At 51.1% G+C, this 57,671-nt stretch carries 60 protein-coding genes and 1 pseudogene (1 of these 61 running past the window's edge); 59 read left to right on the top strand and 2 right to left on the bottom strand.

Annotated elements, in window-relative coordinates; genetic code table 11:
- The 57 genes from frr to BUB44_RS02450 form a co-directional block, all read left to right on the top strand.
- Window positions 1–190 carry the 3' portion of a ribosome recycling factor gene (gene frr, locus BUB44_RS02725; RefSeq protein ID WP_207545611.1) on the top strand. 371 nt of this gene lie to the left of the window's left edge, so only the last 190 of its 561 coding nucleotides appear in the window; its start codon lies beyond the left edge, outside the window; its stop codon occupies window positions 188–190.
- 4 nt (window positions 191–194) lie between these two features.
- Entirely contained in the window at window positions 195–410 is a 216-nt protein-coding gene (locus BUB44_RS02720) for a hypothetical protein (protein ID WP_027355462.1), read from the top strand.
- A 3-nt stretch (window positions 411–413) separates the two neighbouring features.
- Window positions 414–581, top strand: a complete 168-nt coding sequence (locus tag BUB44_RS02715; RefSeq protein ID WP_027355461.1) for a DUF362 domain-containing protein — start codon at window positions 414–416, stop codon at window positions 579–581.
- Window positions 582–686: 105 nt separating this feature from the next.
- Entirely contained in the window at window positions 687–1,505 is an 819-nt protein-coding gene (locus BUB44_RS02710) for an isoprenyl transferase (RefSeq protein WP_083543056.1), read from the top strand.
- The gene (locus tag BUB44_RS02705) at window positions 1,484–2,272 is read left to right on the top strand and encodes a phosphatidate cytidylyltransferase (RefSeq protein WP_073163010.1); all 789 of its coding nucleotides are present in this window, start codon (window positions 1,484–1,486) and stop codon (window positions 2,270–2,272) included. Before BUB44_RS02710 ends, BUB44_RS02705 begins: the two co-directional genes overlap by 22 nt.
- A gap of 10 nt (window positions 2,273–2,282) precedes the next feature.
- Entirely contained in the window at window positions 2,283–3,356 is a 1,074-nt protein-coding gene (gene ytvI / locus BUB44_RS02700) for a sporulation integral membrane protein YtvI (RefSeq protein ID WP_073163009.1), read from the top strand.
- 14 nt (window positions 3,357–3,370) lie between these two features.
- Window positions 3,371–4,522: a 1-deoxy-D-xylulose-5-phosphate reductoisomerase gene (locus tag BUB44_RS02695; protein WP_073163007.1), complete on the top strand. Its 1,152-nt coding sequence runs from the start codon at window positions 3,371–3,373 to the stop codon at window positions 4,520–4,522.
- 5 nt (window positions 4,523–4,527) lie between these two features.
- Window positions 4,528–5,547 (top strand): RIP metalloprotease RseP, encoded by a 1,020-nt coding sequence (gene rseP / locus BUB44_RS02690; protein WP_073163148.1) that lies wholly within the window; start codon window positions 4,528–4,530, stop codon window positions 5,545–5,547.
- A 13-nt stretch (window positions 5,548–5,560) separates the two neighbouring features.
- Window positions 5,561–6,634, top strand: coding sequence for a flavodoxin-dependent (E)-4-hydroxy-3-methylbut-2-enyl-diphosphate synthase (gene ispG / locus BUB44_RS02685; RefSeq protein ID WP_073163005.1), 1,074 nt, complete (start codon window positions 5,561–5,563; stop codon window positions 6,632–6,634).
- Between the two features lie 83 nt (window positions 6,635–6,717).
- Window positions 6,718–8,445 (top strand): proline--tRNA ligase, encoded by a 1,728-nt coding sequence (locus BUB44_RS02680; RefSeq protein ID WP_073163004.1) that lies wholly within the window; start codon window positions 6,718–6,720, stop codon window positions 8,443–8,445.
- Between the two features lie 21 nt (window positions 8,446–8,466).
- Window positions 8,467–9,633, top strand: coding sequence for an MGDG synthase family glycosyltransferase (locus BUB44_RS02675; protein WP_073163002.1), 1,167 nt, complete (start codon window positions 8,467–8,469; stop codon window positions 9,631–9,633).
- Between the two features lie 17 nt (window positions 9,634–9,650).
- Entirely contained in the window at window positions 9,651–10,325 is a 675-nt protein-coding gene (locus tag BUB44_RS02670; RefSeq protein ID WP_027355452.1) for an MgtC/SapB family protein, read from the top strand.
- 171 nt (window positions 10,326–10,496) lie between these two features.
- On the top strand, window positions 10,497–10,964 hold the full coding sequence (gene rimP, locus BUB44_RS02665) for a ribosome maturation factor RimP (RefSeq protein ID WP_027355451.1): 468 nt from the start codon (window positions 10,497–10,499) through the stop codon (window positions 10,962–10,964).
- A gap of 14 nt (window positions 10,965–10,978) precedes the next feature.
- Window positions 10,979–12,064: a transcription termination factor NusA gene (gene nusA, locus BUB44_RS02660; protein WP_073163000.1), complete on the top strand. Its 1,086-nt coding sequence runs from the start codon at window positions 10,979–10,981 to the stop codon at window positions 12,062–12,064.
- A gap of 27 nt (window positions 12,065–12,091) precedes the next feature.
- On the top strand, window positions 12,092–12,358 hold the full coding sequence (rnpM, locus tag BUB44_RS02655; RefSeq protein WP_027355449.1) for an RNase P modulator RnpM: 267 nt from the start codon (window positions 12,092–12,094) through the stop codon (window positions 12,356–12,358).
- Window positions 12,355–12,675 carry a L7Ae/L30e/S12e/Gadd45 family ribosomal protein gene (locus tag BUB44_RS02650; RefSeq protein ID WP_027355448.1) on the top strand — a complete coding sequence of 107 codons (321 nt, stop codon included), beginning with the start codon at window positions 12,355–12,357 and terminating at the stop codon, window positions 12,673–12,675. The genes rnpM and BUB44_RS02650 overlap by 4 nt, the downstream gene beginning before the upstream one ends.
- A 95-nt stretch (window positions 12,676–12,770) precedes the next feature.
- A complete protein-coding gene (gene infB, locus BUB44_RS02645; RefSeq protein ID WP_027355447.1) occupies window positions 12,771–15,305 on the top strand; it encodes a translation initiation factor IF-2 in 2,535 nt (844 codons plus the stop codon).
- Window positions 15,306–15,337: 32 nt separating this feature from the next.
- The gene (gene rbfA, locus BUB44_RS02640) at window positions 15,338–15,706 is read left to right on the top strand and encodes a 30S ribosome-binding factor RbfA (RefSeq protein ID WP_027355446.1); all 369 of its coding nucleotides are present in this window, start codon (window positions 15,338–15,340) and stop codon (window positions 15,704–15,706) included.
- Window positions 15,690–16,661, top strand: coding sequence for a DHH family phosphoesterase (locus BUB44_RS02635; protein WP_073162999.1), 972 nt, complete (start codon window positions 15,690–15,692; stop codon window positions 16,659–16,661). Before rbfA ends, BUB44_RS02635 begins: the two co-directional genes overlap by 17 nt.
- A gap of 2 nt (window positions 16,662–16,663) precedes the next feature.
- On the top strand, window positions 16,664–17,587 hold the full coding sequence (gene truB / locus BUB44_RS02630; protein WP_073162997.1) for a tRNA pseudouridine(55) synthase TruB: 924 nt from the start codon (window positions 16,664–16,666) through the stop codon (window positions 17,585–17,587).
- A 44-nt stretch (window positions 17,588–17,631) separates the two neighbouring features.
- On the top strand, window positions 17,632–18,588 hold the full coding sequence (locus tag BUB44_RS02625) for a bifunctional riboflavin kinase/FAD synthetase (protein ID WP_073162995.1): 957 nt from the start codon (window positions 17,632–17,634) through the stop codon (window positions 18,586–18,588).
- 75 nt (window positions 18,589–18,663) lie between these two features.
- Window positions 18,664–18,891, top strand: coding sequence for a hypothetical protein (locus BUB44_RS02620; RefSeq protein WP_027355442.1), 228 nt, complete (start codon window positions 18,664–18,666; stop codon window positions 18,889–18,891).
- Window positions 18,892–18,913: 22 nt separating this feature from the next.
- Window positions 18,914–19,135, top strand: a complete 222-nt coding sequence (locus BUB44_RS02615) for a hypothetical protein (RefSeq protein ID WP_027355441.1) — start codon at window positions 18,914–18,916, stop codon at window positions 19,133–19,135.
- A gap of 88 nt (window positions 19,136–19,223) precedes the next feature.
- Entirely contained in the window at window positions 19,224–19,493 is a 270-nt protein-coding gene (gene rpsO / locus BUB44_RS02610) for a 30S ribosomal protein S15 (protein ID WP_027355440.1), read from the top strand.
- Between the two features lie 153 nt (window positions 19,494–19,646).
- Window positions 19,647–21,842, top strand: a complete 2,196-nt coding sequence (locus tag BUB44_RS02605) for a polyribonucleotide nucleotidyltransferase (RefSeq protein ID WP_073162994.1) — start codon at window positions 19,647–19,649, stop codon at window positions 21,840–21,842.
- A 160-nt stretch (window positions 21,843–22,002) separates the two neighbouring features.
- Window positions 22,003–22,731 (top strand): polysaccharide deacetylase family protein, encoded by a 729-nt coding sequence (locus BUB44_RS02600; RefSeq protein ID WP_073162992.1) that lies wholly within the window; start codon window positions 22,003–22,005, stop codon window positions 22,729–22,731.
- A 101-nt stretch (window positions 22,732–22,832) separates the two neighbouring features.
- The gene (locus BUB44_RS02595; protein WP_073162990.1) at window positions 22,833–24,044 is read left to right on the top strand and encodes a D-alanyl-D-alanine carboxypeptidase family protein; all 1,212 of its coding nucleotides are present in this window, start codon (window positions 22,833–22,835) and stop codon (window positions 24,042–24,044) included.
- A 131-nt stretch (window positions 24,045–24,175) separates the two neighbouring features.
- On the top strand, window positions 24,176–25,444 hold the full coding sequence (locus BUB44_RS02590; protein ID WP_073162988.1) for a M16 family metallopeptidase: 1,269 nt from the start codon (window positions 24,176–24,178) through the stop codon (window positions 25,442–25,444).
- Window positions 25,445–25,517: 73 nt separating this feature from the next.
- On the top strand, window positions 25,518–25,850 hold the full coding sequence (locus BUB44_RS02585) for a hypothetical protein (RefSeq protein WP_027355435.1): 333 nt from the start codon (window positions 25,518–25,520) through the stop codon (window positions 25,848–25,850).
- Window positions 25,851–25,866: 16 nt separating this feature from the next.
- Window positions 25,867–26,136, top strand: coding sequence for a YlmC/YmxH family sporulation protein (locus tag BUB44_RS02580; protein WP_073163146.1), 270 nt, complete (start codon window positions 25,867–25,869; stop codon window positions 26,134–26,136).
- A gap of 171 nt (window positions 26,137–26,307) precedes the next feature.
- Window positions 26,308–27,108, top strand: coding sequence for a 4-hydroxy-tetrahydrodipicolinate reductase (gene dapB, locus BUB44_RS02575; RefSeq protein WP_073162986.1), 801 nt, complete (start codon window positions 26,308–26,310; stop codon window positions 27,106–27,108).
- A 74-nt stretch (window positions 27,109–27,182) separates the two neighbouring features.
- The gene (gene dpsA / locus BUB44_RS02570) at window positions 27,183–28,067 is read left to right on the top strand and encodes a dipicolinate synthase subunit DpsA (protein WP_073162984.1); all 885 of its coding nucleotides are present in this window, start codon (window positions 27,183–27,185) and stop codon (window positions 28,065–28,067) included.
- A gap of 29 nt (window positions 28,068–28,096) precedes the next feature.
- Window positions 28,097–28,684, top strand: coding sequence for a dipicolinate synthase subunit B (locus BUB44_RS02565; RefSeq protein WP_073162982.1), 588 nt, complete (start codon window positions 28,097–28,099; stop codon window positions 28,682–28,684).
- Between the two features lie 173 nt (window positions 28,685–28,857).
- The gene (locus BUB44_RS02560; RefSeq protein ID WP_073162980.1) at window positions 28,858–29,877 is read left to right on the top strand and encodes an aspartate-semialdehyde dehydrogenase; all 1,020 of its coding nucleotides are present in this window, start codon (window positions 28,858–28,860) and stop codon (window positions 29,875–29,877) included.
- A 3-nt stretch (window positions 29,878–29,880) separates the two neighbouring features.
- Complete coding sequence (gene dapG / locus BUB44_RS02555; RefSeq protein WP_027355429.1) at window positions 29,881–31,110, top strand: aspartate kinase; 1,230 nt, start codon at window positions 29,881–29,883, stop codon at window positions 31,108–31,110.
- 53 nt (window positions 31,111–31,163) lie between these two features.
- A complete protein-coding gene (dapA, locus tag BUB44_RS02550) occupies window positions 31,164–32,048 on the top strand; it encodes a 4-hydroxy-tetrahydrodipicolinate synthase (protein WP_073162979.1) in 885 nt (294 codons plus the stop codon).
- Window positions 32,049–32,382: 334 nt separating this feature from the next.
- Window positions 32,383–34,047 (top strand): ribonuclease J, encoded by a 1,665-nt coding sequence (locus tag BUB44_RS02545; RefSeq protein ID WP_073162977.1) that lies wholly within the window; start codon window positions 32,383–32,385, stop codon window positions 34,045–34,047.
- A 190-nt stretch (window positions 34,048–34,237) separates the two neighbouring features.
- A complete protein-coding gene (locus BUB44_RS02540) occupies window positions 34,238–35,065 on the top strand; it encodes a ClpP family protease (protein WP_051617701.1) in 828 nt (275 codons plus the stop codon).
- Window positions 35,062–35,307 (top strand): YlzJ-like family protein, encoded by a 246-nt coding sequence (locus tag BUB44_RS02535; RefSeq protein ID WP_073162975.1) that lies wholly within the window; start codon window positions 35,062–35,064, stop codon window positions 35,305–35,307. The genes BUB44_RS02540 and BUB44_RS02535 overlap by 4 nt, the downstream gene beginning before the upstream one ends.
- Before the next feature lie 152 nt (window positions 35,308–35,459).
- Window positions 35,460–36,248: an undecaprenyl-diphosphatase UppP gene (gene uppP, locus BUB44_RS02530; RefSeq protein ID WP_073162973.1), complete on the top strand. Its 789-nt coding sequence runs from the start codon at window positions 35,460–35,462 to the stop codon at window positions 36,246–36,248.
- Between the two features lie 19 nt (window positions 36,249–36,267).
- A complete protein-coding gene (locus BUB44_RS02525) occupies window positions 36,268–36,990 on the top strand; it encodes a FadR/GntR family transcriptional regulator (RefSeq protein WP_073162971.1) in 723 nt (240 codons plus the stop codon).
- Window positions 36,991–37,242: 252 nt separating this feature from the next.
- Window positions 37,243–38,034 carry an electron transfer flavoprotein subunit beta/FixA family protein gene (locus tag BUB44_RS02520; RefSeq protein WP_073162969.1) on the top strand — a complete coding sequence of 264 codons (792 nt, stop codon included), beginning with the start codon at window positions 37,243–37,245 and terminating at the stop codon, window positions 38,032–38,034.
- A gap of 13 nt (window positions 38,035–38,047) precedes the next feature.
- Window positions 38,048–39,055: an electron transfer flavoprotein subunit alpha/FixB family protein gene (locus BUB44_RS02515; protein ID WP_341349356.1), complete on the top strand. Its 1,008-nt coding sequence runs from the start codon at window positions 38,048–38,050 to the stop codon at window positions 39,053–39,055.
- 23 nt (window positions 39,056–39,078) lie between these two features.
- A complete protein-coding gene (locus BUB44_RS02510) occupies window positions 39,079–40,494 on the top strand; it encodes an FAD-binding oxidoreductase (RefSeq protein ID WP_073162967.1) in 1,416 nt (471 codons plus the stop codon).
- Between the two features lie 319 nt (window positions 40,495–40,813).
- Entirely contained in the window at window positions 40,814–41,110 is a 297-nt protein-coding gene (locus BUB44_RS16085) for an L-lactate permease (RefSeq protein ID WP_423219778.1), read from the top strand.
- Window positions 41,041–42,018, top strand: coding sequence for an L-lactate permease (locus BUB44_RS02505; protein WP_423219777.1), 978 nt, complete (start codon window positions 41,041–41,043; stop codon window positions 42,016–42,018). The genes BUB44_RS16085 and BUB44_RS02505 overlap by 70 nt, the downstream gene beginning before the upstream one ends.
- 54 nt (window positions 42,019–42,072) lie before the next feature.
- Window positions 42,073–42,690, top strand: a complete 618-nt coding sequence (locus BUB44_RS02500; protein ID WP_073162965.1) for a LutC/YkgG family protein — start codon at window positions 42,073–42,075, stop codon at window positions 42,688–42,690.
- A complete protein-coding gene (gene ldhH, locus BUB44_RS02495; RefSeq protein WP_073162963.1) occupies window positions 42,683–44,842 on the top strand; it encodes an L-lactate dehydrogenase (quinone) large subunit LdhH in 2,160 nt (719 codons plus the stop codon). Before BUB44_RS02500 ends, ldhH begins: the two co-directional genes overlap by 8 nt.
- A 191-nt stretch (window positions 44,843–45,033) precedes the next feature.
- Window positions 45,034–47,226 (top strand): FtsK/SpoIIIE family DNA translocase, encoded by a 2,193-nt coding sequence (locus BUB44_RS02490; RefSeq protein ID WP_073162962.1) that lies wholly within the window; start codon window positions 45,034–45,036, stop codon window positions 47,224–47,226.
- A 163-nt stretch (window positions 47,227–47,389) separates the two neighbouring features.
- Window positions 47,390–48,520, top strand: a complete 1,131-nt coding sequence (mnmH, locus tag BUB44_RS02485; RefSeq protein WP_073162960.1) for a tRNA 2-selenouridine(34) synthase MnmH — start codon at window positions 47,390–47,392, stop codon at window positions 48,518–48,520.
- Window positions 48,456–49,229: a helix-turn-helix domain-containing protein gene (locus BUB44_RS02480; protein WP_073162959.1), complete on the top strand. Its 774-nt coding sequence runs from the start codon at window positions 48,456–48,458 to the stop codon at window positions 49,227–49,229. Before mnmH ends, BUB44_RS02480 begins: the two co-directional genes overlap by 65 nt.
- A 12-nt stretch (window positions 49,230–49,241) precedes the next feature.
- The gene (locus BUB44_RS02475) at window positions 49,242–49,565 is read left to right on the top strand and encodes a hypothetical protein (protein WP_027355413.1); all 324 of its coding nucleotides are present in this window, start codon (window positions 49,242–49,244) and stop codon (window positions 49,563–49,565) included.
- Between the two features lie 96 nt (window positions 49,566–49,661).
- The gene (gene rimO, locus BUB44_RS02470; RefSeq protein ID WP_073163142.1) at window positions 49,662–50,987 is read left to right on the top strand and encodes a 30S ribosomal protein S12 methylthiotransferase RimO; all 1,326 of its coding nucleotides are present in this window, start codon (window positions 49,662–49,664) and stop codon (window positions 50,985–50,987) included.
- Entirely contained in the window at window positions 50,984–51,529 is a 546-nt protein-coding gene (gene pgsA, locus BUB44_RS02465) for a CDP-diacylglycerol--glycerol-3-phosphate 3-phosphatidyltransferase (RefSeq protein WP_027355411.1), read from the top strand. Before rimO ends, pgsA begins: the two co-directional genes overlap by 4 nt.
- A gap of 56 nt (window positions 51,530–51,585) precedes the next feature.
- Window positions 51,586–52,131 (top strand): hypothetical protein, encoded by a 546-nt coding sequence (locus BUB44_RS02460; RefSeq protein WP_073162957.1) that lies wholly within the window; start codon window positions 51,586–51,588, stop codon window positions 52,129–52,131.
- A gap of 132 nt (window positions 52,132–52,263) precedes the next feature.
- Window positions 52,264–53,742: an AAA family ATPase gene (locus tag BUB44_RS02455; RefSeq protein WP_073162955.1), complete on the top strand. Its 1,479-nt coding sequence runs from the start codon at window positions 52,264–52,266 to the stop codon at window positions 53,740–53,742.
- A 125-nt stretch (window positions 53,743–53,867) separates the two neighbouring features.
- Window positions 53,868–55,121: a competence/damage-inducible protein A gene (locus BUB44_RS02450; RefSeq protein ID WP_073162953.1), complete on the top strand. Its 1,254-nt coding sequence runs from the start codon at window positions 53,868–53,870 to the stop codon at window positions 55,119–55,121.
- Here BUB44_RS02450 and BUB44_RS02445 read toward each other — a convergent pair.
- Together BUB44_RS02445 and BUB44_RS02440 are read right to left on the bottom strand one after the other, a co-directional pair.
- A complete protein-coding gene (locus tag BUB44_RS02445) occupies window positions 55,105–55,425 on the bottom strand; it encodes an AzlD domain-containing protein (RefSeq protein WP_027355407.1) in 321 nt (106 codons plus the stop codon). The genes BUB44_RS02450 and BUB44_RS02445 overlap by 17 nt on opposite strands.
- The gene (locus BUB44_RS02440) at window positions 55,404–56,093 is read right to left on the bottom strand and encodes an AzlC family ABC transporter permease (protein ID WP_027355406.1); all 690 of its coding nucleotides are present in this window, start codon (window positions 56,091–56,093) and stop codon (window positions 55,404–55,406) included. Before BUB44_RS02440 ends, BUB44_RS02445 begins: the two co-directional genes overlap by 22 nt.
- A 117-nt stretch (window positions 56,094–56,210) precedes the next feature.
- Here BUB44_RS02440 and recA point away from each other — a divergent pair, with 117 nt between their 5' ends.
- Together recA and BUB44_RS02430 are read left to right on the top strand one after the other, a co-directional pair.
- Window positions 56,211–57,251 (top strand): recombinase RecA, encoded by a 1,041-nt coding sequence (recA, locus tag BUB44_RS02435; RefSeq protein ID WP_073162951.1) that lies wholly within the window; start codon window positions 56,211–56,213, stop codon window positions 57,249–57,251.
- Window positions 57,252–57,477: 226 nt separating this feature from the next.
- Window positions 57,478–57,671, top strand: a pseudogene (locus tag BUB44_RS02430) (ISLre2 family transposase); the annotation flags it as partial.

Raw genomic sequence — 57,671 nt, 5'->3', positions numbered from 1 at the left:
GGGTCGGGTTGCCATTCGAAACATCCGGCGGGAAATTAATGATAAGGTAAAGCAGCTGCAAAAAAACGGTGAGATTTCCGAAGATGAACTGCGCCGTGCACAGGATGAGATTCAAAAGCTTACGGACAAGTACATTAAGGAAATTGATCAGCTTTTGAATTCCAAAGAACAGGAGATTATGCAGATATAAAGTCATGCCCAGGGAAGAGCAAATTCCGGATGTGCTGGCTCTTAAACTGGAAGAAGCTTTAGCCATATGTAACCAGATGGGATGGCAGGTTGAGGTGCAAACGACAGCTCCTCCCCGGGGGATTTCCGGGGGAACGGAAAGGGTTGTACGCTTTACAGTAACTGCGCCCGGTAAAGGTGTGTTGACTGTGGCGCGGGAAAAAACGGGGAAGGAGGTGTGATCATTGGCCTATCGTATAACCGAGGACTGCCAGGCTTGCGGAACCTGCCTTGAATCCTGCCCGAACGAAGCCATCATTGAAGGTGATATTTACAGGATCGACCCCGACAAATGCGAGAGCTGTGGTACCTGTATTGAGGCCTGTCCTACCGGAGCCATTATTGAAGAGTAATTAAGTTAACCCCCTCTTCCGGAGGGGGTTGTTTTAATAAGAATATTACATATAATTTATGGTAATGCCTTTCTTTATCTGTTTGAAGAGGGGGAGGGCCATTTGCTGCTGAAGAACCTGGTGCGTATTTGGCAACGCGGTGGAAATAAAAATTTAGAAGAAGAAAGACTTCTGGCGCAGCTGGATTTAAGTCGCCTGCCCCGTCATGTGGCTATTATTATGGATGGAAATGGACGCTGGGCGCAGAGAAGGGGATTGCCCAGAACTTACGGGCACCGTGCTGGAGTGGAGTCTTTGCGGGATACGGTACGCACCTGTGCCGAACTGGGCATTGGCTATCTTACCGTTTATGCTTTTTCAACGGAAAACTGGAAACGACCCAGGGATGAAGTGGATGTATTAATGGATTTGCTTGTAGAATACCTGCATAAAGAAATAGATGAACTCTGTGCCAACGACATTCGTCTTCACCCCATTGGACGCATTGAAGAGCTACCCTTAAGTGCGCAGGAAGCTCTAAAGATGGCCACCCACCGCACCAGGAATAACCGGAGAATGACCCTCAATCTGGCCTTGAACTATGGTGGACGGGTTGAACTGGTAGATGCCGTGCGATCCATTGTTAAAGAAGCGCTGGCTGGAAGAATAACTCCGGACCAGGTTGACGAATCAACCATTTCCGGTCACCTCTATACAGCCGGGCAGCCGGATCCCGACCTGTTAATCCGTCCTTCCGGTGATTACAGGATCAGTAATTTTTTACTCTGGCAGCTTTCTTACACCGAGTTTTGGATGACCAGTGTAATGTGGCCAGATTTCAGGCGGGTCCACCTTTTACAGGCCCTGGTGGATTTTCAACGGCGGGAAAGGCGTTTCGGCGGCCTGGTTAGAGGTGAACAAAAGTGCTCGGGCACAGAATCTTGAGTGCGCTGGTAGGTATCCCCCTCTTTATTGCTGCTGTATGGTATGGAAACCTGTTTCTCCTCGTTTTTACGGGGTTATTAATGGTACTGGCTGCCGTGGAAATAGTTGCCCTGTTTCAACGTATAAATTTGTATCCTCCCCACGGGCTGGCTATTTTAGGAAGCCTTTTCCTGCTGGGTAGTTCATATCTTTACAGGGATGCCGGCCTGGCGGGAGCAGTGGCGCTGGTATTATTTATTATCCTTATCTTTATGGTGTTTTTATATCCCGCTTTCTCCCCGGTGGAAGGTGCGGTTACCCTGCTGGCAATACTTTATACCGGGTTATTCGTTTATATTTATTTGCTCCGCTTGTTGCCTGACGGTTGGGTATGGTTGACCTTTACCCTGGTGGGCACCTGGTCCAGCGATACCGTAGCTTATTTTGCCGGGAAAAGCTGGGGCCGCCGTCAGCTGGCCCCGGCATTGAGCCCTGGTAAAACCGTGGAGGGGGCTTTGGGGAGCATTGTTGGCAGTATACTGGCAGCAGTAGCTTTTATCATCATTTATCCTTTTCTTCCCCGTGGTCTCTTGCTTCTTCTGGGTTTGTTGCTGGGGGTGGCGGCTATACTGGGGGATCTGGTTGAATCGGCCTTTAAGCGGCAGGCAGGAGTTAAGGATGCGGGGGATATAATTCCCGGTCACGGTGGCATCCTCGATCGTTTTGACAGTATGCTCTTCACTGCTCCACTGGTATACTACTATGTAGGGATGTTTATAATAAGCTGAGGTGACACGGGTGCCCAGGTCACTGCGGGTAGCCATTTTAATTACAACTGTTTTACTTGTTTATCTGGCCTGGAAATACGTTGTTCCAGAAATAATAGCTATTTTAAATTTCCTGTTAACGGCCTTTATTCCTTTTATTCTGGCGGTGGTTATAGCTGTACTCATCGAACCAGTGGTACGCTTTTTGCAACAAACCTGTCGTCTGAACCGCTCCTTATCTGTCGGCCTGTCCATGTTGATGGTTATTGGCGGGGCCGGGGCCCTGCTGGTCCTGCTGGTGTTGCGCCTGGCCACAGAGTTAGCCGAGCTTTCGGTACGCCTTCCCCAATATTTGGGGCCTTTGCAGGCGGAAATTGACCGGCTGGTGGAGAAAGGAAGGGTATTTTATTTCCACCTGCCGCCGCTGGTTACCGAGCGCGTGCAGGAAAACTTAGGTACCTTTACGGGCTGGCTTTCTCATGTGGCCGGTCTGCTGGCCACTTCACTACTCCACCTGGTCACTTCCCTGCCCAATGCGCTGGTGGCCATAATAGTGGCGCTTATAGCTACTTACTTTATAAGCCGGGATTACCGGTTGCTCATACAGTTCTGGCTTAAGATTTCCCCTGAACCCTGGGGCCAGCGGGTGGTGGAGGTAAGCCAGAGGGTTGTGGGAGCTTCCTTCGGTTATTTGCGTGCGCAGTCTTTTCTGGTAACCCTGACCACCGTGCAGAGCATTGTAGGACTTTATATAATTGGGGCGAAGTATTCTCTGACTGTTGGTTTACTGATTGGACTTTTTGATATTATCCCCGTACTGGGACCTGCTACCATTTACATACCCTGGGCTATCTGGTCCTTTCTTACCGGTCAATTTGCTTTTGGGGTCAAGCTTGTAGTGCTTTATCTTATGGTGTGGGGGGTAAGGGAAGTCCTGCAGGCCCGTGTTGTGGCGGCCAGTTTGGGTCTGCATCCACTGGCCGTTCTGGTGGCCATGTACGTGGGGCTTAAAACCATCGGGGTGGTGGGTCTGGTACTGGGCCCTCTGAGCCTTATTGCTTTGCAGGCTGCTGTAGGCACTATCAGGCCTTTAAATCACAAGTAGGAGACGGTTCACGTATGAAAAATATTGTTATTCTTGGAAGCACTGGTTCCATTGGTCGCCAGGCTCTGGACGTGGCCAGGCGTTACCCGGATAAAATTCGTGTGATTGGCCTGGCTGCCGGCAGCAACTGGTCTCTCATGGTTGAGCAGATCGGAGAATTTAAGCCCCGGGTGGTTGCCCTGGCCCGGGAAGAAGCTGCCCGGGAACTGGCCAGGCATCTTCCTCCAGGGGAGCGGCCTGAAATTTTTTGTGGTTCCGGGGGTTTGCTGGCTCTGGTAAATTCTATAGATGATGGGATGGTTTTAAATGCCCTGACGGGTACTGCGGGATTAAGACCCACCATGGCGGCTCTCGAAAAGGGCCTGGACGTAGCTCTGGCCAACAAGGAAACGCTGGTGGCTGCGGGTGAGCTGGTTATGAAGCTAGCCCGCAACAGAGGAGCCCGTATCCTGCCGGTGGATAGTGAACATTCGGCCATCTGGCAATGTCTTGCGGGTCAATCCTTAAAAAAAGTGGAGAAAATTATTCTTACGGCTTCAGGGGGCCCCTTTCGCATAGGACCTCCGGATCTTTCCAGGGTTACGGTAAGCGAGGCACTGGCGCACCCCAACTGGAAGATGGGTAAGAAAATAACCATCGATTCGGCCACCCTGATGAACAAAGGCCTGGAAGTGATGGAAGCTCACTGGCTTTTTGATATGGACTATGATCGGATTGAAGTGGTGATTCACCCCCAGAGCATAATCCATTCGATGGTAGAATTTGTAGATGGTTCGGTTATCGCCCAGATGGGCCTTCCAGACATGCGCCTGCCCATTCAATACGCCCTTTCTTACCCCGATCGCTGGCCCGGTGAGTTGCCACGGGTTAACTGGTTTGCTGTAGGTGAACTTACTTTTGAGCCCCCCGATACCGGGCGTTTTCCCTGCTTAACCCTGGCTTATTCCGCGGGCCGTGCTGGTGGAACCATGCCGGCAGTACTGAACGCAGCCAATGAAGTAGCCGTGGAGGCATTTTTATCCGGGGAAATTCCCTTTACCGGTATATACCGGGTTGTAGCCGGGGTTATGGATGAACATACGGTTATTTCCAGGCCCACCCTGGAGGAAATTCTGGCTGCCGATCAGTGGGCTCGCCGGGTGGCGCGGGAAAAAATAAGAAGGTGATGGTAGTGCAGACGTTTTGGGCGTCCATTCTTGTCTTCGGGTTGCTGATTATTTTTCACGAACTGGGCCATTTTATTGCTGCCAAGCGGGTGGGTATTAAGGTACACGAGTTTAGCGTAGGATTCGGCCCCAAACTTTTAAGTTTTCCCAGGGGAGAAACTGCCTATAACCTGCGTTTGTTTCCCCTGGGAGGTTTTGTCCGTATGGCCGGCATGGATCCGTCGGAAGAGGTGGAGGAAGAAGAAAGAAGTTACCAGAACAAAACCGTTGGCCAGCGGGCAGTCGTGATTGCTGCCGGCCCATTAATGAATTTTCTCCTGGCAGCTCTTTTGCTAATGATAATTTTTATGGTTCATGGCTTCCCTACGCCTACTACCACCATTGGCAAACTGGTTTCCGGCCAGCCTGCCGATAATGCCGGCTTAAAGCCAGGGGATAAAATCGTTGCCATCAACGATAAACCGGTGGAGCGCTGGGAAGATGTTACTGCCCTGGTCAACGCCCATCCCGGCCAGCCTATTACCGTGATTGTGTTGCGCAATGGGGAGGAAAAGAGATTTGAACTGGTAACAGCCGTTAATAACGAAGGAAAGGGAATGATCGGTATTTACCCTCGGCAGGAGATGCGCCAGCTGGGGCCCCTTGCAGCCCTGTACCGGGGTATGGAGTATACGGTGCGCCTCAGCGGGTTGATCCTTGAATTTATAGGCAGGATGATAATCGGGCAGGCTCCGGCAGAAATTGGTGGACCGGTACGCATCGTTCAGGAAATCCATACCGCTGTCCGGATGGGGTTCTTTTATCTCCTGCAGCTGGCAGCATTCTTAAGTATTAACCTGGGTCTGTTCAACCTCCTGCCCATCCCTGCCCTGGATGGCAGCAGGCTTATTTTCCTGGCCCTGGAAGGGTTGAGAGGGCGACCTGTAGATCCTGCCAAGGAAAATTTTGTCCACCTGGTAGGGTTTGGTCTGTTGTTGCTCCTGATTATGGTGATCACCTATAAAGATATCCTGGGATTGCTTTAATGGGGGGAGGTTAGTGCAGCGGAGATACAGCCGCCCTGTAATTCTTGGCAATGTGCAGGTAGGTGGAGGGGCACCTGTTACGGTACAGTCCATGACCAATACCGACACCCGTGATGTCCGGGCCACCCTGGACCAGATTCACAGGCTGGTGCGGGAAGGTTGTGAAATCGTAAGGGTGGCCGTCCCCGATTTGCAGGCGGCCCGGGCATTAAAAGAAATAAAGGCGGGTTGTCCGATTCCCCTGGTGGCCGATATTCATTTTGATTATCGACTGGCCCTGGCAGCCCTGGAAAGTGGTGCCGATGGCCTGCGGATTAACCCGGGTAATATCGGGGGACGGGAACGGGTGGCGGCTATAGTAAATGCTGCCCGGGGAAAAAAGGTTCCCATTCGTATAGGGGTTAATGCCGGTTCCCTGGAAAAAGACCTGCTTGCCCGGTATGGTGGGCCAACTCCCCGGGCCATGGTGGAGAGTGCGCTGCGCCATATTCGTTTGCTGGAAGAAATGGGGTACCGGGAAATTAAGGTTTCGTTAAAGGCGTCCCATGTGCCGGTGATGATTGAAGCCTACCGCTTGCTGGCCCGGCAGGTGGAATACCCCCTTCATGTTGGTGTAACCGAGGCAGGAACTGTGCGCTCGGGTACAATTAAATCTGCTGTTGGTATCGGTGCCCTGCTGGCAGAGGGAATTGGCGATACCATCAGGGTATCTCTAACCGGTGATCCGGTGGAGGAGGTGCGCGTGGGCTATGCTATTCTTAAGGCCCTGGGCTTGCGCCAGCGGGGAATTGATCTTATTTCCTGCCCTACCTGCGGGAGGACATGCATCGATCTCGAGCGTATTGCCCTGGAAGTGGAGGAACGCCTGTCCTGGGTGGACAAACCTCTCAAGGTTGCCGTTATGGGCTGTGCGGTAAATGGTCCCGGTGAGGCCAGCCACGCTGACGTGGGCATTGCCGGGGGTAGGGGATTCGGGTTGCTCTTCAGAGGAGGTCGTATTATCGGCCGTTTTCCTGAAAAAGACCTGGTAGATGCCCTGGTACGGGAAGTGGAAAAAATTTTGCAGGAAAAGAATTCTTCAGATTGAGGTACTGCCAGCTGTTTCTTTTCCCATTCCATATTCTGCTTGCTTGAGCACACTTTAGATTTGGCAAGGGGGAGCATTATAAAGTGCGTATCAGTCAACTGTTTTTACCGACCTTAAGGGAAGTACCGGCTGAGGCAGAGGTTATCAGTCACCAGCTATTGCTGCGAGCAGGCTTTATCCGTAAAGCAGCGGCCGGAGTATATACCTTTTTACCCCTGGCCTGGAGGGTGATCAGGAAGATAGAACAGATCATCCGGGAGGAAATGGATCGCCAGGGCGGGCAGGAAATAATGATGCCCATTATTCAACCGGCGGAGCTCTGGCAGGAGTCGGGCCGCTGGGATGTTTACGGTCCGGAACTTTTCCGTTTGAAAGACCGGCACGGGCGGGATTTCTGCCTCGGGCCGACCCATGAAGAAATTATAACGGCCCTGGTGCGGCAGGAAATCAGGTCTTACCGCCAGTTGCCCCAGTTGCTCTATCAGATTCAAAATAAGTATCGCGATGAACGACGCCCCCGTTTTGGCCTGCTACGAGGGCGGGAGTTCATCATGAAGGATCTTTATTCTTTTGACCGGGACGAAGCAGGCCTGGAAGTGAGCTATCAAAAAATGTATGAGGCGTATACCCGGGTATTTACCCGTTGTGGTTTGAAATTCCGCCCGGTGGAAGCCGATTCTGGTGCCATTGGCGGCAATGATACCCACGAATTTATGGTGCTGGCCGATTCCGGCGAGGCCCTGGTGGTTTTCTGTCCTGATGAGTCATGCGGGTATGCAGCCAACGTGGAACGGGCTACCTCGCCGGTACAGCGTGATACTGTTGAGGAAGAAACCTCTCAACCCCTTAAATTGGTTGATACTCCCGGCATGCACACGGTGGAGCAGGTTACCGCCTACCTGGGATTAAATGCGCGCCGCATTATAAAAACTATCCTCTACCAGACTGAAAAAGGGGTGGTGGCAGCGCTGGTGCGCGGTGACCGGGATGTTAATGAAGTTAAACTGCAAAAGGTTCTGGACGTGCTGCGCCTGGAACTGGCCGATGCTCCTACCGTGGAAAAGATCACCGGGGCGCGGGTGGGTTATGCCGGCCCGGTGGGGCTCCAAAATGTCCGGCTGGTGGCCGATGATGAAGTGATGTTGCTGGTCAATGCCGTTGCCGGTGCCAACCGGGACGATGCTCACCTGGTCAATGTAAATCCAGGACGTGACTTTGTCCCTCACATGGTGGCGGATATTCGTGTGGTGCGGGCCGGGGATCCCTGCCCCAAATGCGGCGCCCTTCTTCGGGAAACCCGCGGTATTGAAGTGGGCCAGATTTTTAAGCTGGGGGATAAATACAGCCGCGCTTTGGGAGCCACCTATCTGGATGAACGGGGCCAGAGCAGGCCCATGATCATGGGGTGTTACGGTATTGGTGTGACGAGAACCATGGCTGCAGCCGTGGAGCAAAACCATGATGAGGATGGGATTATCTGGCCGGTTTCCATTGCTCCATTTCACGTTGTGGTCATACCGGTTAATCACAAAGATGAACAGCAGATGAACCTGGCCGAGGAGATTTATCAGGAGTTGCAGGCAGGCGGGGTGGAAGTGGTGCTGGACGATCGTGCTGAGCGGGCAGGAGTAAAGTTTAAAGACGCGGATCTGGTGGGGTATCCCATGCGCATTACTGTAGGGAACCAGGCGGTACAGACGGGAGAACTGGAATTGCGCTACCGGGCCACCAGGGAAATGCAGCTGGTGTCCCGGGAACAGATTGCCGGGCATATCCGGGAGTATATTGACCGTGCTGTGAGGGTATTGTGATGTTATTGTGAGGGGATAATTATGCCTGCTCTTAAACGGGTGGTCATTTTATCGGTTATGGCGGGTACGGGCCATATGCGGGCGGCCTGTGCCCTGCGGGAGGCCATTAGGGAAAGCAATCCGGCGGCAGAAGTAATTGTTCTGGATACTTTCCGGTATACCGCCCCTTTTTTAGAAAAAGTAGTTCTGGGTACTTATATGGAGATGCTTAAGATTACACCGGTGGTTTACGGCTACCTGTACCGCCGGGCGGAAAAAAGTCAGCCCTTTTCGGTATTTGCCAAACAGGAATTCAACCGTATCTTAAACAGATTGACCGCCCCCAAGCTGGTTAAATTTTTAAATCAGGCTCGCCCCCAGCTGGTTGTCTGTACCCATCCTTTCCCGGTTGGTATTCTGGACCGGTTGAAAAGCCAGGGCCTTTTACGTGTACCGGTGGTGGCCACCATTACTGATTTTACTATCCATTCCTTCTGGATTTTCCCCGGGGTGGATGCTTATCTGGTAGCCTGTGAAGACTTAAAAGGCCCGGTGGCCGAGTTTGGCTTTCCCCTGGAGAAAGTGTTTGCCACAGGAATTCCCATAGATCCTGCATTTGCCCGGCCGGTGGATCGCCTGAGTATTCAAAAGAAACTTGAGCTGAACCCTTTTCTCCCTACCATACTGGTTATGGGAGGCGGCCTGGGGTTGGGTCCACTGGCCGAGGTGGTGCAATACCTGGGTAACGGTTCCATGCCCTGCCAGCTGCTGGTGGTTGCCGGGCATAATGAGCAACTGCGCAAACGACTGATGCAGGTGGCCGGGTCCTGCTGTCACCCCATCAGAATTTTTGGGTTCGTCGATAATATTCACGAGCTTATGTCTGTAGCTCATATCATGGTGGGTAAGGCAGGCGGGCTGAGCTGTGCGGAAGCTCTGGCCAAAGGTTTGCCCATATGTATTGTGGATCCCCTGCCCGGTCAAGAGGAACGTAATACGGAATTTTTATGTCAGGCTGGTGTTGCGGTAAAAGTAGACAGGGTTCAGGATGTAGCCCCGCAGATCCAGTCCTGTCTGTCAGATACCCGACGCCTTCAGGCCATGTCTTCAGCGGCTGCCCGTTTGGGTAAACCTTGTGCGGCGCGGGAGGCTGTGGAACTGATGAGTAGGATTTTAGAGCAGGAAATCCCGGCTGCAGCGCGGGAATAGGGGCGAGGGGGATATTAGTGCTAACGGAGAAGGAGATTATCCTGCGGTTGGTGCTGGCAGTGGTTCTGGGTGGGATGATCGGCCTGGAACGGGAAAGGCTTTATGTCTCCATCCGTACCTATTCAGCGGGTTTTCGCACTCATATTCTGGTCTGTGTGGGTGCGGCCCTGGCCATGGTTGTTTCGGAGGGCCTCCATTACCAGTTCAGGGGTGATGCAGCCCGGGTGGCGGCCCAGGTGGTTAGTGGAATTGGTTTTCTTGGTGCGGGAGCCATTTTAAGGGAAGGTCCCCTGGTACGCGGCCTTACCACTGCTGCCAGTTTGTGGGTGGTGGCCTGCGTGGGTCTGGCAGCGGGGGGAGGGTTTTACCTGGCGGCCACTCTGGGTACCGTTCTGGTTCTGTTTGCCCTGGTTATCCTGGGGGCAATAGAAGATTACGTACGTAAAAGACAGCAGGAAGATGTATTAAATCTGGTGGTGGCCAGTGCTCCGGAAGACATTCAGAGGGTAGGAACCCTGCTCGGGGAATTTGGTTTGATAGTTAAAAATATTGAAGTGGAAAAGATGGGTGATGGAGAGCGCCACCTGTTAAAAATTACCGTTCAGTTTCGCCCGCATGTGAACCGTGTATTGATTTTAAACAAGCTGGCCTCCTTGCCCGGTGTTTACCGGGTCGAACACCGGCATAATTAAGGACCTTGCCAGTAACCGCTTTATGTGGTATACTATCATTTGGTTTATGTCAGCTGCCTTTTGTCAGGAACAGGAGTGGGTAATACCCACTCTTTCGTCTTATAATACAGGTACAGCAAGTAAAACGCCAGTATATGATTCCTTTAAAGATTTGAGAGGGAGGATGCGGCCGTGACTAAAAATAAGGTCGTGGCGACGGTGGAGGAGCTGGCTACCCCCCTGGTAAACAGCCTGGGGTTGGAGCTGGTGGATGTGGAATATGTAAAGGAGGGAAGACGCTGGTACCTGCGCATTTTTATTGATAAGCCCGGAGGAGTAACTCTTGATGACTGCCAGGCGGTATCAGAGGCCCTGGATCCCATCTTAGACGAAGTTGATCCCATACCCCATTCCTATCATCTGGAAGTGTCTTCCCCCGGCATTGAACGGCCTTTGAAGAAGCCTGCCGATTTTGAACGCTTCTCAGGGTGCAGGGTTCAGCTTACTACCTTTACTCCACAGGATGGGCAGCGAAAATTTACCGGTCGCCTGGAGGGCTTACAAAACCAGATGGTAGTGCTTACCCTGGATGATGGGCAGGAGCGGCGCATCCCCTTTTCAGAAGTGGCAACTGCAAGGTTGAAGGCAAGCTGGCTCTAGGAGGCAGGCGAAAAATGAATACCGAGATTTTAGCAGCTGTTAAGGAACTGGAAAAAGAAAAAGGTATTTCGGCTGAAATCCTTTTTGAGGCCCTTGAGGCGGCTCTGCTTTCTGCATACCGGCGCAATTTCGGCTCCCTGCAAAATGCCCGGGTGGTTATTGATCGCCAGACCGGTGACTTCAAAGTATACTCCCAGCGTACGGTGGTAGAGGAAGTGACGGATCCGCGGCTGGAAATTTCCCTTGAGGAGGCCCGGAAGATCGACCCCCGCTACCAGGTGGGGGATGTCATTGAAAGTGAGGTCACTCCGAGAAACTTCGGAAGAATCGCTGCCCAGACGGCCAAACAGGTAGTGGTACAGCGTATCCGGGAGGCGGAACGTAATATAGTTTATGAGGAATTTGCCAGCCGGGAAGGTGATATCGTTACAGGTATTATCCAGCGCGTGGAGCAGAGGAACGTTTACATTAGTCTGGGCCGGACAGAAGCGATTTTGGCTCCTCCAGAGCAGATGCCCGGGGAAATGTATCGCCCCGGCAACAGGATTAAGACCTATGTCATGGAAGTGCGCAAGACCACCAAGGGTCCGCAGATACTGGTTTCCCGTACCCACCCGGGCCTTTTAAAAAGGCTTCTCGAGCTGGAAATACCCGAGTTCCAGGAAGGTTTGGTGGAATTGAAGGCCATTGCCCGGGAAGCAGGTTACCGGTCCAAAATTGCCGTTTATTCCAGGGAAGAAAAACTTGATCCCGTTGGTGCGTGCGTGGGACCGAAGGGGGCACGCATCCAGGCTATTGTCAATGAGTTAAACGGGGAAAAAATTGATGTAATTAAATGGAACCCCGATCCTTCCAAGTTTGTGGCCGCAGCATTGAGCCCGGCCAAGGTAATAGCGGTAGAGATCTGGGAAGAAGAAAAAATCGCCCGGGTAATTGTGCCGGATTACCAGCTGTCCCTGGCCATTGGAAGAGAGGGTCAAAATGCCCGCCTGGCAGCCAAACTCACTGGATGGAAGATAGATATAAAAAGCGAATCCCAGATGCAGGAGATATATGCCCAGGAATACAGGGAGTACTATGGTGATGACAGCGCATTGTAAATTCCGGGCAGAAGGAAGGTGGTCCGTTTGCCCAGGGTAAAAAAGGTACCTCTGCGTATGTGTGTGGGTTGCCAGGAAATGAAGCCCAAAAAGGAGTTGATCCGGGTTGTACGTACACCCCAGGATACCATTGAAATTGATCCCACGGGCAAGCGTTCCGGACGCGGAGCTTACCTTTGCCCCAGGTTAGAGTGCTTACAGAAAGCCATAAAAGGTAAGAGACTGGAGAAGGCCCTGCAACGCTCTGTGGCTCCGGAAATCATCCAGTCCCTGGTTGAGGGATTGCAAAAATGATGCTGGACAGGGGAGCAGAACAGATGCTTTATCTGGCCCGGCGTGCAGGGTGCATCGTTGGGGGAGATAGGGCTGTGCGATGGGCTATCCGGCGGGGTAGCGCAAGGCTGGTACTCCTGGCTACAAATGCTTCCATGCGTACCAGGAAAAACTTTTTGTTTTTGGCCCGTTCCATGGGGGTTCCTGTAATCATCTGGAATCTGAAGGAAGAGCTGGGACGCATCATGAATCGCGCTACCTGTGCCGTTATGGCCATTACTGATGAAAATTTTTCCCGGGGTATTTTACAACATTTGGAAAGGAGAGATAGTGGCTAGTCGTTGGTTGTTGGTTGTTGGTGGTTGGTGGCAGCTAACAGCTACAACTAACGACTGATGACTAACCACCAGCCACCCAATCTGGAGGTGTTTGCATGGTTAAAAAAAGGGTGCATGAATTGGCCAAGGAACTGGACCTGGAAAGCAAGGAATTAATTCAAAAACTTGGTGATATGGGTATTTCAGTAAAGTCGCCTCTTTCCACCCTGCAGGACGAAGAAGTAGAACGGGTAATGGCGGAGTTGAAAGATACAAACGAAAAAACATCTCCGTCTCAAGCCAGGGTAACCGCGCCCCAGGCACAGGTCAAAACAGATAAACCCAGAGAGGTCAAAAACAATATTAACCAGAGAAAGCGTTCTCCGGAACGCCCGCGCCATCACCATGATAGCCGGCGCTATGATCGTGGCCCGGGGTTGGTTGACCGGGTACCAGCCCGTCCTCCGGACCGGCGCTTCCAGGAGCGGCCGTTAAAGGTGGAGCCGCCCCAGTTACCAAGGGTGCAGGCCCAGCAGCAGGCTCAACAGATGGTTAATAAGGGACAGCCGCCTGCAACCCGCAGGACACCCAACGAGAGAAAGGCCCAGGTTAGCCCCGCTCCGGCAGAAATATCCAGCCGCCAGCCGGCTAAAGCAAGGCCAGAACATCTGAAAGTACCCAAAGTTCCGCAGGAAGTTAAGGCTGTTAGCGAAAAGGTTCGTTCCGATAAGACCAGAGGGGAAAAGAAGCAGGATAGAGAGCATACGGCCCGGGTGCGCGATAGAAAAGAACTGTTACATGAAACGCTGGCTGACCGTAAACTGCGGCCTCTGGCCAGCCAGAAAAAGAAGGCAGCATCCGAAGAGCCGGAAACCAAACCTGCAGTGGAGAAAAAGCCCATTGTTATTGGTGAATTCATTACGGTAAAAGAACTGGCCGAAAAAATGAAAAAGAGCCCGGCTGAGGTAATTAAGAAGTTGATGATGCTGGGTGTAATGGCGACCATCAACCAGGAAATTGATGCCGATACAGCAACCATTGTTGCTCAGGAGTTCGGTTTTGAAGTAGAAGTCAAAGTGGAACAGGATGCAGAGACTCTCTATATGCAGGAGCCAGAAGATGATCCTGCCGATTTACAACCGCGTCCATGCGTGGTTACGGTTATGGGACACGTGGACCACGGAAAAACTTCTCTGCTGGATGCAATTCGTGAAACCAACGTTACGGCAACGGAGGCTGGCGGGATTACCCAGCATATTGGTGCTTACCAGGTGGAGCATAATAACAAAAAGATTACTTTTCTTGATACACCCGGGCATGAAGCTTTTACTGCCATGCGCGCCCGGGGAGCCAAGGTTACGGATATCGCTATACTGGTGGTGGCAGCTGATGACGGGGTTATGCCCCAGACCGTGGAGGCTATCAACCATGCCAAGGCTGCCGGCGTACCCATCATCGTGGCCATTAACAAAATCGACCGGCCGGACGCCAACCCGGAAAGGGTTAAACAGCAGCTCACGGAATACGGCCTGGTGGCTGAAGAGTGGGGCGGGGATACGATCATGGTTCCCGTTAGCGCCAAGACCCGCCAGGGCCTCGAGGATCTGCTGGAAATGATCTTGCTGGTGGCAGAAATGCTGGAGCTGAAGGCCAACCCCAACCGCCCTGCCCGGGGAACGGTTATTGAGGCAGAGCTGGATAAGGGACGCGGGCCGGTGGCCACGGTACTGGTGCAAAATGGTACCCTTTCCGTGGGTGACAATCTGGTGGCAGGTACCACCTGGGCCCGGGTACGGGCCATGATGGATTATAAGGGGCGACGGGTTAAAAAAGCTACCCCTTCCATGCCGGTTGAGGTTCTTGGTTTTTCGGAAGTGCCCTATGCCGGTGATCAGTTTTTTGTTGTACCCGATGAAAAAACGGCTCGCCAGATAGCAGAAAAACGGGCCAGCCGCAAGCGTGAAGAAGAGTTTAGAGCGGCCATGCCCCGGGTATCCCTGGAAGATCTCTTTAACCAGATTCAGGAAGGGCAAATCAAAGAGTTGCGCGTGATCATTAAAGCTGACGTGCAGGGTTCAGCCGAGGCTCTAAAGCAGGCCCTGGAGCGGTTATCCACGGATGAAGTAAAGGTAAATATCATCCATCAGGGAGTCGGGGCAATTAATGAGTCGGATATCATGCTTGCTTCTGCGTCCAACGCTATTATCATCGGTTTTAATGTGCGTCCCGATGTTAATGCCCGCCGCGTAGGAGAAAAGGAAAAGGTGGACATCCGGCTCTACCGGGTTATTTATGATGCCATAGAAGATGTTAAGAAGGCTATGAGCGGGTTGCTGGAGCCTGAGTACCGTGAAGTGATTCTGGGCCGGGCGGAAGTAAGAAAAACCTTTAAGATTTCCAAAGTGGGCACCATTGCTGGCTGTTATGTCACCGACGGTAAAATTACCCGTGATGCTGGCATCAGGGTTATCAGGGATGGCGTGGTTGTTTATGAAGGCCGGCTGGAGTCGTTAAAACGCTTTAAGGATGATGTCCGGGAGGTAATGCAGGGGTACGAATGCGGTCTGGCTATTGAAAAGTACAATGAAATCAAAGAGGGTGATATAATCGAGGCCTTTACCATGGAGGCAGTGAAAAGAGAACTGGCCTAGCCCCTGTGCAGGTAAAAGTGGAGGTGCGGACCATGTCCTATCGTCCGGAACGTTTAGCCGAGATCATTAAAAAAGAAGTGTCTGATATGGTGCGGGATGAACTTAAAGATCCCCGTATTGGTTTTGTCACTATTACCGGGGTTGAGGTTTCCACTGACCTGCGCTATGCCAAGATTTTTTTCAGTGTCCTGGGTTCAGAGGAGGAGGCCAGGGCCTCCCTGGAAGCCTTGAATCGCGCCCGTGGTTACGTGCGCAGTGAACTGGCCCGGCGGATCCGCTTGAGGCATGCTCCGGAGATATCTTTCAAGCTCGATCCCTCGATTCAGCGGGGTATTCGGGTGATGGAATTGTTAAAAGACGTGAAAGAACGGGGTGCCGCGGGTAATGACTGGCCTGGATAAGATAGCGGAATGCCTTCAAAAAGCCAGGCAGGTTATTTTGAGCGGGCATGTCATGCCTGACGGGGACTGCCTGGGTTCAGTGGCGGCCCTGGGCCTCGGTCTTATGGAACTGGGTAAGCAGGTAACCCTTGCCAGCCCCGATCCCCTGCCTGAATTGTATCAGTTTTTACCCGGGGCGGATCGCTTTTTGATTGGGGAAGAGGCCCTAAAAGGAACTTATGATACCTTTGTGGTTCTGGATAGCTCTGTTCCCGACCGGCTGGGGCCGTTAAAGGAATTGCTTGTTCGTGATCTGGTGGTCTGTGTTATTGACCATCATGTGGGCAATCATGACTTTGGTCACTTTATATATGTAGACCCGAAAGCCGCGGCAACCGGGGAAATTATTCAGGATCTACTGGATCTGCTGCATGTATCATCCCGGGTAGATATAGCCAGCTGCCTGTATACGGCCATTGTTACCGATACCGGATCCTTTCGCTACCAGAATACCACTCCCCTTACCCACCGCCGGGTGGCCAGGTTGATGGAAGAAGGAGTTGACGCCGCCCGGCTAAGCGTACTGCTTTTTGAGCAGAAATCATTATTACACCTGCGGGTTCTCCAGGCAGCCCTGCAGACCCTGGATTTTACCTCCTGTGGACGGGTAGGCTGGATGAGCGTCACCCGCGAGACCCTGGATAGTTTGGGCGCGCGGGAAGAACATACCGATGGGCTTATTGACTATGTGCGCTCCCTGCGCGGGGTGGAGGTGGCCCTGCTGTTCAGGGAAATCGAATCCGGCTGCTGGAAAGTAGGTTTTCGCTCACGGGGTCAGGTGGATGTGCAGCAGGTGGCTTCCAGGTTTAATGGCGGAGGACATCTCCGGGCTGCCGGAGCGGTAGTCAGGGGGGAAGGGGAAGCGGTTATTAAAATGGTGGTAAGGGCCGTACTGGAGGTCATGCAGGGGGATTAATAATGGATGGGATTCTGAACATTTTAAAGCCGCCCGGGATGACCTCCCATGATGTGGTGGATTTTATCCGGCGCTTGCTGGGCGGTATTAAAACGGGTCATACCGGAACTCTGGATCCCGGAGCAGCGGGAGTATTACCGGTATGCCTGGGGCGGGCCACCAGGGTAATCCAGTTTCTACCCAACGATAAAGAATACCGGGTAGAAATTATATTCGGGCTGGCTACCTCCACGGGAGATACTTTTGGGGAAGTAATTTCCCGGAATAGTGCCTCTTCACTAACCAGCGAGGTTCTGGAAGAAGTTTTAAGGGCTTTTGTGGGCGAAATTGCTCAGGTTCCCCCTATGACTTCAGCTGTTCGTTACCGGGGGAAAAGGCTTTACGAGCTGGCCAGACAGGGAATAGAGGTGCACCGGGAGCCCAGGCAGGTGAGCATTTACTCATTGCGCCTGGTGCAATTATATGGGACAGGCACGCCCCACCCCCGGGCTCTGGTAGACGTGGCCTGCTCTGCGGGGACGTATATACGTACCTTATGCGCCGATATAGGCCACTTGCTGGGGTGTGGTGCCTCCATGAGCTTTCTCTTACGCACCAGAGCAGGTATCTTTTCCCTGGAAGAAGCGCTTACCCTGGAAGAGGTGGAGGAACTCTTCCGGGAGGGCAGGCTTTCCGGTAAATTGGTCAGGCTGGAGCAGGCGCTGGAGCATTTTCCCGCCATCTATGTCCGGCCGGGAGCAGTAAACAGCATCAAATCAGGCAGCCCTTTGTACTGGCCGGGAGTGGCTACGGCGCCGGAATTTTTGCAGGAAGGTCAGCTGGTTCGGCTGTGCACTGACAGGGCCGTACTGGCTGTGGCCAGGACCGTTGCCGATTCCAAACGGCCTGGTTATTATCAATTTAAGCCCGTGAGAATACTTGCTTAATTTGAGAATAGAATTCTGCTGTTCTTGCCAGGGGGATGATGGTCGTGAAAGTATACGAAACATGGGAAGGAATAAAGGATCGTTACGCCAATTTGATGGTCGGCCTGGGGAACTTTGATGGAGTGCACCTGGGGCACCGGCAGCTGATTTCTACAATGGTGGCTACTGCTCGTGAAAGGAAAGCTACGCCGGCAGTTTTTACCTTTCATCCCCATCCCCTGGCTGTGCTGGACCCGGAACATGCTCCCCTGTTGTTGCTTACTCCCCGGGCAAAGGAAAGAATTATGTGCCGGCTGGGAGTGGAGGTTCTGCTGCGTGTTCCATTTACTGTCGAATTTGCCCGGATCAGTCCCCGGGAGTTTGTCGAAGAAGTGCTGTTCCGGGGGCTGGGTGTTAAAGCTGTGTTTGTTGGTTATAACTATACATTTGGTTATCGGGGAGAGGGCAATCCGGAACTGTTAAAGGAGTATGGCCGTAGATACGGCTTTGAGGTACATGTAATGCCCCCGGTTACCGTGGACGGCCAGGTGGTGAGCAGCACCCTTATTCGCAACCTGTTGCTGTGCGGGGAAGTTGCAGAGGCTGCCCGCTTTATGGGTTATTACCCCTTTGTGGAAGGCCGGGTAGTTACCGGTGACCGGCGAGGGGCAAAACTGGGTTTCCCCACGGCTAACATAAACCCGGAGGAAGGAATTTTAATACCGGCACATGGTGTATATTCGGTGGAGGTGGAGGTGGATGGTGATTATTATATTGGAGTTGCCAATATAGGTACAAAACCCACCTTCAATACCAGAAACCTCCGCCCCAATATCGAAGTGCATTTACTTGATTTTCATGGTGACTTATACGGGCGCCAGATCCTTGTGCGTTTCAGGCGGCGCCTGCGGGAAGAAAGGCGTTTTGCCTCGGCAGCAGAACTAATTGCGCAGATTCAAAAAGATATTCTTCAAGCCAGGATGGAATACAGCGGAGAACAGAGAACATATAAATACAAGTAGAGTTTACTTCTCAATGGAAATATGCTAAAATGAAGCCATTAAGCTTCCCGGATATGGGGAAGGGTGACTTTTTCAATGGGGATTCCCAGACCGGGTTTCCAGGATGAGGAGATTAAAAGGTGGCTCAATCATATAGCTCTGATTTGCTTGAGTGAAGAGTTCCAGGAACTCAAAAAGGAACTGGAGCAGATTTACCGCCAATCAGAAGTTGAAAATTATGCCCTTGCGGCCTTTGTAGATGCGTTGTATGCTTTTGTTGCCCAGGAAGAGGAAAATTTGATTTGCCAGTCCGGAACCCTGTGATATTTTTTAATAATATAGAGCCATGCGTGTTATTATTACCGAGCATGCTAAAAAGCGGCTCAAAGATTTGCGCCAGGAAGGTATTACCATCGCCGATATTACAGTGGCTGCCAGCAATATTCCCGGACGTATTCCTACGGCAACCCGTTTTCGCGGTTTTATAGCGCGTTCTGGTCGAATTTTTGATATTGTGGCCAAAGATATACCGGGCGGACGCCTGGTAATTACCATAATCGGGAAGTAGTTTCCCGTGAACTGTTGGCTAGGGAACTCGTTTCTCCGGCGGTTAGCTTGGCCAGCAGCGATTATGGTTAGAAGGAGGTGAGTTCTCGGTGGCACTGACTCCTGAGAGGAAGCAGGCCCTTATAGCCGAACACAGACTGCACGAAACCGATACGGGTTCTCCCGAGGTGCAAATCGCCATCCTGACCGAAAGGATTAACAGCCTGACGGAGCACCTGCGGGTGCATAAAAAGGATCATCATTCCCGGCGGGGCCTGTTAAAAATGGTGGGTCAGAGGCGGGCATTGCTTAACTATCTGAAAAGCAGGAATTTTGACCGCTACCGGGCACTGATTGAAAAATTGGGTTTGCGAAAATAAGAAGGGCGGGAGTGTTAACCCGCCTTTTTAAATACGCCCGGGTGATAACCAGTATTTTTTGCTTTATCAGCAGGAAATAATATTTATTATGTAGAACAACTATCAGTTATGAAAATTTAGGCAGGTATATAACAGGAGGTCAGGTAGCTTTACATGTCAGCGAAACCTATTTTGATTAAAGAATGTGAAATTGGTGGCCGTATATTGAAATTGGAAACAGGCCGGGTGGCCGGGCAGGCCGGCGGAGCTGTCCTGGTGCGTTACGGTGATACAGTAGTGCTGGTTACTGCCACAATGTCCAAAACGGTGAGGGAAGGAATTGACTTCTTTCCCCTGACTGTTGATTACGAGGAAAGGCTATATGCTGTGGGTAAAATACCCGGCGGGTTCATCAAACGTGAAGGTCGTCCCAGTGAAAAGGCAATTCTTTCCGGGCGTTTAATCGACCGGCCCATACGGCCTCTTTTCCCCAAAGGATGTCGTAATGAGGTACAGGTAGTAGCTACTATTCTGTCGGTAGATCAGGATAATGCTCCCGAAATAGCTGCCATGATTGGAGCATCTGCGGCCCTGCATATCAGTGAGATTCCTTTTCAAGGCCCCATTGGCGGTGTAATAGTGGGACTGGTGGAAGGGGAGTATGTTATCAACCCCACCCTTGCTCAGGCAGAGAAAAGTTTGATGCACCTGGTGGTAGCTGGAACCCGTGACGCTGTGATGATGGTTGAAGCGGGTGCTAAAGAAGTGCCTGAAGACCAGGTCCTGGGGGGCATTGCCTTTGGCCATGAAAAAGTAAAAGAAATCGTCAAGTTTATTGAGGAATTCCGGGAAGAAGCCCTGGCCCTCGGGCTGGCAAAAGAAAAGGTCACTCCTGTTCTCGCCGAGGTAGACCCTCAGGTGGAGGAGGCGGTAAGCGGCCCGGCTACAGAGGAAATGACCGCCGCCATAAGGCAATGTATAGAACAGCGGATGGACAAGCAAACCCGGGATGCCTTTCTGGAAGAAGTTAAAAATAAACTGCTGGAGTCTTTCCGGGAAACATTCCCTGAACAGGAACAATCCATACTGGCGGTCATTGAGGCAGTGGAGAAAAAAATTATGCGCCGCTTCGTGGTGGAGGAAGGAGTGCGCATAGACGGTAGAGCTTTAAATGAAATCCGGCCTATAAGTGTGGAGGCCGGGATTTTACCCCGTACCCACGGTTCAGGGCTCTTTACACGGGGTCAGACTCAGGTGCTTTCAGTGGTTACCCTGGGTCCTATTTCCGATGAACAAATACTGGACGATTTGGGCATAGAGGAAACCAAGCGGTTTATGCACCATTATAACTTCCCCCCCTATAGCACCGGGGAAACCAGGCCCATGCGTTCCCCCGGGCGACGGGAGATCGGGCACGGAGCTTTAGCAGAACGGGCACTGGAGCCGGTGATTCCCGGAGAAGATACTTTCCCTTATACCATTCGTCTGGTTTCTGAAGTTCTTTCCTCTAATGGTTCCACATCCATGGGAAGTGTATGCGGTAGTTGCGTGGCCTTAATGGATGCGGGTATTCCAATTAAGGCTCCGGTGGCTGGCGTGGCTATGGGATTGATTAAAGAGGAAGATAAGGTGGCCATCCTTACCGATATTCAGGGTATTGAAGACCATCTGGGAGATATGGACTTTAAAGTAGCCGGTACGGCCAGGGGGATTACAGCCCTGCAAATGGACATTAAAATCCCCGGTATTGATACGGAAATTCTGGGTAAAGCCCTGGCTCAGGCCCGGGAGGGACGGCTCTATATTTTAAATAAGATCCTCGAGGTTATTCCCGCACCCCGCCCGGAATTATCACCTTACGCGCCCCGGATCATTCATACTGTTATTGACCCCGATAAAATTCGTGAAGTCATTGGTCCGGGCGGCAAGGTGATCAAAAAAATAATCGATGAAACAGGTGTGGAGATTGATATTGAAGATGACGGCCGGGTATATATTGCAGCCGTAGATCCCGCAGCAGCCAGGCGAGCCCTGGAGATTATTGAAAATATCACCAAAGATGTGGTTGTGGGCGAAATTTATACCGGCAGGGTAACCAGGGTTACCGACTTTGGTGCTTTTGTAGAAGTGGTGCCCGGTGTCTTTGGTATGCCGGGGAAGGAAGGCCTGGTGCACATTTCCCATCTGGCTCACCACAGGGTTAACCGGGTGGAAGATGTGGTGAAAGAGGGAGATACCATTGTGGTGAAAGCCATCGGGTTCGATAATCAGGGACGCCTGAAACTATCCCGTAAGGAGGCCCTGCCACCGGAACCTAAGGAATCAACTCCTCACCACCGGCGCAGCAAGGGCCGTCAGGGCCGTCATTAACCCGGTTTTTTACCCCCCTACCATGAGTTTTCGTGGAGGGGTTTAATTATTTTGAGAGACATACCTGTCACCTTCCGAGAATTTTGGAGAAAAAAAGTGGCAATACCGCATCTTTTCCCTGCATACAAATGTGGTGATGAAATGGGAAAGGGTGGCAGGTATGCGTGTGTATTACTTTAGCCGGCAGCGATTATGGAGAGGTTTCTGGCTGGCAGTACTTAGCTTTTCACTTCTGGCCTGGGGGTACTGGTATAACCAGTCCCTGCAGGCATTACCGGCAGCATCACTACCTATCTACCAGGGCAGTGGCAGGGAAAAGGAGGTTGCCCTAACCGTAAATGTATTTTGGGGAGAAGAGTACCTGCCGCAAATGCTGAGTATACTGGAAAAGGAAAGGGTAAAGGCCACCTTTTTTATTGGTGGACAATGGGCGGAACAATTTCCAGCACTTACCCGGACAATTTATAAGAAAGGGCATGAAATTGGCAGCCATGGCTATGCCCATCCTCACCCGGATCAGCTTACCGTAAGCGATAATTTACAGGACATCAGGCGGGCAGAAGAAATACTGGTGAAAATAACGGGGGAGCGCCCGCGGCTGTTTGCCCCTCCTTATGGTGAACACGGGCAACCTGTACTCCAGGCTGCTTCTGAAGCGGGGTACCGGACCATATTATGGAGTGTGGATACCGTGGACTGGCAGCGCCCTGAAGCCCGGGTAATCATTGAACGGGTTCTGGGTAAAGTTCATAATGGTGCCATTATACTGATGCATCCTACAGCTCCGACCGTTGAAGCCCTGCCGGTTATAATTAAGGAATTAAAATCCCGCGGCTACAGGCTGGTGACCGTTTCACAACTTCTAAATCACCTGGAAAGCAAACCTTAGTACGGCTGATTATAAACCGCATTTTAAAACATCATAAACTGCCCTCAAACCGGGAAGCTTAGAGTCTGGATATGTCTATAGTAATTAAGAGGTGAACAGCAGTGCTTTCCCGGTTGATTTTTTCTCTTTTCCTGGGATATATGGTTCTGGGGGCCGGCCTGCCCCCTGCACTGGCTGCGGGGGCATCAGGGCCCTGTATGCAGCCTGCTCTACCGGTATTTTTAAACTTAGGGGAATTGCCCGTTTCTTCTTTTGGAGGACAGGAGCCCAGAATAACTGCCGGGGCAGCGGTGTTGATGGAAGCTTCCACCGGGCAGGTTCTCTTTGCTAAAAACGCCCATCAAGCACGGCCACCAGCCAGCACCACCAAAATTCTTACTGCTCTGCTGGCCATTGAAGGTGGCCGGTTGAATGAAGTGGTGACGGTGAGTTCCCGGGCGGCGGCGGTAGGGGAGAGCAGCATGCACCTGTTCCCCGGCCAGCGTCTTACCCTGGAGCAACTTTTGTACGGCGCTCTCCTGCGTTCAGGAAATGATGCCTGTGTGGCCATAGCCGAACATATAGCGGGCAGTGAAAGAAATTTTGTTTTTCTGATGAACCAAAAAGCCCGGGAACTGGGTGCCCGCCAGAGCCATTTTTGCAATCCCCATGGTTTACCAGCTCAGGGTCATGTGTCCTCGGCGTATGACTTGGCCCTTCTGGCTAGATACGCTCTGCGGAACCCCACTTTCAGGGCACTGGTATCCACCCGTTATTATGGTTTTGTAAATCCTCCCTGGGGAGAGTATCATCTTCATAATACCAATCGTCTCCTGTGGAGCTACCAGGGAGCGGATGGGGTTAAGACCGGCACTACCAGTGAGGCGGGAATGTGCCTGGTTGCATCGGCCAGCCGGGGGGGGAGGCAATTAATCAGCGTGGTTTTGCACAGCGATGATCGCTATGGTGACACCATGGCGCTTCTGGATTACGGATTCTCCTGTTTTAAAACACTGGTTGTAACGAAAAGAGGAGGACCCTGTTATAAACTGCCAGTAAACGAGGGTACTGTTTTGACAGTACCACTGGTCAGTGATCGCACCCTGGCAGTAGCTGTGCCGGTGCATCGTTTGCCTGATGTGAAAAAACAATTTCATGTACCCTCTGCAGTGAATGCGCCGGTCTTCAAGAACTGGCCTGCAGGTACTGTTGATATCTGGGTGGAAGGCCAACCGGTTGCCAGGGCCCGCCTGTTAACCGGAAGTTCAGTTCACAGGCTGCCGGCCTGCAGGTTATGGTGGAAGAGAGTAAGTGCCCGCTTCAGGCCAGTATGAGTTTAAGAAAAATGTCCTGCCGGTTTACCTGCTTTCAAGCGAACTTTAGAGGATTTTTTGTGGGCGGTGGAGAAAAGTAACCTGTTATTTGTGGGTGAGTCTGGCCCAGACTGAATCGGAGGTGCGGCTGGTTGTTTCAAACCGTCAGGCTGAAAAATGGGGTTACCATACTTACCGAGGATATTCCCCACGTGCGTTCTGTAGTTCTGGGTATATGGGTAAAGGCGGGTTCGCGGGACGAGAGTCCGGACATAGCAGGTGTTTCCCATTTCATTGAACACCTCATGTTCAAGGGTACGGAAAGCCGAACCGCCCGGGATATTGCAGAGGCACTGGATGCCGTTGGTGGGCAGTTAAATGCTTTTACCACCAAGGAATATACCTGTTATTATGCCCGGGTTCTGGATGAGCATTTTGACCTGGCCCTTGATATTTTGCAGGATATGTTGTTTCACTCCAGGTTTGATTCCGGGGATATCGAACGGGAGCGCAATGTGATCCTGGAAGAAATAAAGATGTATGAGGATGCACCGGATGAACTGGTCCATGACGTCTTTGCCACCACTATCTGGCAGGGTCATGAACTGGGGAGGCCAATTATTGGCAATGCGGAGGTAATCAGCCGGATATCCCGGGAGGAAATACTGGACTACTATCGCCACCATTATCGCCCGCAGAATATGGTTGTGGCCGTGGCAGGAAATATTGTTCACGATCGGGTAATAGAAAAGCTGCGACCTATTTTTGAGCCGCTGAATGGAGAACCGGTTACGCGCAGGTTAATACGTCCGGTTCCCCGGCGGATGGTTACCTGCCGGGCCAAGGATACGGAGCAGGTTCATCTATGTGTGGGTGCGCCCGGGTTACCCCTGGATCATGAAAAGGTTTACGTGTTTCAGGTAATTAACACCATCCTGGGCGGGGGTATTAGTTCCCGCCTGTTTCAGGAGATCAGGGAGCAGCGGGGGCTGGTATATTCCATTTATTCCTATCACAGCTCCTATCACGATGCAGGGTTATTTTGTATTTATGCCGGGTTAAGTAAGGAAAACTTGCCCGGGGTGATGGAGCTTATTTTTAAAGAAATCAGGGATATCCAGCAAAACGGGGTTAAAAATGAGGAGTTGCGGCGTGCTAAGGAGCAGATTATCGGAAATCTGTGGTTGAGCCTGGAAAGTGTAAGCACCCGGATGAGCAGGCTGGCCAAGTCCCAGCTTTACCTGGGCAAGGTATTACCTCCGGAAGAGGTAGCCGAGAAGGTGAAAAAAGTTAGCCTGGAAGATGTCCGGGAACTGGCACGTGAAATGCTCAATCCTGAGTCCTTTGCCATTGCCACGGTAGGTCCGTGGGATGATGGTGGCACCTTGAAATCTTTTTTGGGAAGTAATTCTTGTTGTTAAAGCTTTCAGGTTTTTAAATGGCGTTCTAAAACATGTCCCACTCCCATATAATGCTAGCGGGGGTGGGGTCAAGATGTTAATAATGTCGTTCACGCTTCTCCTGGTTGTCCTGATTATCCTTTCCATTCGGGAAAGGATGCGCCTGGCGGTTTTAAGGAGTAAAGCGTGGGATGTATCCGAGTTGAGCACACCATCCCCCCTATCCCAGGCTCTGACAGGGCTTGTGGGAACGGCGGGGGGGATCTACCTTTCCCTGGTGTTATTGTTTACCTTCCTTGGCTATGAATTGCCCGAGCGGGTTTATCTGGGAAAAATTCAGGTGGAGCCCCTGGCAGCGCTGTCCATTGCCCTAGCCGTTGTGCAGCCTTTCTTCCTAAGGATTTTCCAGCTAAGACGCAGGTTCTAACAGGGGGGGGGATATGGTGAGGTTAACAGAGCTGGCCGGCAAGGAAATAGTAAATATTTATGATGGCGCCCGTCTGGGAGTGGTAGGGGAAAGTGACTTGACCATTGATATTGAGACCGGGCAGGTACAGTCCATAATTGTGCCCCGCCGGGGAAATCCCCTGGGTTTCTGGTTGGACCGGCAGAGCCTGGTAATTCCCTGGGAATCTGTGCGCAAAATTGGCAGTGAAGTTATTATTGTTGATCTTGACCAGGCCCATCTTAGCTTAAGACGGTATACTTTATAATTTTAATTATCCTGTAACTTGCCTGTCCTGGTACTTTTTTTGTTTTATCTTGACATAATCCAGGTTATGTGGTTTAAATTTTAACAAATGACAGGAAGGGGGAAACTGGTTTATACCGCAACGGAGCTGTAAAAAATTCGCCGTTTGCGGTAACACAAACCGGGTTTAAAATTGATCAGGGTTGTAGTAGCTGGTGCTTATGGCCGGATGGGCCGTGAGGTTTTAAAAGCTGTCTATAAAACTGAAGATATGATTCTGGTAGGAGCAGTGGATGTGCGGGGAGAAGGACAGGATGTGGGACCCCTGTGGGGTGGTCCAGAAATGGGAATTACCCTGGAGGGGGACCTGGAGAAAGTACTGGCCGAAGCTCGCCCCGATGTTATGGTTGATTTTACCACTCCCGACGCGGTAGCCGGGAATATTAAGACAGCTCTTAAAAGTGGCGTACGTCCCGTGGTGGGAACCACCGGGATGAGCAGCGGTGAGCTGGAAGAAATCCGTAATCTTGCGGAAAGCCTCAAGCTGGGTTGTGTAATTGCCCCTAATTTTGCTATCGGGGCAGTTTTAATGATGCGATTTGCAGCTGAAGCAGCCAGGTACCTGCCCCATGTAGAAATTATTGAATTGCATCATGATCAAAAATTGGATGCTCCTTCGGGTACGGCCATTAAAACTGCTGAATTGGTGGCTGCCGCCAGGGGAGATTTTCAGCAGGGTTTGCCAACGGAAATAGAAAAAATACCTGGTGTTCGTGGCGGCTCCTATGAGGGTGGTATCCGCATTCACAGTGTACGCCTGCCGGGGCTGGTAGCCCACCAGGAGGTAATTTTTGGTGGCCTCGGACAAACCCTGAGTATAAGACATGATTCTATTTCGCGTGAATCCTTTATGCCCGGTGTATTGCTGGCTGTTCGCCGGGTGATGCATCTGGAAGGAGTGGTATACGGCCTGGAGAACCTCCTCTTCGAGTAAACTATGACAAGCACCTCCATTTTCTGGCCCTCATATATTGGTGGTAAATAAAGGCCAGGGAGGGTTTGCCGGCCATGCAGCCAGATCTAAGCGGGGTCACAGTAGCCGTTCTTGGCGGTGATGCCAGGGAGAAGATCCTGGTTGAACGGCTGGCGGCATCAGGGGCAAACCTGAAAGTGGTGGGACTGCCAGTTGCGGGAGAGAAGATTGTCTCCTGCCATGAAATCGCCCGGGCCCTGGTTGGTGCTAACGCCTTAATTCTGCCTGTGCCCGGGATTGATGACGGGGGTCGTATTCATTCGAAGTACCTGGAACAGCCACTTATTTTACTGGAAGAACACCTGACCTTGCTGGTTCCCGGTTCCCCGGTTCTGGTAGGTATGGCCAGGCCAAAGCTCAAGGAAATGGTGGCCCGGGCAAATCTCCGCCTCATTGAACTAATGGATATGGATGAAGTGGCTATTTTAAACTCCATTCCTTCGGCTGAAGGAGCTATTCAGGTAGCCATGGAGAGATTGCCCATTACCATTCACGGGAGTAATTCCGTAGTCCTGGGCTTTGGACGGACGGGAATTACGCTGGCCCGTATGTTACATGCCCTGGGAGCTCGTACCGTGGTGGTGGCCCGTAACCCTGCCCAGCGTGCCAGGGCTTATGAGATGGGGCTGGTAACAGCTGATTTGGCAGGACTGCCGGAAGTGGTGGCGGAGGCGGATGTTATTTTTAATACCATTCCGGCTCTGGTACTGGATGAGCAGGTCCTGGTACGGGTACGGCCCGGTACGTTAATTCTGGATCTGGCATCTTCCCCGGGTGGTACCGATTTTGAGGCAGCAAGGCGGTTAGGTATTACTGCACTTTTACTTCCAGGATTGCCCGGCAGGGTAGCACCCCAAACAGCAGGTGAAATCCTGGCTAAGGTTGTCCCCCGGCTGCTGGCTGAACAGTTGGCCCTCTAGCTTATGGCTTTCCAGCGGAGGTGCTAGTCATGCGTTTGAAGGATGTCCGGGTGGGATTTGCCGTTACCGGTTCCCATTGTACGCTTGACGAAGTTATGGTTCAGGTGGAAAATATAGTAAAGGAAGGTGCTATTGTTTACCCCATCATCAGCACAATGGTAGATAGCACTGATACCAGGTACGGCCCGGCTCAAAAGTGGAAAGACATGTTGGAGGAATTAACCGGTCGTGCACCTATAAACAGTATTACCGGCGCTGAACCCATCGGGCCCGGTAAGCTTCTTGATGTGCTGGTGGTGGCGCCATGTACAGGAAATACGCTGGCCAAGCTGGCTAACGGTATTACCGACGGGCCAGTGTTAATGGCCATTAAAGCTCACCTGCGTAACCAGCGTCCGGTTGTACTCGCTATATCGACCAATGATGGTCTGGGTATGAATGCCAAAAACCTGGGTTTGCTGTTAAATACGAAGAATATTTATCTGGTTCCCTTTGGTCAGGATAATCCTGTGGAGAAACCCAATTCCCTGAAAGCAAGGATGGATCTTATTATCGATACGGTTCTTTTGGCGCTGGAGGGAAAGCAAATACAGCCCGTGCTTGTAAATGTGTCGTAGGTCCGGTGAGGGATGTAAATTTAAGGAAATTCCCAGGTAACGGCAGGCCCGTACCATGAATTTGTCGGGCCGGTTTTTTGATTTTTGATTTTAGTATGGACGTGCCATTTAGTGGTTCTAGAGCAATTTACATCCAGAAATAAAGTAATATTTTTGAGAGGAGGATTTTTTCTTTGTATAACGTAGTAGTCGTAGGTGCTTCCGGTGCAGTGGGACAGGAAATCTTAAAGGTGCTGGAGGAAAGAAATTTTCCCGTTGGGGAACTGAGGCTCTGTGCAACCAGTCGTTCAGCCGGAAAGCAAATGGTTTTCCGGGGCAAGGTATATACAGTCCAGGAAACCAGTGTTGATTCTTTTGAAGGGATGGATATTGCCCTTTTTGCCGGGGGAGCAGCCAGTAAAGAGTTTGGCCCGGCAGCTGTGGAACGTGGTTGCGTGGTTATTGATAACAGCAGTAACTTCCGGCTTGATCCAAAAGTTCCCCTGGTGGTACCGGAAGTTAATCCTGAAGATGTGAAATGGCATCAGGGAATTATTGCTAACCCGAATTGTTCCACCATTATTATGGTGATTCCTTTAAAGGCAATTAAAGATGTGGCGGGGATTAAACGGGTGGTTGTATCTACTTACCAGGCTGTTTCAGGTGCAGGAAAAGAGGCCATTGATGAGCTAACTGCCCAGACACGGGCTGTTTTAGACGGTCAGGATTATCCGCCCAAAGTTTTTCCCTACCAGATAGCATTTAACCTCATTCCCCACATTGATGTATTTCAAGAGATGGACTATACTAAAGAAGAATGGAAAATGGTTAAAGAAACCCGGAAGATTCTCCATGATGACCAGCTGGCAATAACGGCAACTACAGTGCGGGTTCCGGTTTACCGCAGCCATTCCGAATCCATCAATATTGAAACTGTGGAAAAGTTAACTGCCCGGAAAGCTAAAGAGGTACTGGCCAGTTTTCCAGGTATAGTTGTTCTGGATGATCCCGCCCGGAAAGAATATCCCATGCCACTTTTCTGTTCCCAGCGGGATGAAGTGTTTGTGGGTCGTATCCGGGAGGATAACTCCGTGGAACGTGGGCTTAACCTCTGGGTCGTGGCTGACCAGCTGCGCAAGGGTGCAGCCACCAATGCAGTTCAGATTGCTGAATTATTAATTAAATACCGCTGTCTACGGGGAGGCAATAGGTAGTAAATGAAGTTTTTAGTCCAGAAATTTGGCGGTACCTCTGTAGCTACATCGCAAGGGCGGGAGATGGTAGCTACCAAGGTGGTGGCAGCGAAGGAAGAAGGTTATATCCCGGTAGTGGTTGTATCTGCTATGGGGCGTAACGGTGATCCTTATGCTACGGATACCCTGATCAATATGGTAAAGCAGGTGAACCGCAATATTAGTTTGCGGGAATTGGATTTATTAATGTCCTGTGGGGAAATTATTTCGGGAGTGGTAATGGTAGCTACCCTGGAAAAAATGGGACACCCGGCAATTTTTCTTACCGGTGCCCAGGCCGGCATTATTACCGATAACCATTTCACAGAAGCAAGAATTCTTCGCGTTAAACCCGAGGCTGTCTTAAAGCATGCCCGGGAGGGTAAGATAGTGGTGGTGGCCGGCTTTCAGGGAATCAGTGAAGAAGGTGAAATTACCACTCTTGGTCGGGGAGGGAGCGATACTACCGCAGCCGCACTGGGAGTGGCTCTTAATGCCGAATATGTTGACATTTATACCGATGTAGAGGGAATAATGACTGCTGATCCCCGCATTGTAAGCGATGCGGTGACCAGGGAAGTGGTTACCTATGATGAAATATGCCAGCTGGCCCAGGAAGGGGCCAAGGTGGTGCATCCAAGGGCAGTGGAAATAGTGAAACAGAAAAATATTCCCCTGCGCGTGAAATCTACTTTTAGCGATGCTCCGGGTACGCTAGTGACCAGTTCCGGGGAAGTATATAAAGGAACCATTGATATAACCAGGGACCGTACAATTACCGGTATCACCCAGATTCCCAATATAGTACAATTTAAAGTAAACACAAGTGCGGGTCCGGAGGGATTAAAAGAACAGCGTCGTCTCTTTAAAGGGCTCGCCCTGGCGGGAATTAGCCTGGATTTTATTAATGTTTATCCCGATCAGGTAGTATTTACTGTTAAGGAGGAGGTAGCCGGGAAAGCTGCCCAGGTGCTGGAAAATACGGGTTTTATCGCCGAGGTAATACCAGGCTGTGCCAAAGTGGCGGCCGTAGGTGCCGGTATGACCGGTGTTCCCGGGGTAATGGCATCAATTGTGGACGCTCTGGCCAGGGAAAATATACCCATTTTGCAGTCCAGCGATTCCCATACAACCATCTGGGTACTGGTCAGACAGGAGGACATGGAAAAGGCTGTGCAGGCACTACACCGTGAATTTATCAATGGTGCCAGGTAGGGTTTATATCGGCAGGCCTTAAGCCTTAAAACGGAAGAAGGAAGGTGAATATTTTGGCCGTTGATTTTGGGCGTGTGCTCACCGCTATGGTGACGCCCTTTGGCAAGGATCTGGCGGTGGATTATCAGCAAGCCAGGAAGCTGGCCCGTTATCTGGTGCAATCTGGTTCCGACGGGTTGGTGGTATGCGGAACTACCGGTGAGTCGCCTACACTGACAAGGGACGAAAAAATTGAACTTTTTCGGGTGGTGGTAGAAGAGGTTGGCGGGCAGGCCACGGTAATTGCTGGAACCGGGAGTTATAATACTGCTGAGAGTATAACCCTTACCCAGATGGCTGAAAAGGTAGGGGTAGATGGTGTAATGCTGGTAGCGCCATATTATAACAAGCCGTCCCAGGATGGGCTTTATGAACATTTTAAAGCTGTGGCCAGCAATACCAACCTTCCGGTTATGCTGTATAATATTCCCGGCCGGACGGGGGTTAACATTCTTCCCGCAACGGTGGTACGTTTGGCACAGATCGAGAACATTGTAGCTATTAAAGAGGCATCCGGCAACCTGGACCAGGTAAGTGAATTGCGCAGATCCCTGCCTGATGACTTTGCCATTTACAGCGGGGATGATTCCCTGACCCTTCCCATGATGGCATTGGGGGCCAGGGGCGTGGTTAGCGTTTGCTCCCACGTTGTGGGTCCGCGAATCAAGGAGATGGTTAATGCTTTTACTGCTGGGAACACTACTCTGGCCACACAAATTCACCTGGAGCTTTTCCCGTTATTTAAAACTATGTTCATTACTACCAACCCGGTACCTGTAAAAACAGCCCTGAATTTGTTGGGTTATCAGGTGGGGGCGCCCCGTTTACCCCTGGTTGAGGCTACGGTTCAAGAAAAGGAAGCCATTAAAAATGTACTGGCTGGCTTAAACTTAATTTAACTTAAAGGTGGATAGAAATGGAAACTGCCCGGAGGCGGCCAGCATGAAAAAGGTGGGCCGCCTTTGCTGCTGTTGGATAATTTTGGGGAATAAAAGCCCCATTTTTTTATCGGGGTAATAGAGCTATGGCTTTCTGGCCAATATTTTATTAGGCCCTGCTTTGGCAACCCTTGTCTTGCGGGAGGGGATCCAGTATAATAGCTTGGGGATTCAATTAAGCACTGAGTGATTTAAAACTGAAAAACGGAATATTTTCCCCGCCTTCTCCTGTTTTTTCTCACCGGTATATTTTGCTTGATCATGTTTTTTGAAAAACAGGTTAGGAGGTGCGTGTTTGGCCAAGGAACCGAAATTGGCGTTAATCCCCCTGGGGGGACTTGGTGAGATCGGGAAAAACATGATGGCGGTGAGATTCGGGGAAAATATTCTGGTTATAGACTGCGGTTTGATGTTTCCGGAGGAAGAGATGTTGGGGATCGATGTGGTGATCCCCGATATCACTTATCTTCTGGAAAATAAAGATGCTGTGCGCGGTATAGTGCTTACCCACGGACACGAGGATCATATCGGTGCCCTGCCTTATGTACTGAAGCAGTTGAACGTGCCCATTTATGGAACCCGGCTTACCCTCGGCCTGCTTCAGGGTAAGCTTAAGGAGCAGGGGGTGGCCGGTGAGGCAAATATGCATGTGGTTAAACCCCGGGATACAGTGACGATCGGCCCTTTTAAAGTGGAGTTTATCCGGGTTTCACATAGTATTCCCGATGCTGTTGCTGTGGCTGTTCATACACCAGTAGGGGTAATTGTGCATACCGGTGATTTTAAAATCGATCAGACTCCAGTGGATGGAGAAGTAACGGATTTTTACCGGTTTGCCCAGTTAGGTGAACGAGGCGTTCTGGTATTGCTATCGGACAGTACCAATGTGGAGCGCCCGGGTTATACCATGTCGGAACGGATGGTTGGGGCCACCTTTGATGATATTTTCAGGCAGGCTAGAGAGCGCATTATTATAGCTACCTTTGCTTCCAACGTGCACCGCTTGCAACAGGCCATTACCACTGCCTACCGTTATGATCGTAAGGTGGCAATAATTGGTCGAAGCATGATAAATGTAGCTAATATTGCTCACGAACTGGGTTACCTGCATGTTCCTGAGGGAACCCTCGTGGAGCTGGAAGAAGCTAACCGTTTACCCAAGAATAAAGTGGTATTTTTGTGCACGGGAAGCCAGGGTGAACCTATGTCGGCCCTGACAAGGATGGCCCTGGGGGACCACCGTCAGGTGGAAATTCTCTCCGGTGATACCATCATAATTTCCGCCACCCCTATTCCGGGGAATGAAAAGCTGGTGGCACGGATTATCGACCAGCTGTTCAAGCAGGGTGCCCATGTAATTTATGAGGCAGTTTCAGGTACCCATGTGAGTGGTCACCCCAGCCAGGAAGAACTCAAGTTGATGATCAACCTGGTTAAGCCACGGTTTTTTGTGCCGGTTCATGGTGAGTACCGAATGTTAATCAAGCATGCGGAACTTGCACGCAGCATGGGTATTCCGGCCGAAAATATTTTCGTGGCAGAAAACGGCCAGGTACTGGAGTTTACCCGTCGTTCCGGTCGTATTGCCGGGCGGGTAACGGCAGGGCGCGTACTGGTGGACGGCCTGGGCGTTGGAGATGTGGGTAACATTGTACTGCGGGACCGCAGGCAGCTTTCCCAGGACGGGATCCTGATCGTAGTGGTAACCATTAGTCGGGAACTCGGTCAGGTTATGGCCGGCCCGGATATTGTATCGAGGGGCTTTGTTTATGTTCGTGAGTCAGAACAGTTGATGGAGGAAGCCCGGGAGAGAGTGAAGGAGGCCCTGGAGAAATGCAACGATCGGGGTCTTTCAGAATGGGCGGCTATTAAAGCTCAGGTTAGGGATGTTCTGGGTAAGTTCCTCTATGAAAAAACAAGGAGAAGGCCAATGATACTGCCCATCATTATGGAAGTATGACACCGTCTTTACCAGGGGCCGGGGAGTCCAAAATGACTCTCCGGCTGTTTTATTTGTCGCTTTTAAACTTGGGCGGAGCAGGATGTACAGATTTCTTACGATCGTAGCGACCCGAATTATTTTTCTTTATGTATTTTATCTGTAACATAAACCATACTAAAAGTGAAAAAAGGATGGGGAGATGGGTCGCATGTTTGATGATTACTATAGTATTTGGGGACATGAAGGGGAATTCCCCCACACCCCACCTCAGGCTCCTCCGGGAGAACCCGACAAAGCTCCTCAGCAAGATCCCCGTAATCCCGGCAATTCCCCGGTACCCCAGCGGGTACAGGGACGCCCGAAAGAAAGCATGGAATCCATTAAAGAGCTGGGGACGAGTCCTGTTCCTGAGGTAAAGAGCAATATACATTGTTTAACTATAGTCGGCCAGATTGAAGGCCACCTGGTGCTGCCTCCTCAAAATAAGACTACCAAATACGAGCACGTCATACCCCAGCTGGTAGCCCTGGAGCAGAGCCCGGAAGTAGAAGGGGTACTGGTGGTTTTGAATACAGTGGGGGGAGATGTGGAGGCCGGCCTGGCTATTGCTGAGATGATTGCCAGCTTGTCCAAACCCACAGTATCTATTGTACTGGGTGGAGGGCACAGCATCGGGGTGCCGATAGCCGTTGCTGCCCGCTATAGTTTTATTGCCGAAACGGCCAGCATGACCATTCATCCCATTCGTTTAAATGGCCTGGTAATAGGTGTGCCTCAAACCTATGAGTATCTCGATAAAATGCAGGACCGGGTGGTACGTTTTGTGACGCAGCATTCCCGGATCAGTGAAGCTGCTTTTCGCGATCTTATGTTCCGTACGGGGGAGCTGGCCAGGGATATTGGCACCGTTCTCATCGGGAGGGAGGCAGTGGAAAAAGGCCTGATTGATGAGGTAGGAGGTGTCGGGCAGGCAGTAAATAAGCTTAAGTCTATGATTGAAGAGTATAAATTACGAAACGGGGTGCCGGTGCAGTGATTTTGTATACACCCATGCAGCTGGAACTGGTTTTTGATGGTCTGGAGGAGATGCAGCATGTTCCCGTCCGGGAGGTGAAAGTGAGGGGCGTACCTGTATTGGTCCAGGATACCGGGCCAGGGGAAGGCAAGGTGGTACGCCTGTTAAGTACCGATCCCAGGGATTATTTGAGGAGCGATCTTTGCCCGGGTGCAGTCGTAAAGTTATACCAGTGCACCAGCAAAGAAGGATATTATACGTGACGGCCGGTTCCGGTCGTTACGCCAATATATTTTTATTAAATAAATTTCTTAAAGTATAAAATAAAATAATTAGCTGGCATGTATTTTCCCCGTATGCTATAATTGTATAGCTGGCGTTATAGATGTAAACATAAGTATACGGGGTGATCCGGTTGGGAGTGTTCGAAGCTATTGTACTGGGCATTGTTCAGGGGGTAGGGGAATTTTTACCCATTTCCAGCTCGGCACACCTGGTTCTTGTTCCCTGGCTGATGGGGTGGCAGTATGCAGGGTTAACCTTTGATGTGGCATTACATATGGGAACCCTTCTGGCAGTGGTAGCTTACTTCTGGAGAGACTGGTTGATTTTACTTCATGATGGGGTATTAAGGCAAAAAACTATTGAAGGGCGTTTATTCTGGTACCTGGTGGTTGCTACTGTTCCAGGCGCAGCAATTGGTTATTTGCTTGAGGAGCAGGCAGAAACCGTTTTCCGGGAGCCGCTGATTATAGGGGTTATGCTCATTGTGATGGGAATAATTCTTTATCTGGCCGATAGCCGGTCCCCGGCCTATAAAAGATTGGATGATATTGGACTGGGGGAAAGTATCTGGATCGGTTTTTCCCAGGCTCTGGCAATTATTCCCGGGGTTTCCCGTTCTGGCATAACCATGGCCGTTGGTCGCATGGCCGGACTGGACCGGGAGACAGCAGCGCGCTTCTCATTTCTTATGTCCACACCAATAATTTTTGGTGCCGGGATAATGCAGTTGCCCAAGCTAACACCTGCTGACCTGAATCTGCCCTTTTTAACAGGTGTTATTGTGTCAGCAGTTGTGGGCTTTCTTTCCATTAAATTCCTCTTACGCTTTCTAACCCAGCATAGCTTCAAGATTTTTATCTGGTACCGCATGATTTTAGGATTGGCGGTTATTTTCCTGGCACTTGCCGGGGGCAGGTAAGATTAAGGCAGGGGTAGTTATGACCGAGTTCAGGCCCGTTAAAACCAAACGCACTTCCGAAAGTATTCTGGAACAAATCAAAAAGCTAATCATAGAAGGCCAGCTGGCACCCGGTGATAAGTTGCTTACGGAAAGGGAGTTATCCGAACGTTTACAGGTTAGCCGTGCTTCGGTGAGGGAGGCCCTGTCGGCCTTGAATTTGGCAGGTATTCTGGAAATAAAGCATGGGGAAGGCATTTATATCAAGAGGCCGGGGCCTGATTCCATCATAGAACCATTAACCTTTATTTTGCTCCTGGAAAAGGACAAGCTGCAGAACATCCTGGAGGTACGCAAAGCTCTGGAAGTAGAGGCGGCCGGCCTGGCTGCAGAGAGATGCCCGCCGGAACTGCTGGAGGAATTGAAAAAAGTGGTACAGGAAATGGAAGAGGATCTCCCGGCAGGCAAGAAAGCGGAACAGCTGGACCTTAGCTTTCATCTCACCCTGGCCCAGGCCAGCCAGAATCCCCTGTTGAGCCGTTTAATGAATACGGTTCAGGAAATTATTGGTCAGACCCTGAAGGTAACACGTGCCCTGTGGCTTTCCGCTACATCAGGTACTACCCGCAGGTTATTTGAGGAGCACCGTGATATATACCTGGCCGTGGCTGCGCGGGATAGGGACCGGGCCAGGGAGTTAATGTACCGTCACCTGTGGAAGGTGGAGGTTGAACTGGCGCGGGTCAACCTGAACAAGAAGTAAAATTGATCTCTCACACCGGCAAGCCCGGTGTTTTTTTTACGTATTTCATTAAAATTAAATTCAAATATTTTTGCTTTAAGGGAAACTTTTTTTTGCGAAAATTGTATATTCCGGAAGGATTTTGATAACCGGTATAGAATGATTTAAATGGTCAGACCATCAGAATATAATATGGTCTTGCACGAAAATGGTATGATGTCACCTTATTCTGTTGTCTTAACCTCATTATTTTTCTGAGTCAGGAGGTGTGCCATGAATATTGTTGTTCTCATTAAACAGGTGCCGGGAACGGATAATGTAAAAATGGATCCAAAAACTGGTACCATGATCCGCACCGGTAAGGATAATATTATCAACCCTCTGGACGAAAATGCGCTGGAAGAAGCCTTGCGGCTGAAGCGGAGCTTGAAAAATGTAACCGTCACGGTCGTCAGCATGGGTCCGGAATCGGCGATGAAGGCCATAAAGGAAGCAATTGCCATGGGTGCCGATGGCGGCATACTTTTGTCGGGGCGTGCTTTTGCTGGTTCAGACACCATAGCCACAGCGCGGGTCCTTTCCAGTGCCATTAGGAAACTGTGGCCGGTGGATCTGATCCTTTGCGGTGAACGGGCCACCGATGGTGAAACCGGTCAAACCGGGGCCATGGTTGCCGCCATGCTGGACATTCCCGTACAGACCTATGTGCAGAAACTGGAAGTGGGGGACGGCATCATTACGGTAGAAAGGCTGGTGGAGGGCGGCTTTGAGCGCGTTCAAGTAAAAATACCGGCCCTGGTTACAGTTGTCAAGGGGATCAACCAGCCCGGCTTTCCAACCCTGGCTGGAAAATTACGGGCTAAGGAAGTGCAGGTGCCCGTCTGGGGCCCTGAGGATGTAGGACTGGTGCCGGATGAGATTGGTTTGAAAGGCTCACCTACACGGGTGGTCAAAATCTTTAGCCCTAAACTTTCCCGGGATACAATTATGTACCGTCACGATAATACAGGAAGGGCTATTAGCGAGCTAATTAACTTCCTTGGTGCTCGTGAAATTATTGTTTAAGGAGGTGTGGGTTGTGGATGTGAAAGAGTATCGGGGCGTAATGGTTCTTGGGGAACAGAGGAATGGAACCATTCACCGGGTGACCTTTGAACTTTTAAACCGGGGACGTTCCCTGGCGGATAAACTGGGTGTTGAGCTGTCCTGTGCTATACTCGGGGACCGGGTGGACGATCTGGGAGAAGTAATCCTGCGGGGAGCAGATAAAGTTTATCATGTTTGCAGCCAGGACCTGGCTACTTTTCTTCCCGGGCCTTATACCAGAGCACTGGTGCAGTTGATTCAGGAAGAAAAACCCGAAATTATCATCGCTGCAGCCACCACCACCGGCCGCACGGTAATGCCCCTGGTGGCAGCCCGTTTGGGAACCGGATTGACGGCGGATTGTACTTATCTGGATATTGACCCGGAGGAAAGAATTCTGTTGCAAACCAGGCCGGCCATTGGGGGCAATATCATGGCCACCATAAAGACGCCCTTTACCCGGCCCCAGATGGCTACGGTAAGGCCCCGTTCAACCCGGCCGGCACCCCGGGATGAATCCCGGACCGGCGAGATAACGGTGAAGAATTATGGCGATATGCTGGTTTCTCTAACCGAGCGTTTCCTGGAATTTATGGCCGATCCGAGCCAGGAAGTTAATATACAGGATGCCGATATTATTGTATCCGGCGGAAAGGGATTGAAGAACCGGGAAGGATTTAAACTGGTGGAAGAACTGGCCCGGGTGCTGGGCGCAGGTGTAGGTGCAACCCGGGATGCGGTAGAACTGGGCTGGATTTCTTACTCTCACCAGATCGGCTTAAGCGGGAAGACCGTTTCTCCCAAGCTTTATATAGCTGTTGGTATTTCCGGTAAGGTGCAGCACCTGGCCGGCATGCAAACCTCGGAAACCATAGTGGCCATTAATAAAGATCCCGATGCGCAAATTTTCCAGGTGGCTGATTTTGGTATTGTTGGGGATGCCTTTGAAGTGGTTCCGGAGTTAATTGATGCGCTTAAAAAATTGAGAACCGGTGCCTGAGCAGAAGGGAGGGGCTGAGGTAGATGCGCTACAATCGGATTACCACCGGAATTATCGATGAGCTGAAATCAATAGTCGGTGAGGCCAATGTAATTGTGGATCGTGAAAAAATGGAAGTTTACGGCAGGGATGAAGTCTCCGAGGCTATGTGGCAGCACATGCCCGAAGTGGTGGTGAAACCGGAAAATGCCCGGCAGATTTCCGAAATTATGAAACTGGCCAACAGGGAACTGGTGCCGGTTACCCCCCGGGGGGCAGGAACGGGTCTGGCTGCCGGGGCGGTCCCTGTGCTGGGTGGAATCGTTCTGTCCCTGGAACGGATGAACAGAATCCTGGAAGTGGATAAAGAAAATCTCTTCATGGTTACCGAGCCCGGGGTAACCACCGGTGAGGTGCAGCGTACCGCCCGGGCCGAGGGATATCTTTATGCCGGCGATCCCTGCAGTGCTGATAGTTCTTTTATTGGAGGCAATGTAGCCACCAATGCCGGGGGCAACAAGGCGGTGAAGTACGGTACCACTTCCCGGCACATCTTCGGGGTGGAAGTGGTTTTGCCCAATGGGGATATAGTTACCCTTGGCGGTAAATGTGTGAAAAACGTTACGGGTTACGATCTGGTGCACCTGATGGTTGGTTCCGAAGGGACACTGGGTATTGTCACCAAAATTTATCTCAAACTGATGCCCCTCCCCAAATATGTGGCAGACCTGCTGGTTCCCTTTGATGACGTTGAAAAAGCCATCAATATCGTTCCGGTTATTATGACCCACGGTGGAATTATTCCCACCTGTCTGGAATTTATGGATAACCTGTCCATCAAGGCAGCTGAGCTGTACCTGAACCAGCAACTGCCCTATGGGGATGCTGCGGCCTATGTGATCGTGGAAGTGGACGGCAATTCGGAGCGGCAGGTGCAGGAGGATTACGAAACCATCGGGAAGCTGTGCCTGGAGAATGGCGGGCTGGAAGTTTTTGTAGCCGACAACAAATCCACTCAGGAGCGCATCTGGAAGGCCCGCCGGTGTTATGCCGAAGCCCTGCGCATGATCAGCCCGGTTTACTGTATGGAAGATATTGTCGTTCCGGTCAGTCAAATTCCCAGGGCACTGGAGGCCATTAACCGGATAGCGGAAAAGTACCAGATCAAAATTCCCTGCTGCGGCCATGCCGGGGATGGTAACATTCATGCCACTTTGTTGCGGGAGAACCGGGGTGAACATAGCTGGCATGAGGTTAAAGAAAAGGTGCTGGAAGAGATGTACCGGGTGGTGTATGACCTGGGTGGTAACCTGTCCGGTGAGCACGGCATTGGAGCTAAACGGAAGGATGCTATGGCCCGGTTCATGGATCCCGTACAGCTCAACATGATTCGTTCCATTAAGAAGGCGTTGGATCCCAATCTAATTTTGAACCCCGGCAAGGTAGTGGATGTGTTTTAGAAACGGGGCAGTGGGGGCTGCACGGCTCCGGCCCCCACGGTCACTTTTTTAAAAATTTCGTGCGATTTTAAAAAAATGTTGATAGGAGCAGGATTTTTTGTGACCTGAGCGAATACAGATCCTGTGGTCAGGCCATCCCTACTATTGATTATCGGAAGGTGGTGGGATTAACAAGGACTGATAATTAACATTATTTCTTTAAGTTGATTTTTAGGACTAATCACTTTCTTGTAAAATTTTTGAGCTCGCTTCTGGTAGCCAAACAATGTACAAAAATAATTTGACTGTAACAAATCTGTAATTAAGGAGGATCCAAGCCATGACGTGGACACAGGCAATTAACCCCCTGGGCAACCTGGGTCTTTCTGCTCTGGTTGATGCCCTGCCCATCATTTTCCTTTTCTGCGCCCTGGCTTTATGGCGAATGAAGGGTCATATTGCCGGTCTGATCACCCTGGCTCTGGCTCTGGTACTGGCCGTGGGCGTTCATGGGATGCCTTTAAACATGGCGCTGCTAACCACTGTTTATGGTATATTGTCGCCCTGGTGTTGCTGCTCCGGGTATGGAAACCGAAATCGGTCTGGCGTTTTGCCGATGAGCCTCAGGCTACTTTAAAGGTAAGAAAGCATTCCCCAGGGGCCGTTTTGAAGGCCTGGTCGCCCTTTATCGTATTGACGGTACTGATTAGTGACTGGGGCCTCAAGTCCGTCAAGGCTGTTCTGGATAAAGTCAGCATCAAGATTGTATTCGGCGGGCTGGACCAGGCCATCATAGCCGGCGATAAGCCCCTGTCCGTAGTCTATAATTTCAACTGGCTATCTGCCGGTGGTACGGCCATTCTTATTGCAGCCATCATCAGTGCTATAATCCTGCGGGTCAGTGCCGGCCAGTTTATGGAAGTGTTTGCAAAAACTTTAAAGGATCTGCGCTTTGCTCTATTAACTATCGCTGCGGTATTGGGCTTCGCTTATGTGGCCAACTGGTCCGGAATGACCCCCACTCTAGGGAAGGCCTTTACGGTTACCGGTGCGTTCTTCCCCTTTGTAGCTCCCATCCTGGGCTGGCTGGGTGTTTTTGTTACCGGTAGTGATACTTCGTCCAACGCTTTGTTCTGTAAGATGCAACAAGTTACGGCCGAACAGATTGGGGTCAACCCTGTGCTTACCGTAGCCGCCAACAGCAGCGGTGGTGTGGCGGCCAAGATGATCTCACCCCAGAGCATTGCCGTAGGTGCAGCTTCCACGGGTTTGGTCGGCCGGGAAGGGGAATTGTTCCGTTTCACCGTCGGTCACAGTATCTTCTTCACCCTGATTATCTGTGTAATTACCTTGCTGCAGGCCTATGTTTTTGAATGGATGATACCCGCCATGGTCAGAGCTGCTGAAGCTGCTGCTTCAACCAGCGTGACTTCCAGCGGTGGGGTAACCATCCTGCTGCTAACGGCATTGTTTATCCTGGTTCTGGGGTTGATTACTTCCCGGCAGAAGGGCAACCTGAGTTTTAATGACCGCCGGAGTGCTTAAAAAACACTGTGGAAATTTTCCCGGCCGGATGTATTGATCCGGCCGGGGTCCACCATGGAAAGGAAGGAGTACGTGGCTTTGAACAAGGCGTTATTGCCGGATGTCGGCCGGGATTTAGAACAATTGTATGAAACATTTGTAGTTAGGGCCCGGGCTTTAGGTACTGAGGTTTACCGGGTCCGTGGTATGTCTGAGGCCAGGGATTTGATTGGCAGGTTAATTAAGGAAATGGGTGCCCAAAAAGTTGCCCTGTCTGAATCACCTCTTTTAAGTGCTGCTGATCTTGGCAGGGCGGTTGCCGGATGCGGGGCGGAAGTTATTAAAGGTAACCCCCGGGAGGTAGCTGAAACGGCAGACGTGGGTATTTCCTCTTTTGAAATGGCCGTTGCCGAGACCGGAACCCTGGTACAGGATGCTACTGATATCAACCGGCGGCTGGTATCCATGTTACCTCCCGTTCACCTGGCCCTGGTACCCACCGGCTGTCTGGTGGCCACTCTAAAAGAGGCAATTAACAACCTGGCGGCCAGGGGACAGGTTCCCGGTTACGTAGCTTTTGTTTCGGGACCCAGCCGCACTGCCGATATCGAGCGCGTCCTCACCATCGGTGTGCACGGGCCGGGCAGGTTGGCAGTTATTTTCATTGACGAAGGGGGAGATATCGTTGTCTAAGGCAACCCTGCGGCAGGCGACCCGGGAAGCCCTGGCCAATACAAGCGTCAGATCGGCTTTGACCAGGTTTGCCGATAGTTATGTTATCTCCCGGGAACAGGTATACCAGCATAAAAATTTTGAGGAGTTGCGCCGGGAGGTAGCCAGGATCAAGCAGGAAACGGTAGAACACCTGGAAGAACTGGCCGCTCAATTTGCCCGCGAAGCCACCCGGCGCGGTGCCACTGTTTTCCGGGCTGCCACTGCCGCTGAGGCCCGGGAATATATTGCTCGTCTGGCCAGGGCCAAAGGAATTAAAACCATCGTCAAGTCCAAGTCCATGGCCAGTGAGGAAATTCACCTGAATGATTATTTAAAGGAAAAGGATCTGGATGTTGTGGAAACAGATCTGGGTGAATGGATCATCCAGCTTGCTCGCCAGCGGCCATCTCATATGGTTATGCCGGCTATTCATATGAGCCGGAACGAGGTGGCTGAAGTCTTTAGAAGGGAAATAAAACAGGCGGTGGAACCGGAAATATCTTCTATGGTCCAGCTGGCCCGCAGGGAATTGCGGCGGAAATTCCTTTCCTCCTGGATGGGTATTTCCGGAGCCAACATTGCCGTGGCTGAGACAGGCACCATTGTCATGGTCACCAATGAAGGTAACGGGCGTCTGACTACCACCCTGCCTCCGGTTCATGTAATCATCGTCGGCCTGGAGAAACTGGTGCCCCGCTTTAAAGACATCGTACCCATACTGGAAGTGCTGCCGCGCAGCGCCACGGGCCAGCACATAACTTCTTATGTGACCATGATTACCGGTGCCGTGCCTGCTATAGATCCTGAGGGTAAATACCATGAACAAAAAGAACTGCATATTATCCTTATGGATAACGGGCGTACCAGGATGGCTGCCGATCCTGTGTTTAAAGAAGCGATGCAGTGTGTGCGCTGTGCTGCCTGCTTAAACGTTTGTCCTGTCTACCAGCAATTAGGGGGAGTTTATGGCGACGTTTACACCGGGGTTATAGGTACCCTGCTCACCGCCTTTTTCACCAACCCGCAAAAAGCGCAGGTATTACAAAATCTGTGTATTGATTGCGGGCGTTGCCGGGACTACTGTTCGGGCAACATTAATCTTCCGGCTTTAATTGGCGAGCTCAGAAGGCGAACGGTGGAGAGTAAAGGAGCAGGGTATGCTGAAAAGATAATATTTGATAAAATTTTACCCAGGCGCAGGTTATTCCATAGATTTTTAAAGACAGCCTCTCGACTACAAAAACCTTTCGTCCGGGCAGGGAAAATCAGGCATTTGCCCCTGTTCTTATCCGGTTTAACCAGCGGGCGCACTTTACCTGCCCTTGCCGATGTTCCTTTCCGGGATCTGATCGCTACCCCGCCCCGCCCGAAGAAAAAAAATGGTCGTGTAGCTCTGTTTTCAGGCTGCCTGATTGATTTTGTTTATCCCGGTATCGGAAAGGCAGTGGCCGGGGTTCTGGCAGCCATGGGATTTGAGCTGGTTCACCCGGAAGATCAGACCTGCTGTGGTTTTCCAGCCAAACAGGTGGGTTTAATGGACAATTTTGCTGAGCTGGCCCGCCAGAACATTGCGGCCTTTATGGATATAGATGCTGAGCATATACTTACCGCCTGCCCTACCTGTGCGGAAGCGTTAAAGTTCCTGTACCCGGAGATACTGGCCGGTGATAGGGAATGGAGCCAGCGGGCCAGGGAAATGGCGCAAAAAGTGGTGGATTTTTCCTCTTTCGTATATGCTAAGAAAAAAGAACTAATCCCGCAGCTGGCTCCTTTCCGGCATAAGGTTACCTATCATGACTCCTGCCACCTCAAACGCTACCTGCGGGTTACCATGGAGCCGCGCCAGTTGCTTAAAGATGCCGGTGCTGACCTGGTGGAAATGAGCCGGCCGGACGTGTGTTGTGGTTTTGGGGGATCTTTTACTCTCAAATTCCCCGAACTCTCCAATTCCATCCTGGACCGCAAGCTGGAATCCTTGCTGGAAACCGGTGCTGAAATACTGGCCCTGGACTGCCCCGGCTGCCGCTTGCAGATTGAAGGTGGTTTGGATTGCCGTAATTTGCCGGTTAAGGTTATGCATACGGCCGAGGTGCTTGCCCGTTGCCTTGCCAGTGACGGCCGGGTGCAATAAAGTTACTTTCTACGGGACTCCGGGATTTTCCGGAGTCTTTGTATTGTAACTGGCTGACTTTACTTGAGCGGTACTGGCCGTTTGAATACAGGAGCCTTCATCGTTTCGCCTGGTGGTAATATATAGTATTATTGTAGTACAATCCCAAATGGTTATGGTATAATTATGTACGAAGATGGAGGCTGGTTGGAGTGAAAGTAAGGACGGCCGGAGACCTGCAAAAATATGAAATTCTCGGTATTGGTTTGCTCTGTCTGGCCCTTTTAGCTTTGATCAGCCTGGTCAATCCTGCTGTTGGGCTGGTTAGCCGGGGAGTCGAACGATTGCTGAGGTCTGTTGCCGGTATGGGGGGATATTTTTTCCCCCTCCTGCTCGCTTTTTGGGGTTTGAGATTAATTCAGGGGAAGACAGTTAAAAAAGGGCTCGCCCCGCGCTTATATGGAAGTGCCCTGCTCCTGGTGGTTGCTCTTACTTTATTGCACATGTTGATTTCCGGAGAAAATTCCCTGCAGGACGGCCTGGCCGGGGAGGGGGGTGGCCTGATCGGAGCCGTTTGTTTATTCCTGCTGGAGCGTTCATTTGGCCTGGTGGGAACCTGGATTATCCTGGCTACGTTAATTATAATGGGAGCACTTTTGAGCTGTAATATTTCTTTGCATACCTTTCTTGCCGGCCTGGCAGGTGTTCTGAGAAGTTTATATGAACGTATTGGTGGTTTCTTATTTATAGAAGGGGAAGAAGAAGTGGAAGAGCCTGAACCGGGACCGGTAATCATCGATCAGGGCGGGTCCCCGGCTCGGGAAGAAGCAGCATCGCAGGTAACTGAAGAGAAGAACCGGGATAATGCAGTTAAAAGCGGGTCGCCCGGGGTTTTACGTTTTGCCCCTCCTGCCACATCTTCTTCTGACGTAAGAGATGAAGAAGTGGCTATTTCAGGTGTTTCACCGGCTTACCAGTTTCCTCCTCTAAGCCTGCTTGCCAGGCCACTGAGGAACAGGGGGATCAAGAACAACAGGGATATTACGGAAAATATCCGTATTTTAGAGGAAACCCTGAACAGTTTTGGAGTCAAGGCCAGGGTTATTCAGGTTTCCCGTGGGCCCGCCATTACCCGTTATGAAATTCAGCCTTCGGCGGGGATTAAAGTTAGCCGTATAGTCAGCCTGGCCGATGATATTGCTCTGTCTATGGCTGCTCCGGACGTGCGCATTGAGGCACCTATTCCGGGTAAAGCAGCTATAGGAATTGAAGTGCCCAACCGGGAAATTTCCATGGTTTATTTAAGGGAGTTACTGGAAACACCCGAATTCCAGGAAGCATCCTCCCGGCTTACTGTCGCCCTGGGTAAGGATATTGCGGGCAACCCGGTAGTGGCCGACCTGGCCCGTATGCCCCATCTGCTTATTGCCGGTGCAACAGGTTCCGGTAAGAGCGTTTGTTTGAATACCATTATTGCCAGCATTCTTTTTAAGGCCACTCCGGAGGAGGTTAAATTTTTAATTATCGATCCCAAGATGGTGGAACTGGCTACCTACAACGGCATTCCCCACCTTGTGTCTCCCGTGGTTACGGATCCCAAGAAAGCAGCTACCTCCCTGCGCTGGGCCGTCAAAGAGATGGAGCACCGTTATGAATTATTTGCCGCTGTTGGGGTAAGGGACATCAGCCGTTACAATGAATTCTGTCGCAGCAACCGGGAAATTAACGGAGAGGTCCGGTTACCCCTTCCGTTAATTGTAATAATAATTGATGAACTGGCTGATTTGATGATGGTAGCACCTGCTGATGTGGAAGACGCGGTTTGCCGCCTGGCCCAGATGGCCCGGGCTGCAGGTATCCACCTGGTGGTAGCTACCCAGCGTCCTTCCGTGGATGTAATTACAGGTTTGATTAAAGCCAATATTCCATCCAGGATTTCCTTTGCTGTGTCCTCCCAGATTGATTCCCGGACCATTCTGGACATGGCGGGAGCGGAAAAACTATTAGGAAAAGGTGATATGCTCTTTTTCCCGGTGGAGGCACCCAAGCCCATCCGGGTGCAGGGGGCTTATCTGTCAGATGAAGAAGTGGAGGCGCTGGTTTCTTTTCTGAAAAAGCAGGCTGGCCCTCATTTCGAAGCGGAGCTTGTTCAGGAAGAAAGTCGAGGTGAACAGGAAGAGGATCTGGAAGATGAGTTATTGCCCCGGGCCGTAGAGATTTTCGTGGAAACAGGTCACGCTTCCATTTCCCTGCTGCAAAGGCGTCTGAGGGTGGGATATGCCCGGGCAGCCCGTCTGATGGATATAATGGAAAGAAAGGGCATTGTAGGAGGATATGAGGGGAGTAAGCCACGCTCCGTACTGATAACACCGGAACAGTTCAAGCAGACTTTCAAAAAAAGATAGATTAAAAGAATAAAGAAAAAAGGAAACAGCAATTAAGCGTAGAAATCACTGTGTTGGATTTTAGACCGGTCCAATCATTAAGAGCAAAAAAGTAAAAAGTATAATCTTAAGGTATAATAAGGTAAAGAACAATAAAATACAGCCGATTTTTTAAGGTGGCATTATGATTAAAGAAATTAATGTTACAGAAGCCCTGTCTTTAAATGATGCTCTGATTTTGGATGTGCGTTCGGAAGGCGAATACAACGAAGCAACCATTCCCGGAGCAGTAAATGTTCCCCTGCTGGATAATGTGGAGCGGGCGCTGGTTGGAACAGTTTATAAAAAAGAGGGCCCGGCACAGGCACGGAAATTGGGTTTGGAACTGGTTTCTCCCCGCCTTGCCCGCTGGGTGGAGGCTGTTGATCGCCTGGCCTGCGGCAGAAGAGTAGTTCTCTTTTGCTGGCGGGGAGGGCTGCGCAGTCATTTTGCCGCATCTGTCCTGGATACCATGGGCTTTGCTGTATACCGCATCCTGGGGGGATATAAAGCCTACCGGCGTTATGTTAACTCCTATCTGGGAGTGGAAGAACTGCCGTTGAAAGCTGTGGTCATTCATGGTCTGACCGGGGTGGGCAAAACCGCTTTGCTCCGTCGCCTGGCGGAGGAAGGCCTGCCTGTTCTGGATCTGGAGGGCCTTGCCCGGCACCGGGGTTCAGTTTACGGCAAGATTGGCCTGCCCCCTTCTCCCAGCCAGAAAATGTTTGAAGGCTTTATTGTCCGGGACCTTATGGCAGCAGAAAAGAAGGGTATATTTATTGTGGAATGTGAGAGCCGTCGCCTGGGTAATCTGCTGGTTCCGGCAGTAATATTGAGGGCAATGGAGAGGGGATACCGGGTATTGCTTTATGATACGCTGGAAAACCGTGTGAGGCGCATTTGCCAGGAATATACCCGTGGGCCTCAGCAAAATGTACCGGCCCTGCAGGAAGCTACTTCTGCGCTGGAAAAATATCTGGGGGCTCGCCGCGTGGCGGAGTTAAATCAGTTGCTGGCCCGGGAGAAATTTGACCAGGTTTTTTCTTTTCTTTTAACCAGACATTATGATCCCTTATATAAATACCCGGCTGAACCCAGCCCGGATTATGATTTGTGTGTGTCCACGGCTGATATGGATGAAGCAGTTAGCCGGGTTAAGAGATGGATCATGAGTTTACCCGAGTATGAGCGGGTTAAGGGGGGTGAACTCGATGGAATTGGGGAAAATACTGCAGGAGGCCCGCCAGGCCCGCGGCCTGTCCCTGGAGCAGGTTGAAAAAGAAACGAAGATCCGCCGCAGGTATCTGGAGGCCCTGGAGAAAGAGGCCTTTGATCTGCTCCCGGGGAGGGTTTATGTACGCGGCTTTCTCCGTACTTATGCCAGGTATCTGGGGCTGGATGCCGAGGCCCTGGTGGCCCGGTTGGAAGAAATGCTGCCAGAAGAGGTAGAGCCTGTCGTACGGGCGATTCCTGGAACAGGAAAAAAACTACGTCGTCTACCTCTCGGTAGAGCGGTTTATATAATGGCAGGAATGCTTCTGGTATTCTTGCTCTTATGGGGTGGCTGGTGGATTTTAGGGGGTAGCGGGCATACAGCTCCTGATGATCGAGCGGGAAAACAGCCTGCTGCATTTCAGGGGGAACAGGTAAATGTTCCCGAAAACCGGGTTTCCAGGGACGGTGACCGGGCTAATAATAAGCCGGATGCACCCCGTCCGGAAGATAAGTCGTCGGAAGGAGTTCACCTGGTGCTCAATGTAATCGATGAAACATGCTGGATGAGTGTGATGGTTGATGGCAGGACCATGTTTACCGGTGAAGTAGCCGCCAGCCAGTCCAAATCATTTCAGGGCCGGGAACGTATCTGGATTAAACTGGGTAATGCCGGCGTGGTCAATGTAAAGGTTAACGGCCGGGACCTGGGAGTGCTGGGTAAACGTGGGCAGGTGGTAAGCCGGGAATTTTCCGCTGCCGCCCTGGAATAAGGAGGGCTCGGAATGGGGTTTTTCATCTGTGACTCCTGTGGCCGGGAGGTTGGCCTTTTTGATGGCATTCTTTCGTGGCATCAGGAAGGACAGGAACTGGGTAATTTTACCATTACCCACCGCCCCGGTCAATATTGTTTGGGGCAGCCAGGCAACAATGTTTCCCGTGAGCTCTTTCGGGTAGCATCCGTCAAGGGGTACCTTGCTTTCGTTCAGTACCTGTTGACCCGGTGGGGCGAAGGTTACGTTCTTAAAGATTATTCTTCTCTACAAAGAATCATTATTCAGATCAGTTCCCATATTCATGAAGGGATGGCCAACTTGCTGGGCGAATAATCCCGGTTTTCCTCCGGGCGGCCCTTGCGGGCCGCACCTTTTTTTGACAGGGCCGTTTTTTTTAAGTTATACTTATCGTGGGCTGGTGAGAAAGAAATGTCCTATCGTGTTGGTGTGGTTAGCCTGGGTTGTGCCAAAAATCTTGTAGATACGGAGCTAATGCTGGGACAACTGGATGCTGCCGGGTTTATCATCACCCCCAACCCCCGGGAAGCCGATGTCCTGATTGTTAATACCTGTGGCTTTATTACTCCCGCCAAGGAAGAATCCATTGATCAAATCCTGGATCTGGCCAGGTATAAAAAAGAAGGACGTTGCCGGGTACTTCTGGTAACCGGTTGCCTGGCCCAGCGTTACCCCGGGGATTTGATGAAGGAAATACCCGAAATAGATGCTATTTTGGGTGCCGGGATGGTTAGCCAGGTAGTGGAAACGATCCAGCGGGCCCTGGCTGGAGAGCGGGTTTTGAACGTAGGAGAGCCGCGTTTTGAATATGGCGCAGATCTACCCCGCATCCGGACCACGGGGAAACATACGGCTTATGTAAAAATTGCCGAGGGTTGCAGTAACCGCTGTACTTACTGTGCCATTCCTTCTATTCGCGGTCCATACCGCAGCCGTCCCCTGGAATCCATCCAGCAGGAGGTCGAAAACCTGGCTGCGAAAGGGGTTAAAGAGGTAATCCTGGTAGCCCAGGATACCACTTTTTATGGTCTTGACCTTTACGGGAGAAGGATGCTGGCCCCTCTTTTGCGTTCATTAAACAGGATACCCGGAATTTACTGGATCCGCGTTCTTTATGGCCATCCCGACGGGATTAACGATGAACTTGTTGATGTTTTTGCGTCATGTGAGAAAATATGCCGCTATCTCGATTTACCTCTACAGCATGCCAGTCCCCCGGTTCTCGCCCGCATGGGCCGCAGTAATGACACTGCCGGGTTACGAGCCTTGCTCCACAGGTTGCGCCGGGATATTCCCGGATTGATCCTGCGCACTACATTTATGGTTGGTTTTCCGGGGGAAAAAGAGGAGGATTTTCAACAGCTGCTCGACTTTATGCGGGAAATGCGGTTTGAAAGGGTGGGAGTATTTAAATTTTGTGCCGAAGAGGGTACCCCGGCTGCCAGTATGGACTGCCAGGTGCCGGAAAATGTTAAAGAGGAGCGTTTCCACAGGGCCATGGCTTTGCAGCAACAAATATCCCTGGAATACAATCGTTCCCTGGTGGGCAGCCAGCTGAAAGTTCTGGTGGAAGGTAAAAAGGGCAATTACTATTCTGGCCGTACTGAAGCCGACGCTCCCGGGATTGACGGCCAGGTTTATTTTACTGCCGGCAGGATTTCTCCCAGACCGGGCGATTTTGTACCGGTTAAGATAACCCTGGCCCGTGAGTACGACCTGATGGGGGAGCTTCCATGAATTTGCCCAACCGTTTAACTCTGGCCAGGATTTTTTTAATTCCCCTTTTTGTAACGGTGGTTTCTCTCCAGGTGCCCTATGGTGATTATCTTGCTGCCGCCGTCTTTATTTTAGCCGCAAGCACCGATGGCCTTGACGGCTATATTGCCAGGAAATGCCATCTCGTTACCCGGTTGGGCATGTTAATGGACCCCCTGGCAGATAAACTTTTAATTTCCAGTGCTCTGATTTCACTGGTTGAACTGCATCGCCTGCCCGGTTGGGTGGCTATGATTATAATCGGGCGGGAATTTGCCATTACCGGTTTGCGTTCCTTGATGGCCGCCGAAGGGGTCGTTCTTGGAGCCAGTATTCCGGGTAAACTTAAAACCATTACCCAGATTATCGCCATTGTTAGCCTCCTTTTGCAGGATACTCCTTTCAGCGTAATGCGATTTACTCCTGGTAACCTGGCCATGTGGGTAGCCATTATTTTTACCATCTGGTCGGGGCTGGATTATCTAAACCGGGGCTGGAGTATCTTGAAAAAAGGCGGCTTTTAGGAAAGTGGTTTTAACTGCCGTATACTTGAAATATAAGATTGAAGGGAATCGGGTATATGCAGTGGTACGGTTGGCGTGTTCCAGTTATCCTGGCAGCATTGGTGGTTGGTCTTTCCTTTTTCTTTGCTGTTCAATGGCTTTATAACCATTACAATTATCAAGAACCCCTGTCCAGGGTTTTAAGAGCGGAAAAAGCGGTCCAGAGTTTTTCTATAGAAAAGCGGGATGGGCTCTTTAATATTACCGTACAGCTTAAAGGTACGGCTGACCTGAGGGAAACTTATCGCAAGTTGAAAAAATCCATTGAGGATGTTTTGGGGCGCCATCCTTATACTTTAGAAATAAGAGATAATCGTGATCAGGAATTGAACAATGCCTATTATTACAGCCAGTTTGCCCTGTATGAGGCTCAAGTACGGGGTAATTACCGGGAAATGGTACGTTATATTGAGGAACGCGCGGCATCGGTAGGGGCACAGGCCAATATTTCCCTTGATGATGAAAACATTTATGTGCATATGAAGCACGGGGAACATCATCTTTATGCGGTGGTACCCCGGAGGGTTAATTTGAACCCGGAAACGGCTGATTCCTACCGGTAGAGGCCGGTCCCGTCACCATGTGTATATGGTATAGATTCCCTGAACGGTCTTTAGCCTGTGTATGATATAATAATTAATGTTCTGGACAATTAACTTGCCGGTAAATCAGCTGGTTTGAAGGGAAGGTAGCTCATGTTGAAGGAAATTGGCCTGGGTTTGGTGCTGGCCGGTATCCTTTTCCTGCTTATAAATGGTCATGACGTAACTCCCCTGATCTTTTTGGCTGTAGCCTCGGCAGGTTTATATTATGTAGCCCGTTCCCGCGGCCTGCTGGCCCGTAATTTTGCAGGTGAACAGGTGGTTTCCCGGCAGGAGATATCCTTTGCTGATATCGGTGGCCAGGCGACTGCCATTCAGGAGTTGCGTGAGGCCCTTGATTTTATAAAAAACTATCAATATATACAGAAGCTGGGCATCAGGCCATTGAAGGGTATCTTATTAACAGGGCCGCCCGGTACGGGGAAAACCCTGCTGGCCAGGGCTGCAGCCAGCTATACAGATGCTGCTTTTGTAGCCTGTAGCGGCTCGGAATTTATTGAAATGTATGCAGGGGTAGGTGCACAGCGGGTAAGACGCCTGTTTCAAACAGCCCGGGAAAGCGCTTTAAGACAGGGCAAAAAGCATGCTTTGATCTTCATAGATGAAATAGATATTCTCGGGGCAAAGCGCGGGCAAACTACCAGCCACCATGAATACGATCAAACTCTTAACCAGTTACTGGTAGAAATGGATGGCTTGAAGGTAGACGATAAGGTACAGGTTCTGGTGGTGGCGGCTACCAACAGGGTGGATATGCTGGACCCTGCGCTGTTAAGGCCCGGTCGCTTTGACCGCCAGGTAAGGGTGGAACTGCCGGATAAGCAGGGGAGACTGGAGATACTCAAGTTGCATACCAAAAATAAACCCCTGGCAGAGGATGTTTCTCTGGAGGAACTGGCCAGGGAGACCTTTGGCTTTAGCGGCGCTCACCTGGAGAGCCTGGCCAATGAGGCAGCTATCCTGGCTATGCGCGAGGGATGTGAGGCCATCCACCAGCGGCATTTCCATGAAGCGGTGGATAAGGTGATGATGGGCGACCGGTTGGATCGCAGACCTGCTCCGGCCGAATTAAGGCGGGTAGCTATTCATGAAACTGGTCACGCCCTGGTTAGCGAGCTGGTTAGAAGCGGTTCCGTCTCCACCCTGACCATAACTCCCCGGGGGCAGGCGCTGGGTTACATGCGCCAGATTCCCGAGGATGATACTTACCTGTATACCAGGGATTACCTGGAGAATCAGATTGCCATTATGCTGGCCGGAGCGGTGGCGGAAGAAATAATTCTTGGCAATCGCAGTACAGGTGCCGGTAACGATTTTCGAGAAGCCACCAGGGTGGCGGAACAGATTATCAGGAACGGTATGTCCCGCCTGGGTGTAGTGGATGTGGACAATCTTCCCGGTGGATTGAGGTACCGTGTACTTACGGAAATCCTGCGGGAGCAGGAGGAACGTGTACGTTCTTACCTGAGCGAAAGGCGGGATGTACTGGAACGGGTTTCCCAGTTGCTCCTGGAAAAGGAAAAGATTACCGGCGAGGAATTCCGTAGCTTGATTGACCTGCCGGCTGCATAACGGGGGGAGGTCTTCTTGACCTCCCTGTATTACATTTTTCAGGCCCCGGCAGGTTTTAAAGAGATCCTGGCGAAAACAATATGGAAGGGGCAGGCAGGAAGGGAGAAGAGTGAGGTAATGATCAAATGCAGGCCGAATTAATTTTTACCGGAACCGAATTGCTTCTGGGAGAGGTTTTAAATACCCACGCCCAGTACTTGAGCCAGCAAATGGCAGCCCTTGGGATTGAGGTCATTTTACATACTACTGTGGGTGATAATTGGGACCGGCTGGCAGAAGCTTTTGAGATTGCCCTGCGGAGGGCGGATTTAATTGTTATTACCGGCGGCCTGGGTCCCACCAGCGATGACCTGACCAAGGATATTGTTGCCCGTGTACTGGGTTTGCCCATGCTACCTGACGGGCAAACTCTTCAGCTGCTGCGGGAATTTGTGGACCGGCGGGGGTCTTCTCTATCCGAAAGTATGGCGCGGCAAGCCTATTTCCCCGCAGGAGCCAGGGTTTTACCCAATCCTGCGGGAACTGCTCCGGGTGCCCTGCTGGAATATCAGGGCAGGATAATAATCCTTCTCCCTGGTCCGCCGCGGGAATTAAAGGCCATTTTTGAAGCTTCCGTTGTTCCCTACCTGATTTCGCTGGGGAACAGGGGTATGGTTACCCGTACCAGGTTGCTCAAGATGACCGGTATTTCGGAATCAGAAGTTCAGGAACGTATAGGTAACCTGGGAGGACAGGGTAACCCCGGAATAGCATACCTGGCCAAGCCGGGTGAGGTTCATGTGCGAATCAGTGCTCAAGCTCCCAGTGTTGCCGTTGCTGACCGGATGATCGATGAATTGCTGGAGAAAGTACGGCAACGGTTGGCCGACTACGTTTTTGGAATGGATGACGAGGTTCTGGAAGAAGTGGTGGGTAAATTACTGGTTAAAAAGGGCCTGACCTGTGCCCTGGCAGAATCCTGTACCGGAGGATTGGTAGCCGCGCGTTTAACCTCCATACCGGGTAGTTCTGCCTATTTTTGGGGCAGCGTTGTAGCTTACGATAACCGGGTTAAAGAAAAGGTTCTGGGAGTTCCGGCCGGGGTTCTTGAAACCCACGGAGCTGTTAGCCGGCCAACAGCCATTGCCATGGCTGAAGGAGTAAGAAACCTTATGGGCACGCATCTAGGCTTATCCATTACCGGTATTGCCGGGCCTGGTGGAGGCACACCGGTGAAACCAGTGGGCCTGACATATATTGCTTTGGCTACCGCAGAAGGAACTACCTGTCAGGAATTTCATTTCCCCGGCCATCGCCAGGCAGTAAGGCAGGGTGCAGCTAACGCTGCCCTGAACATGATCCGCCTGCATTTACTGGAGCAGCTTAAGGCAGGGAATTGAGAAGGGCCATTGAGGCTACACCCGCCAGCAGAGTAAAAAGTAAACTTCTGGTTTTAACGGCCACTCCAAAAGCAGGAATGGCAGCTATTAAATTTTTATTCTCCGGCGTGAGTACCAGTATATCTCCCTTGAGAAATATTTCCGGAGCAACCAGGGCCGCCAGAACAGCTACCGGCACATAACCCAGCCACCTGATCCAGGATGGGGGAATCCGGAACCGGCTGAGAAGTAAAAGCGGGGTTACGCGAAACAGGTAATTTGCGGCAGCTATAACCAGGATGATTATCCAGACGGTTTGTTCCATTTTTCCATCAGCACTCCTATGGTAGCAGCAAGAACGGTAGCCAGTATGATATTCCAGCCTCTACCGAGCATGGTGGCGGCAGTAATCGAAATCAGCCCGGCCAGGCAGGCTACCGCAATGGTAATATTATTTTTTAATTGCATGATTAAAAGGCAAATAAACATAGCCGTAAGGGCAAAATCGAACCCCCACCTGGAGGTATCACCGAGCAGGGCACCCATAAATCCGCCCAGCGCACTGCCGCCTACCCAGGCCAGGTGAGAGGTGATGAACAGCCCGCTCAGGTACCACCGGGTGGGTGGGGGTTCGCCTGTCCGGCTTACTGCTACAGCGTATGTCTCGTCAGTAAGTCCGTGGGCGAGGAATGAAAGGACAGGGGCTGCCATACGGGGAAGATAGGGTGCCAGGGAGGCACTCAGGAGGATCAGCCGGGAATTAACCAGTAAAATTGTGGCTATGATGCCGGGCGGGGTAGCACCGCTGCCCAGCATACTCACAGCAATAAACTGGGCCGAACCGGAGTAAATCATCAATGACATGGCCACTATCTGGTCCAGGGAGAGATTGCTGGAACGGGCCAGTACTCCAAAGGTCATGGCCAGGGGGAAGTAACCCAGTACAATGGGCAGGGCATCTCTGGCTCCCAGGAAAAAATGATTTTTGTTCATTTATCTGCCTGTTCTCCTTTCTCACCTTTTATAATAATAATTCATCTGCCCGGTTTTGACCAGGGTCTCCGGGCAGGTCCCATGTTATTACTTTGATTTAATAAGGGTGGTGCATTTATGTCCAGTGAGAAATTAAAGGTCCTGGAAGCAACTCTCAGTAAAATTGAGCAAAATTTTGGTAAAGGGGCTATTATGAGGCTGGGGGAAACTGCCAGGCTTAACGTGGAAGTTATCCCTACTGGTGCCCTGTCCCTGGATATTGCCCTGGGGGTGGGTGGAGTACCCCGGGGCAGGGTGGTGGAAATCTTTGGTCCGGAATCTTCGGGTAAAACCACTGTGGCGCTGCATATTATTGCGGAGGCTCAAAAGGCCGGTGGAATAGCTGCTTTTATTGACGCGGAACACGCCCTGGATCCGGTTTATGCCAGGAACCTGGGGGTAGATATTGATAACCTGCTGGTATCCCAGCCTGATACCGGTGAACAGGCCCTGGAAATCTGTGAGGCGCTGGTACGGAGCGGTGCCATTGACGTGGTGGTTATCGATTCGGTGGCAGCCCTGGTGCCAAAGGCGGAAATAGAAGGGGAAATGGGCGAACTTCAGGTGGGATTGCAGGCCCGTTTGATGTCCCAGGCTCTGCGCAAGCTGACCGGTGCTATCAGTAAATCCCGTACTACGGCTATTTTTATTAACCAGCTGCGGGAAAAAGTGGGAGTGATGTTTGGTAACCCCGAGACCACGCCCGGCGGCAGGGCGTTGAAGTTTTATGCCTCGGTGCGCCTGGAAGTGCGTAAGCTGGAGGCTTTGAAGCAGGGGTCAGAAATTATCGGATGCCGCACCAGGGTAAAAGTGGTCAAAAATAAGCTGGCTCCGCCCTTTAAACAGGCAGATTTTGATATCATGTACGGGATGGGGATTTCCCGGGAGGGGACGCTCCTGGATCTGGCCACGGAAATGAAAATTATCAGCAAGAGTGGTACCTGGTACTCTTATGGTGAAGAGCGGTTGGGACAGGGTCGGGAAAATGTGAAGGAGTATTTGCGCGAGCACCCAGAGGTTGCTCATGAAATTGAACAGAAAATTCGCCAGCAGTTGCAGATTGGCGGTATAAAAATGCCTTCGGCTGAGGACCCCAGAACGGGGGAGGAAAGTATTTAAAGCGGGTTATGCTTCATGGCGGATGACTTTACCCATCCCTTCGGACAATCCATTTTGCCGTGCATATTGGGTAACCGGTCATACTGCCCGTTACCAGTGAAGCAGCTTAGTGTAAAGTTACTGTAGGAAATTGAAGAAGGAAAAAGGCGGTAGGAAATAGAAAGGAGAGTGCACCGCCTAGGAAGGGCGAGTAACCGAAGGATCGGAAACTCGGAGGTGCACTCTCATGAAGATAATTCAGCACGTATATAACAGTTTCCTGCAAGTAGCCACTTTAATTTTTGAGAAACTTGAGAAGGGGATTGATTATCCAAGGTTTCAGCTTGAGCTGCAAGACGTGCTCAATGAATTGGGCCGTAATATATGCAAGGAAGTATTGGAAGCTGCTGATGACTATGTAAGGCAGCACCGGAATGAACG

This window comes from Desulfofundulus australicus DSM 11792 (genome assembly GCF_900129285.1).
Taxonomy (GTDB): Bacteria; Bacillota; Desulfotomaculia; order Desulfotomaculales; family Desulfovirgulaceae; genus Desulfofundulus; species Desulfofundulus australicus.
Note: the sequence above shows the minus strand (reverse complement) of the source record. Positions and strands in the feature narration are given on the sequence as shown.

Coding starts and splice junctions, on each gene's coding strand:
- BUB44_RS02450 (WP_073162953.1), top strand. CDS start 53,868: ATGCAGGCCGAATTAATTTTTACCGGAACCGAATTGCTTCTGGGAGAG.
- BUB44_RS02475 (WP_027355413.1), top strand. CDS start 49,242: ATGGGGTTTTTCATCTGTGACTCCTGTGGCCGGGAGGTTGGCCTTTTT.
- mnmH (WP_073162960.1), top strand. CDS start 47,390: ATGATTAAAGAAATTAATGTTACAGAAGCCCTGTCTTTAAATGATGCT.
- BUB44_RS02500 (WP_073162965.1), top strand. CDS start 42,073: ATGGAAAGGAAGGAGTACGTGGCTTTGAACAAGGCGTTATTGCCGGAT.
- dapG (WP_027355429.1), top strand. CDS start 29,881: ATGAAGTTTTTAGTCCAGAAATTTGGCGGTACCTCTGTAGCTACATCG.
- BUB44_RS02695 (WP_073163007.1), top strand. CDS start 3,371: ATGAAAAATATTGTTATTCTTGGAAGCACTGGTTCCATTGGTCGCCAG.
- BUB44_RS02585 (WP_027355435.1), top strand. CDS start 25,518: ATGTTAATAATGTCGTTCACGCTTCTCCTGGTTGTCCTGATTATCCTT.
- nusA (WP_073163000.1), top strand. CDS start 10,979: ATGAATACCGAGATTTTAGCAGCTGTTAAGGAACTGGAAAAAGAAAAA.
- BUB44_RS02445 (WP_027355407.1), bottom strand. CDS start 55,425: ATGGAACAAACCGTCTGGATAATCATCCTGGTTATAGCTGCCGCAAAT.
- BUB44_RS02510 (WP_073162967.1), top strand. CDS start 39,079: ATGCGCTACAATCGGATTACCACCGGAATTATCGATGAGCTGAAATCA.
- pgsA (WP_027355411.1), top strand. CDS start 50,984: ATGAATTTGCCCAACCGTTTAACTCTGGCCAGGATTTTTTTAATTCCC.
- recA (WP_073162951.1), top strand. CDS start 56,211: ATGTCCAGTGAGAAATTAAAGGTCCTGGAAGCAACTCTCAGTAAAATT.
- BUB44_RS02525 (WP_073162971.1), top strand. CDS start 36,268: ATGACCGAGTTCAGGCCCGTTAAAACCAAACGCACTTCCGAAAGTATT.
- BUB44_RS02675 (WP_073163002.1), top strand. CDS start 8,467: ATGCCTGCTCTTAAACGGGTGGTCATTTTATCGGTTATGGCGGGTACG.
- BUB44_RS02480 (WP_073162959.1), top strand. CDS start 48,456: ATGGAATTGGGGAAAATACTGCAGGAGGCCCGCCAGGCCCGCGGCCTG.
- BUB44_RS02635 (WP_073162999.1), top strand. CDS start 15,690: ATGACTGGCCTGGATAAGATAGCGGAATGCCTTCAAAAAGCCAGGCAG.
- BUB44_RS02460 (WP_073162957.1), top strand. CDS start 51,586: ATGCAGTGGTACGGTTGGCGTGTTCCAGTTATCCTGGCAGCATTGGTG.
- truB (WP_073162997.1), top strand. CDS start 16,664: ATGGATGGGATTCTGAACATTTTAAAGCCGCCCGGGATGACCTCCCAT.
- BUB44_RS02615 (WP_027355441.1), top strand. CDS start 18,914: ATGCGTGTTATTATTACCGAGCATGCTAAAAAGCGGCTCAAAGATTTG.
- infB (WP_027355447.1), top strand. CDS start 12,771: ATGGTTAAAAAAAGGGTGCATGAATTGGCCAAGGAACTGGACCTGGAA.
- BUB44_RS02540 (WP_051617701.1), top strand. CDS start 34,238: ATGTTTGATGATTACTATAGTATTTGGGGACATGAAGGGGAATTCCCC.
- BUB44_RS02440 (WP_027355406.1), bottom strand. CDS start 56,093: ATGAACAAAAATCATTTTTTCCTGGGAGCCAGAGATGCCCTGCCCATT.
- BUB44_RS02520 (WP_073162969.1), top strand. CDS start 37,243: ATGAATATTGTTGTTCTCATTAAACAGGTGCCGGGAACGGATAATGTA.
- BUB44_RS02620 (WP_027355442.1), top strand. CDS start 18,664: ATGGGGATTCCCAGACCGGGTTTCCAGGATGAGGAGATTAAAAGGTGG.
- BUB44_RS16085 (WP_423219778.1), top strand. CDS start 40,814: ATGACGTGGACACAGGCAATTAACCCCCTGGGCAACCTGGGTCTTTCT.
- BUB44_RS02565 (WP_073162982.1), top strand. CDS start 28,097: ATGCGTTTGAAGGATGTCCGGGTGGGATTTGCCGTTACCGGTTCCCAT.
- rimO (WP_073163142.1), top strand. CDS start 49,662: ATGTCCTATCGTGTTGGTGTGGTTAGCCTGGGTTGTGCCAAAAATCTT.
- BUB44_RS02455 (WP_073162955.1), top strand. CDS start 52,264: ATGTTGAAGGAAATTGGCCTGGGTTTGGTGCTGGCCGGTATCCTTTTC.
- dpsA (WP_073162984.1), top strand. CDS start 27,183: ATGCAGCCAGATCTAAGCGGGGTCACAGTAGCCGTTCTTGGCGGTGAT.
- BUB44_RS02600 (WP_073162992.1), top strand. CDS start 22,003: ATGCGTGTGTATTACTTTAGCCGGCAGCGATTATGGAGAGGTTTCTGG.
- rbfA (WP_027355446.1), top strand. CDS start 15,338: ATGTCCTATCGTCCGGAACGTTTAGCCGAGATCATTAAAAAAGAAGTG.
- BUB44_RS02605 (WP_073162994.1), top strand. CDS start 19,647: ATGTCAGCGAAACCTATTTTGATTAAAGAATGTGAAATTGGTGGCCGT.
- BUB44_RS02650 (WP_027355448.1), top strand. CDS start 12,355: ATGATGCTGGACAGGGGAGCAGAACAGATGCTTTATCTGGCCCGGCGT.
- BUB44_RS02720 (WP_027355462.1), top strand. CDS start 195: ATGCCCAGGGAAGAGCAAATTCCGGATGTGCTGGCTCTTAAACTGGAA.